We start from the raw sequence: 54,992 nt of genomic DNA, 5'->3' as shown, positions 1-54,992 counted from the left end.
CCACGGCTGTTGCCAACTGAGGCCCAGCAGGATCAGTGCCGCCAGGGCGATAACCAGGCCATGCACCAGTGCGACGGGCATCTGCCAGAGGTCGCGCCAGCCCTTGCCTAGCCAGGTACCCAGGTCTTCGGGGTGTACCGTGCGGATGGCGGGGGAATCGGTCTCGGGGGTGTGTTCGGGGGCGACTTCGCCCAGGTCTTCGGGGTAAGCGCGTTGGACAACGGGGATCTCGTCCTTCTCGTGGCTCACTTCCTGCCTCCTTGGATGACGTTCTGAAAGTACCTCGTGTGTTCAGTTACTTGGGCCGCTACGAACAAAAATTGTTCAGCCCCTGTTGTGATCCAGTTCTCATGAAGGCCGGGACGAATGCTTGCCTGCATCCGTGCCGCCCCGGCGATGTCCAGTGGCATGTCTTGCTTGGAGGGGGTGGGGGCGACTGGTATTCTGCGCGGTTCTTCCGTCGCAGTGGCAAGGAACAGGTGAGGCGCATGCAGGAGCATTATTCCCCGGAACAGGTCGAGGCGGAGGTTCAGCAGCGCTGGGAGGCCGCCGACTCCTTTCGCGCGCGCGAGGACGCCCCCGGCGAGCCGTTCTATTGCCTGTCCATGTTCCCCTACCCCTCGGGCAAGCTGCACATGGGGCATGTGCGCAACTACACCATCGGTGACGTGATCGCCCGCTTCCAGCGCATGCAGGGCAGGAGCGTGCTGCAGCCAATGGGCTGGGACGCCTTCGGCCTGCCGGCGGAGAACGCGGCGATGCAGAACCACGTCCCGCCGGCCGCATGGACGCGCCAGAACATTGAGCAGATGCGCACCCAGCTCAAGCGCCTGGGCTTCGCCTACGACTGGTCGCGCGAGTTCGCGACCTGCGATGCCGACTATTACCGCTGGGAACAGTGGCTGTTCGTGCGCCTGCTGAAGAAGGGCCTGGTCTACCGCAAGAAGGCGACCGTGAACTGGGACCCGGTGGACCAGACCGTGCTTGCCAACGAGCAGGTGATCGAGGGTCGTGGCTGGCGCTCCGGTGCGCTGGTCGAACGCCGCGAGATGCCGCAGTGGTTCCTGCGCATCACCGACTATGCCGACGAGCTGCTGGAGGCCCTGGACGGGCTGGACGGCTGGCCGGACCAGGTGCGCACCATGCAGCGCAACTGGATCGGGCGTTCCGAGGGCGTGGAGTTGGAGTTCGCGGTGGATGGCGGCGAACCGCTGACCGTCTACACCACGCGCCCGGACACCCTGTTCGGTGTCTCCTACATGGCGCTGGCCCCGGAGCACCCGCGGGTGCAGGCGCTGGCGGAACATGATGCCGAACTGGCTGCGTTCGTCGCTGACTGCGCGCAGGGCGGGGTGGCCGAGGCCGATCTGGCGACCATGGAGAAGAAGGGCCGGTCGCTGGGCTTTACCGCCCGCCACCCGCTGACCGGAGCGGAGGTCCCGGTATGGGTCGCCAACTTCGTGCTGATGGAATACGGCACCGGCGCGGTGATGGCGGTGCCGGCACACGACGAACGTGACCACGAGTTCGCGACGCAATACGGTCTGCCGATCCGGCAGGTGATCGCCCCGGCCGACGGTGCCGAGTGCGACGTACAGGCTGCGGCCTTTACCGATCCCGGCGTGCTGGTGAACTCGGGCGACTTCGACGGGCAGGCCTCCGAGGCGGCCAAGGCCGCGATCGCCGAACACCTGGAACAGGCCGGGCTGGGCCGGCGCCGGCGCAACTACCGCCTGCGCGACTGGGGCATCTCGCGCCAGCGCTACTGGGGCTGCCCGATCCCGGTGATCCACTGCGAGGCCTGCGGGGCGGTCCCGGTGCCGGAGGCCGACCTGCCGGTGCGTCTGCCAGAGGACGTGATCCCGGACGGCGCCGGCTCGCCGCTGGCGCGCATGCCCGAGTTCTTCGAGACGGCCTGCCCGGAATGCGGCAAGCCTGCGCGGCGCGAGACCGATACCTTCGACACCTTCTTCGAGTCCAGCTGGTACTTCGCCCGCTACGCCTGCGCGGACAACGACACCGCGATGCTGGACCCGCGCGCCGACCACTGGCTGCCGGTGGATCAGTACGTGGGCGGCATCGAGCACGCGGTGCTGCATCTGCTATATGCGCGCTTCTTCCACAAGCTGCTGCGCGACGAGGGCCTGCTGGACTCCGACGAGCCGTTCACCCGGCTGCTGACCCAGGGCATGGTGATCGCGCCGACCTTCTACCGCGAGCGCGAGGATGGCGGGAAGGATTGGATCAACCCGGCCGATGTCGAGTTGGAACGGGCGGAGGACGGCTCGGTGAAGGCCGCGCGCCACCGCGAGGACGGGCAGCCGGTTGTGGTCGGCGGCATGGAAAAGATGTCCAAGTCGAAGAACAACGGTGTGGACCCGCAGGCCCTGATCGAGCGCTTCGGCGCCGATACCGCGCGGCTGTTCACCATGTTCGCGGCCCCGCCGGATCTGTCGCTGGAGTGGTCCGACTCCGGCGTGGAGGGCGCCCACCGTTTCATCAAGCGCCTGTGGCGCGCGGTCCACGAGCACGTGAACGGCGAGACGCCGGGCAGGCTGGAGGTGGATGCGCTGGACGATGCCGGGCGCGAGCTGCGGCGCAAGCTGCATGACACCATCGCCAAGGTGACCGACGACATCGGCCGCCGTCAGACGTTCAACACCGCAGTTGCCGCGAACATGGAGCTACTGAACGACCTCGGGAAGTTCCCGAAGGGTGCCGTTGGCGCGGCCGCCGTGCGCCAGGAGGCCCTGGAGGGCATCGTGCGCATGCTGGCGCCGATCATCCCGCATGTCACCGAGATGTTGTGGCAGGTTCTGGGTCATGACGAACTGGTAGCCGGCACGCACTGGCCATCGGTCGACGAGGCCGCGCGCCAGGCCGCGCAGGAGACCTTGGCGGTGCAGGTCAACGGCAAGCGCCGCGCCGAGATTGCGGTCGCATCCGGCGCCGACAAGGAGGCCATCGAGATCACCGCGCGCAACGACGAAAACGTCCAGCGCCATATCGAGGGGCAGAACGTGATCAAGGTGATCGTGGTTCCCGGGCGTCTGGTGAACTTCGTGGTGAAGCCACAATGACCGGCCTGCTGCGCGCGGGACTGGTGCTGGTGCTGGCGGCCGCGCTGGCGGCATGCGGTTTCCAGTTGCGTGGCAGCGGGGAGTGGCCGGAGGGAATGGATCCGGTCCAGATTACCGGGATCAATACCCGCGATTCGCTGTACCGGGAGCTGGCTGTGACGCTGGGTTCTTCCGGGGTGGAGGTGGTGAATCAACGCCCCGAGGGCCAGGGCGCGATCCTGGAGATCCGTTCAGTGGATGACCAACGGCGCACCCTGTCGGTGACCGACGCCGCACGGGTGTCCGAATATGAACTGATCCGCACGGTGGATGTACGCCTGCGTCCGGTGGATGGGGAGGCGGTGGACCTGGGTCCGTTACGTGCATCGCGCATCTACCTGTTCGACGGCAGCGCGGTGCTTAGCCGAAGCGAGCGCGAGGAGACCCTGCGCGACGCGATGAACCGTGACATTGTCGGCCAGTTGCAGCGACGGGTTGCCGCATTGCTCGACGCGGACGGCACCCTGCAACCGAGCGTGGAGGACGCGGCCCCGTAATGGCGCTGGATATCGCCCGCCTGGAGCAGGACCTGGCGCGCGGGCTCGCGCCGATCTACCTGCTGCTGGCCGAGGAGCCGCTGCAGGCGATCGAGGCGGCCGATGCAATCCGAGCTGCCGCGCGCGAACAGGGCTTTCTAGAGCGTACGGTGCTGGACCTGACCGCACAGTCGGACTGGGGGCCCTTCGAGGCCGCGATCCGTGACCGTTCGCTGTTCGCCGAGCGCAGCGTGCTGGATCTGCGCCTGGCCACCGGCAAGCCGGGCAAGACCGGCGGCGATCACCTGAAGGCCTACGCTGGCGACCCACAGGCGGACCTGGTGATGATGCTTCATCTGCCGCGACCGGATCGGGACATGCGCCGGGCTGCCTGGTTCAAGGCCATAGAAGGGCGTGCGGTGGTGATCCACGCACGCCCGGTCCCGCCGGCGCAACTGGGCGGCTGGGTTCGCGCGCGATTGCAGAAAAACGGCCTGCGCATTACCGACCCGGCGCTGGCCCTGCTGGTGGCCCGGGTCGAGGGCAACCTGCTGGCGGCGCGCCAGGAGATCGAGAAACTGGCCCTGGCCGGTGTCACCGAGATCGACGAGACCGTGCTGGCGGAGGCCACCACCGACAGTGCCCGTTTCGAATTGTTCGGCCTGGCCCCGACTGCGTTGCGCGGCGATGTTCATCACGCGCTCCGCATGCTGGAGGGGCTGCTGGACGAGGGGCAGGCGGAGCCGCTGATCCTGTGGGCCCTGGCACGCGAGTGCCGGCTGCTGGTGCAGGCGATGGAGCGCAAGGCAGTCGGTGCCCCCGACCGCGAGGCCTTTCAGGGCAGTTTTGGGGACGGCCAAAAGGCCTTGCGCCAGGCGATGTCACGTCTGGACTTGAAGATGGCGCGAGGTCTGCTGGCCGAGGCCGCGCGGGTTGATCGGATCATCAAGGGTCAGGAAAACGGCAACGCCCGGCAGGGGTTGCTAGACTTGGTGGCCCGTATGGCGGGGCGTCCGCTGACCGTGGCGGACCCTGCCCTGAATCTACAATGAGTGGACTGCATGAACGCTGCTGTACATCCGACCGATAGCGCCGATGCCGTGATTGCCCAGGTCGAAGGCCTGGGGCGTGCCGCGCGCGTGGCCTCCCGGCGCATGGCCGAGGCCGAGCCGGGCGCGAAGAATGCGGCGCTGCACGCGATTGCCGAGGGCATTGCGGCACGCCGTGCCGAGCTGGCGGCCGCCAACAGCCGCGATCTGGAGGACGGACGCGAGCGCGGCCTGGACGCCGCGATGCTGGATCGCCTGGCGCTTACTGATGCACGCATCGACAGCATGATCGAGGGCTGCCGTCAGGTAGCCGGGTTGCCCGACCCGGTGGGCACGATCTCCGACATGGCCTATCAGCCGAGCGGCATTCAGGTTGGCCAGATGCGCGTGCCGCTGGGCGTGATCGGGATCATCTACGAATCGCGCCCGAATGTGACCATCGACGCGGCCGCGCTGTGCCTGAAGTCCGGTAACGCCGCGATCCTGCGCGGTGGCTCGGAGGCGATGCACTCCAACCAGGCGTTGGCCGCGATCATCCAGACCGGGCTGGAGCAGGCCGGCCTGCCGCGCGAGGCGGTGCAGGTGGTAGCGACCACCGACCGTGCCGCGGTGGGTGCGTTGCTGCGCATGCCGCAGTACGTGGATGTCATTGTGCCGCGTGGCGGCAAGGGCCTGATCGAACGAGTTAGCAACGAGTCGCAGATCCCGGTCATTAAACACCTGGACGGCGTCTGCCATGTCTATGTGGACGGGGGCGCGGACGCCGACAAGGCCCTGGCCGTCGCGGTGAACGCCAAGACCCAGCGCTATGGCACCTGTAACACCATGGAGACGTTGCTGGTGCACGCGGACCAGGCCGAGGCCTTCCTGCCGCGCCTGGCTGTGGCCCTGGGCGAACACCAGGTCAGCCTGCGCGGCTGTGCCCGAACGCGTGCGATCCTATCCCACAGCGGGTCGGACATCGCCGAGGCCACCGAGGAGGACTGGGTGGCGGAGTACCTGGGGCCGATCCTCGCGATCCGTGTCGTCGACGACCTGGACATGGCGATCGATCATATCAACACCTATGGCTCGCACCACACCGACAGCATCGTGACCGAGGACTACACGCGCGCCCGGCGCTTCCTGCGCGCTGTGGATTCCAGTTCGGTAATGGTGAATGCCTCCACCCGCTTCGCCGACGGCTTCGAGTACGGTCTGGGCGCGGAGATCGGCATCTCCACCGACAAGCTGCACGCCCGGGGCCCAGTGGGCCTGCACGGGTTGACCACACTCAAGTACGTGGTGTTCGGCGACGGTCATGTGCGTAGCTAGGGGCCTACCGGGTTTGGGGATGATCTGCTGTGCGCGATGGAGTCAGCGTCTCCCTGAGGCAGTCCCGGTGTGATCGGGATTCTCGGCGGCACCTTCGATCCGATCCACTTCGGCCACCTGCGTCCGGCGCTGGAGATCCAGCAGCATCTGGGGCTGGAGCGAGTGCACTTCATCCCCTGTCATGTGCCGCCGCATCGCGCGAGCCCCGGCACCGGCAGCGACGACCGCCTGGCCATGGTGGAGCGGGCGATCGCCGACGTACCCGGCTTTGTCGCCGATCGTCGTGAGCTGGATCGCCAGGGACCGTCCTACACGGTGGACACCCTGCTCAGCTTCCGCGAGGAGCTGGGGCCGGAGGCGCCGCTGGTGCTGATTATGGGCATGGACGCGTTCGCCGGGCTGCCGTCATGGAACCGCTGGAAGCAAATCCTTGAACTTGCGCATATCGTGGTCTCGCACCGCCCGGGGAGCCCGGCCTCCCATGACCTTGGGGGCTGGCTGGGGAATGCTGCGACCCACGATTCAAAGGCGCTGTGTAAGGCCCCCGGGGGGCTGGTGTACTTCCAGCCGGTGACCCAACTCGACATCTCCGCCACCGCCATCCGGGACGAACTGCAGGCCGGGCGCAGCCCGCGCTTCCTGCTCCCGGGGAGCGTCAATCGTTACATTCAGGACCGCGGCCTGTACCGGGCCGGGTCGAACCGCAATCACGGGACATGACCAACACAATGAATAGCGAACAACTCCTGGAGCTGGTGACCACTGCTCTGGAAGACCGCAAGGCGCAGAACATCCGCTCGATCGATGTGCGCGGCAAGACCACGCTGGCCGATTTCATGGTGATCGCCTCCGGGACCTCCGGGCGTCACGTGCAATCCACTGCCGAGCTGGTGGCCGCCGAGGCCAAACAGTCCGGTATCCAGCCGTTGGGGATCGAGGGTCAGGAAGGCCAGGAATGGGTCCTGGTGGACCTGAACGACGTGATCGTTCATGTGATGCTCCCGGAGACCCGCGACTTCTATAACCTGGAAAAGCTCTGGCTGGCGGAGGAGGCCGCGGACACCGAAAAGGCCGCGCCCGAGGACCCGAGTCTGGAGCGCGTCCGCCGCCTGCGCGGCTGAGCGGGGGCGCGTTGCCATGCGCCTGGACCTGATCGCGATCGGCAAGCGCATGCCCGACTGGCTGGCGGACGGGTTCGCCGAATACGCCGGACGCCTGCCGCGCGAGCTGGAGCTGAACCTGCAGGCCCTGTCCGGGCCCTCCGGCGCGAAATCGATGGATACCACCACGCTGTTGCGCCGCGAGGGCGAGATCCTGCTGAAGGCGATCCCCGAGGGCGCCCGTGTGATCCTGCTCGACGAACGCGGCAAGGGCGTGGACACCCGGGGCGTGGCCAAACGCCTGGAAGCCTGGCAGCAGGATGGTCGTGACGTGGCGCTGGTAATCGGGGGTGCCGCCGGACTGGATGATGCCGTACGCGCTCGCGCTGAATGGGCGTGGTCGCTGTCGCCGCTAACCTTCCCGCACATGCTGGTGCGGGTGCTGGTTGCCGAGCAGATCTACCGCGCCTGGTCGCTGCTGAACAACCACCCTTACCATCGCGCGTGACGTCCGTGGCGCATCCGCTGCTGCTGGCCTCCGCCTCTCCGCGCCGCCGCGAACTGCTGGAACAGATCCAGCTTGCATTCGAGGTGGCCCCGATGGACGTGGACGAGACCCCGCAGCCGGGCGAAACGCCGGAGGCGCTGGTCGAGCGCCTGGCGATTGCCAAGGCCGATGCGGCCCGGGAGCGCCTGGCGGCGGGACAGTGGGCGCTGGCGGCCGACACCGTGGTTGCTGCCGACGGCGACGCGCTGGGCAAGCCGGCAGATTTCGTCGAGGCCGCGGCAATGCTCCGGCGCCTCTCGGGCGGCGAGCACCGGGTGGTCTCCGGCATGGCCTTGTGGCGCCCGGGCGAGCCGATGCGCGCCCGCCACGTGACGACCCGGGTGCGCATGCGTGACCTGACCGAAGGCGATATCGCGGCCTACTGGGCCACCGGCGAGCCGCGTGGCAAGGCCGGGGCCTACGCCATCCAGGGCCGTGGTGCGGCCTTTGTCGAATGGATCGAGGGCTCCTATACCAACGTGGTCGGGCTACCGCTGTTCGAGCTGGAGGCCTGGCTGCAGGAGATCCCCGACCCGCCACCGCGCGTCTGATTCGTGCCCCGAGACCCTGGTTGAATCGAGACCCTGGCCGAACCCGGGCCTTTACGGAATGTTGTGGTGCTCCAGCGGGTAGCCGCGTTCCTTGAAGAAACGGTAACGGGTGCGCCCGGCCTCGCGGCCCGTCTCGTCGCCGCCGACGATGTCGGCGACCCGCTCGAAGCGCCCGCAGTACTCCGGGACCTCGGCGGCGAGATTGATCAGCACGTCGCAGCGATCCGACGGGGCATGGGCCTCGTGCAGGGAGACCGCGACGTCCGCATCGCGCACGTCGGTGCTGTGCGGCAAAAAGGCGGTGTCCTCGAAGGTCCACAGCCACTCGTCCAGCGTGCGGGTCAGCTCCGGCGAGCCGGTGTGGATATGCACGCGATGGCCCTGGCCGCTGGCCTTCTTCGCCAGGCGGCAGGTGAAGCGCAGGCGTGCCTCCGGAGCCGGGTCCTGCAGCAGGTAGAAGCTGACGTGGGTCATCCGCGCCCGACCCGGATCAGGCCTGGTCGAGCAGGTAGCGCATCAGCATCGGTACCGGGCGGCCGGTCGCGCCTTTCTCCTTGCCGCTCTTCCAGGCCACGCCGGCGATGTCGACATGCGCCCAGGTGTAGTCCTCGGTATAGCGCGACAGGAAACAGGCGGCGGTGATGGTGCCGGCCGGGCGCCCGCCGATATTGGCCATGTCGGCGAAATTGCTCTTCAGCTGTTCCTGGTACTCCGGCCACAGCGGGAGTTGCCAGCCGCGATCGCCGGTCTCCTCGCCGGCGGCCAGCAAGCGTTTGATCAAGGGTTCCTTGTTGCCCAGGATCGCCGCACCCTGGTGACCCAGGGCGATGATGCAGGCCCCGGTCAGGGTGGCGATGTCGATCACCACCTTCGGCTTGTAGCGCTCGACCCAGGTCAGGGCGTCGGCCAGCACCAGGCGGCCCTCGGCGTCGGTGTTCAGGATTTCGACGGTCTGTCCGGACAGGGTGGTGACGATGTCGCCCGGGCGCGTCGCGCGGCCATCGGGCATGTTCTCGGCACTGGTGACCACGCCGACCACATTGACCGGCAGCCCCAGCTCGCAGCAGGCTTCGATCACCCCGAACACGCTGGCCGCGCCGCACATGTCGTACTTCATCTCGTCCATCTCGGCGCCGGGCTTCAGCGAGATGCCGCCGGTGTCGAAGGTGATGCCCTTGCCGACCAGCACCACCGGGGCGGCGCCCTTCTTGCCGCCGGCGTACTCCATCGCGATCAGGCGCGGCGGGCGCTCGGAACCCTTGCCTACCGCCAGGATCGCCCCGGCGCCGAGCTTCTCCAGGTCCTTCTCGTCCAGCACCGTGGCCTTCAGCTGATTGTACTGCTTCGCCATCTCACGCGCGGTCTCGGCCAGGCTCTCCGGGTAGCAGACATTCGGCGGGGTGTTGCCCAGGTCCTTCGCGCGGTTCACGCCAGTGGCGATCGCCGCGGCCTCGGTGCAGGCCTTCTTCGCGGCCTCGGCGTCCTTGCGCTCCACGCACAGCTGGATCTTGTCCAGCTGCACCGGGGTGGTCTTCTCCTTGCCCTTGAACGGGGTGAAGCGGTAGGCGGCATCCGAGATCGCCGCGACCAGGGTGTGCACCACCCAGGCGATGTCCTTGCCGCGCGGCTGGAAGTCCGCGACTGCGATCGCCGCGCTGGTGGCCGGGCGCTCGACCAGTGCGGCGGCCAGGGCCTGCGCCGCCTTGCGCGCGGCGCCGGCGTCGAAGTCCTTCTTCGCCCCCAGGCCGATCAGGAGTGCGCTACCCTTGCTTCCACTGCCGGGGAGCAGCAGCCGGCTGCCGGCGTCGCCGTCCATCTCGCCGGCCTTCAACAGGGCGGTGATTTCGCCGTCGCGCGCGACATCCAAGGCCGCGGCGCCCGCGGCCGGCTTGCGCTTGTGGGCGATCCCGGCGGCGCGGATCCCGGCGCGGGGTTTGTCGAGGGTCGAGGTAGTGACGGAGAATTGCATGAATGCCTCCCGAAAATGAGTCCGATCATGGTACCAGCGCCAAGCCGCGCCCGACCACGCGCCGTAAGGGCGGCGGGGTAATACGCGCATGATCCTGCGCCGCACCGAGCGTTTTATTGCCCGCGAACTGTTGGTCACGCAGACCGCGGTCACCATCGTGCTGTTGCTGGTGATTGTTGGCGGCGTGTTGGCGCGGGTCCTGCGCGACGTCGCCGAAGGCAGCATCCCGGTGGATTTTTTGCCCGGCATGGTTGCCTTTGGTGCGTTCAAGGGGATCGTGTTTCTGTGGCCGGTGGCGCTCTTCCTGGCCTTCATGCTGGTGCTGGGTCGGTTGCAACGTGACAGCGAACTGGTGGCGCTACAGGCCAGCGGCATGTCCTTCGCCGCGCTTTATCGTGCGCTGTTCTGGGTCGCCGCGCCCGCCTCCCTCCTGCTGCTGGCCCTGATGACACTGGTGGTGCCGCGGACCGAGGCCCAGATCGACTCGATGCGCGACCTCGCCGAACAACGTTCGGATCTGGTCGGGATCACACCGGGGCGGTTTTTGCGCTCACGGGTGGGGGAGCAGGTCTTCTTTGCCGAACGCCTGAGCGAGGACCGCGAGGCCCTGCTGGAGGTGTTCATTTACCGCGAGGTGGACGGCGAGGCGCAGGTGACGGTGGCCGAACGGGCGATTCCGGACCCCAGCGCCGAAGGCAGCGGCTTCTTGATCCTCGAAAACGGCTATCGCCACGTCGGTGTGCCGGGCGAGGGCAGTTTCCGCATGCTCGAGTTCGACCGCCTGCGCACCCAGATCACGGAACCGGATGCGGGGGTGGGAAGCCGGGGTTTCGATGCCATGTCCAACCGTGAGTTGTGGGACCGGCGTGATGACTCCCGAGCCCGCGCGGAGTTGGAGTGGCGCCTCGCCATGCCACTTTCCATCCTGGTGTTGACCTTGATTGCCTTGCCGCTGGCTCAGGTGCCGCCCCGCTCGGGACGCTATGCCCGTATCCCGGCGGCGATCGGGGTCTACGTGCTGTACGCGAACTTCCTGATCCTGGGGCAAGGGCAGCTGGCCGACGGGCGCACACCCCTGGCTCTGGGGCTATGGTGGACGCATGGGCTGATGCTGGTTCTGTGGCTCTTGCTGGCCTGGCGCAAGGGGTTGCTGGGCTTCGGCCGCGGCGCCCGTAGACTGGACCGCGAAGAGGTGACGTCGTGACGACGGTGCTGGGGCGCTACGTGATGCGCCAGGTGCTGATCGGTACTGCGCTGGCCGTGATGTTGCTGGTGGCGCTGGATGCGGTGTTCGCCTTGATCGACGAGCTGCGTGATACAGGTCGTGGTGACTACGGTTTGCGTGAGGCCCTGCTCTATGTAGCCCTCACCCTGCCGCGGCGGATGTATGACATGTTGCCCTCGGCGGCCCTGCTGGGGGGGCTGCTGTGGCTGGGTAACCTGGCGGCCAACAGTGAGCTGACCGCAATGCGCGCGGCGGGTATGACCCTGGGCCGATTCATCGCCTGGGTGATGCAGGCCGGCCTGGTGGTCGTGGTGGTGATGGTGGTGGTGGGCGAGTTCTTTGCCCCTGCCGCCGAGAGCCGTGCGCAAAACCTGAAGGCCACCGCTTTCGACGAGCAATTGAGCGTGAGCCCGATCGGACTGTGGGCGCGCGACGGTCGGCGTATGGTGCAGGCGGATGCCGTGCTGCCGGGTAACCAACTGCTTGGTGTTCGCATCATCGAGGTGGACGAACACCGCGAGCCGCGAGAGATCACGCGCGCGGAGAGTGCCCAGTATGTAGACGGTGCCTGGCGCTTGCAGGGGGTGGAACGGTCGCGGCTGTCGCTGGATCGCGTCGAGCCCGAACGCGTGGAGGAGCAGACCATCGAGCGCCTGATCGCGCCGGAGTATTTCGATGTGCTGGTGGTGGAACCAAGTCAGATGGCGGCCCATGATCTCGCTCGCTATGTCGCTTACCTGCAGGAGAATCGCCTGGACTCGGCACCCTACGAGGTCGCCTTCTGGCAACGCATCACCCTGCCGGCGAGCACCTTTGTGATGCTGCTGCTGGCGATCCCGTTCCTGTTCGGCTCGCAGCGCGAGGGTGGGGCCGGGAAACGCCTGTTCATCGGGATCGCCATTGGCGTGTCGTTCGTGATCGTGATGCGCGCGATGACTCATCTGGGCCTGGTTTACAACCTGCCGCCAGTGATGGCGGCCAGCTTGCCCGTGGTGTTGTTCCTGATCCTGGCGTTATATGCCCTCCAGCGCATGGGGCGGCAGACATGATGGCCTGGCTGCGCACGGGGTTCCTGCTGGGGCTGATGGCCATGCTGGCGGGCTGTGGCGGCGCCGGGCCGGACGGCTTCGATCCCCTCCCGCGCCAGGCCACGGTGCTCGCCTTTGGCGACAGCGTGACCCACGGGACCGGGGCGGGCGCGGGCGATGACTACCCGACGCGCCTGGCGGCGATCACTGGCTGGACGATCATCAACGACGGGGTGCCCGGCGATCGCGCCAGCAGCGCACGCGAGCGTCTCGCCCCGAGCCTGCGCGCACACGAGCCCGACCTGGTGCTGATCTGGCTGGGTGGCAACGACTTCCTGCGCCAGCGCGACCCCGCAGCGGTCAAGGAAGACCTGCGCGCGCTGGTGGAGATGGCGCGCGAGCACAGCGCCCAGCCGGTGCTGTTGGGGGTGCCGCGGGCCTCGGCCCTGGGGGCCGCCACCGGACGCCTGCGGGACGACCCGATCTACCGCGAACTGGCGCGCGAGGAACAGGTGCCCCTGATCGAGGGCGTGCTCTCGGGGGTGCTGTCCGCTAGCGAGCTGCGGGCGGACCCGGTCCATCCCAACGCCCGCGGCTACCGCCGCATCGCCACCGACATCGCCGAGGCCCTGGACGACCTCGGTTTCTGGCTCGCGTCTTGATTCTTGTGAACCACGAAGCACACGAAGGCACGAAGAAGGGCAAAGAGCGGGTTCACCACGGAGAACACAGAGGGCACCGAGAAAACCGAAAGGCTTTCGGGTCGAGCGTCGTCGGGACGGGGGGCATGCAAGATTTACCGGGGGTGGTCGGTCCGCAGGCTTGATGCGATCCGTTGCGCACGTCGGCACACTGCCTGCTGCCAAACAAACACCGGTTTTCTCCGTGTCCTCTGTGCCCTCTGTGGTCCAGTCGTTTTTGATCTTGCCCTTCTTCGTGCCTTCGTGTACTTCGTGGTGAAACAAACAGGCAGGCAGTCGAGGTCAGGTCTTGCGGTTCTGTTTCCAGCGGGGCTTGGCGAGGCCCTGGATGCGGACGAGTTCGGTGCTGGAGAGCCAATCGTGCAGCATCCAGCGCCGCGGGTGGAACTGTGACAGGCCGAGAGTGAAAAGCGCCGCGGCGGTGACCAGGATGATGGCCACCGCGCCGTATTCGCGTACCAGCCAGATGGCCATCAGGATCACCAGCCACTGGGCGACCGCGACCAGGTAACGCAGGGTCGCCTGCCAGGCGTTGACGGCGTGGCCGGCCTCTGTGCGTAGCTGGATGTTCCAGGCCTGCATGCCGAGCGTCTGTCCGGTGCGGGTCCAGAACCAGTAAAAGAAGCCCCAGGCCACGATTAAATTGAGTACGAAGTGCGCACGCGGCGAGTACAGCCCGGTGGTGTTGCCGATGATGACCACCAGCAGGCCGAGGACCATCCATATTGCGATCAGGAGAAGGGCGTCGTAGATGATGGCGGCCAGGCGGCGGAGCAGGCTGGTCGGCTGGCCGTCGACGGAGGAGGCGGCGGTTTCGGTCATGGGGTTTCCGAGGGTTCTCGATTTGGCCGCAGGCGCGGAGTGGGCGTAGTCTTGCTGCATGGAGCGACGCTTTCAACGTATCCCCCTGGAATTTCCGGCTACCTTGCTGACCGATGGCGGGGGGTGTTCGGTTCGCGTGGAGGATATCTCGCTGAAGGGGGTATTGCTGGAGGGTGCGAATCTCCCGGCCATGACCGACGGTGACAAGGTCAGCGTCGACATCCCGCTCAGCGAGGAGGCCCGTATTACCTTCGAGGGCCGTGTGTGCTGGCACGAGGGGCTTTGGCTGGGCGTGGAGATTGAGGCCATGCCGCTAGAGTCCGCCTCGCATCTGCGCCGCCTGGTCGAGCTCAATCTGGGCGACGAGGCCTTACTGGAACGGGAATTCGCCGCGCTGATCGAGGCACGCTGACCCCGGAGCGCGTCACACCTGCGGGAAGATCTCCCGAAACGGCAGGACCTCCACCCAGTCCCCCGCTCGTGCCCCGGTCGATTCGCGTGGTAGCACCACGTAGGCGTTGGCCTCGCTCATCGCGCGCAGCTGGTGCGAGTTTTGGCCCCCCGATGTGCGCACCACCCAGCCACGGTCATCCGTTTCCAGTATGGCGCGCTGAAAATCCGCGCGGCCGGGTGTCTTCTGCAGGTCTTCCAGCAGGCGGGCGTTCAGGGTCTGTGGGGCAGTCGCGTCACGCCCGGCCAGCTGCTGGAGCGCCGGGCGTACCAGCAGGCCAAAGGTGGTGATTACGGCGACCGGGTTGCCCGGCAGGCCAAAGAAATGGGCCTGCCCGAAGTGGCCAAAGGCCAGAGGCCGCCCCGGCTTGATCGCCAGCTTCCAGAAGTTCACCTGTCCCGAGGACTCCAGCACACGGGTGACATGGTCGGCGTCGCCGACCGAGACGCCGCCCGTCGTGATGATCAGGTCGGCCTCGGCGCCGGCCCGCGTCAGGGCTTCGCACACGGCCGCATCGGTATCCCGGATCACACCGTAGTCCAGGGGCTCCACTGGATAACTCTGCAACAGGGCACGCAGGGTGTGGCGGTTGCTGTCGTGGATCTGGCCCGGGCCCAGGGGCTGATCGATCGGGATCAGTTCGTCCCCGGTGGAGAAGAACGCAACGCGGGGCCGACGCAGCACGCTGACGCGGCCGATCCCCTGGCTCGCCAGGACCCCGATCTCGGTCGCGCCGATAGGCTGGCCGGTGGCGTACAGCGGGCTTCCGGAGGCGGTATCGCTCCCCGCGTTGCGGATGTTGTGGCCTGCGGACAGGCCGCCATTTTGCAGGGTGATGGAGTCGCCATCGCGCTCGACCTGTTCCTGCATGATCACCACTTCGGCCCCGGCCGGAACCACCGCGCCGGTCAGGATGCGTACGCACTGTCCGGCCTTAAGGGTGGCGTCCCAGGGGTGTCCGGCGGCGGATGTCCCCACCATGGTGAGCGTGGCACCTTCGGTCGCGTCGGCGGCCTGCAGCGCATAGCCGTCCATGGCCGAGACCGCCGCCGGGGGCACATCGATGCATGCGTGAATCGGCTCGGCCAGGGTGCGCCCGACGGCTTCCTCCAGAGGGATCTCCTCCTTCTGCGTGATCGCCTGGCAGGCCTCGAGAATCGCGGCGCGCGCCTGTTCCAGGGTCTTGGCGTTGGGGTCGAACTCGTCGCAGCCGGGGGCAGCCTTGGGCATCGGGTGTCTCCGCTTCAGGGGTGGATGTTCAGGTAGTCAATGATAAAGGCCGCTATGGCGTCCGGGTCATTGATCGGCAGCAACGGGCCGTCAAAGTCCAGGGTCGCGGCGTCAGTGGCCACCGCGATCACGCCGTCGATCTCGCGATAAAGCGGGGTCTTACCCAGCGATGGGCGATGCACCTCGATCTTGGGCAGCTCCCATTGCTTGAAGCCCTCGACCAGGATCAGATCGGAGCGCTGTGGATCCAGTCGTGAACACAGCATGTCGAGGTCCGGCACCCGGCCGTCGTCGGTCTCCGGGGTCTCGACCATCAGGGCATAGCGCCGGCCGGAGGCCACCAGCATCTGGTCGGCCCCGGCATGACGCAGCTCGAAGCTGTCCTTGCCTGGCTTGTCCACGTCGAATTCGTGATGGGCGTGCTTGATCATCGCCGGGCGCAGGCCGCGCGCTCGCAGGGCCGGGATTACGCCCTTGAGCAGGGTGGTCTTGCCGCTGCCGCTCCAGGCGGCGAAGCCGATACGGGGCAGATCTGCAGCGCTGGATACGTCGATCATGGATGTCCTACCGGCATGGTGCATTGGATGGCCCGCAGTATAGCGATCATGGTTTTGGTCTCGCGGTGTCGAGATCATCCGGCGTGTTGATGTTGGCGAACGCCTGCGGTTGATCGGAAAAGTCGACGGTCAGCGCGCCGATATCGCGGAACCAGCGCCCGACCGCGAGCGAGCCCTGAGCGAGATCATCTTGCATGCGTTCGGCCAGGGTGGGGCGCAACAGGGCAAACAGGGGCTGTAGACGTTCACCGTCGTGGGCGATGGCGGCGGGAGCCGGGCTCGCTTCCAGCGCATGGTGCAGTCGTTGGCCCAGATCAAGGGGAAGCTCGGGGGCATCCACCGGTGCGCACAGGAGTGTTTGCCCGGGGCAGGCGGCAAAGGTCGCAGCAATTCCCGCCATCGGGCCGCGGTAGTCGGGGTGGGAGTCGGTCAGCGCGGGAAACCCCAGCGCCCGATAGCGGTCGATATCGGTATTAGTGCTGATGACCAGCTGTTCGGCCTGAGGCTGGAGGCGCTCGATCGCATGTGCGATTAGCGGGCGACCGCGATAGTCGACCCAACCCTTGTTGCAGCCACCCATGCGGCGGCCCTGGCCGCCCGCCAGGATGACAGCGGTTACGGATGCGAGCGGGGTCTTCATGGGCTGCGCGGACATGCGGTTTGCGGGCCTCGGCGCCGGGCTGGCCTTTGGTTTATCGTGGTCGGTATAGAACGCTCATCGCGTGTGCGCACGCAGTGTACGACGAATCCACCCTGACGGGAGAGGATGCCCATGCGGGTTTCATTTGGGCCCAAGGCAACACGGAAAGGCTGGCGTTTCTGGAGGCATTGCTTGTGGTCGGCCTGCCTGCTGCTCGGCGCGGGATCGCTGGTGGCAGCCAGCATGGCCGACACCAGCGATCGCCATGGTCTGCTGCTGACGGTGGAGGATGCGATCGGTCCGGCCACCGGCGATTACATCCGTCGCGGTATCGAGCGCGCCGAGGCGGAAGACGCAGAGATCATGATCCTGATGCTGGATACCCCTGGGGGGTTGGACTCCAGCATGCGCAGCATTATCAAGAATATCCTGCAGTCTGATGTGCCGGTGGTGACCTACGTCTATCCGTCCGGGTCGCGGGCGGCCAGTGCGGGCACCTACATGCTGTATGGATCGCATGTCGCCGCCATGGCCCCGGCCACTAACCTAGGCTCGGCCACCCCGGTGCAGATGGGCGGCGGCGGGCTCCCGGGCATGGACCCGCCGGAGCCGGACGAGGACGCGCGCGACGATACGGAAACCGATGAGGCCGATGGCGAGGCGCGCGACGACGAAACGGACGCGGCGGACGAGCCCGCGGATGAAAATGGAGCCGCCAACGGCGAGGTCGAACCCGCTAGCGAGGAGGAACTGCTGGAGGACGACCCGGCCCCGCGCCGCGGCGACGATGCGATGGAACGCAAGGTGCTGGAGGACGCGGTGTCCTATATCCGCGGCCTGGCCGAGCGCTACGGGCGCAATGCCGACTGGGCGGAGGAGACCGTACGCGACGGCTCCAACCTGACCGCAACCGCCGCACTGGAGCAGAACGTCATCGACTTCGTGGCGGACAATCTGGACGACCTGCTCGCGCAGATCGACGGGCACACGGTGCGCATGCACGACGGCGAGCGTACGCTGTCCACCGAGGGGCTGCGCATTGAACGCATGGATCCGGACTGGCGCACCCAGTTGCTGTCCGTCATCACCAACCCGAACATCGCCTACATCCTGATGCTGTTGGGGATCTACGGCATCATCTTCGAGTTGTCCAACCCGGGCGCGATCTATCCCGGTGTGATTGGTTCGATTGCGCTGATCCTGGCCTTCTTTGCCTTGCAGGTGATGCCGGTGAACTACGCCGGTCTGGCACTGATGCTGCTGGGCATGATTTTCATGATTGCAGAGGCCTTTGTGCCCAGTTTCGGGGCGTTGGGCATAGGAGGTATCGTGGCGTTTACGACCGGTTCGATCATTCTGTGGGACGACCCCAACCTGAACGTGGCCCTGCCGCTGGTGATCGGCACGGCCATCGCCATCGGCATCCTTTCGGTCTGGGTACTGGGGCGCCTGTTTAGCCTGCGGGGCAAGAAGCCGGCCACGGGTTATGAAGAGATGATCGGCATGATCGGCGAGGCGCGCGAAGACTTTGAACGCAGCGGCCGGGTCTGGGTCCACAGCGAACAGTGGAACGCCGAAACCTCGGTTCCGGTGCGCCAGGGGCAGAAGGTGCGCGTCACCGCCATCGAAGGGCTCAAGCTGCAGGTCGAACCCGCGACTGCAGAGGACACACAGGGTTCCGCGTCGGCCGGCTGAACGGTCACGCGGAGTTCATAACGTAAGAGGAGCAGGACATGAACGATCTCGGTTTCTTTGTCGTCCCGCTAGTCATCCTGGTTGCCATCCTCGTGATGTCGATCAAGGTGCTGCGTGAGTACGAACGCGGTGTGGTCTTCTTTCTGGGTCGCTTCCAGTCGGTCAAGGGCCCCGGTCTGATCATCATCATCCCGGGCATTCAGCAGATGGTTCGGATCGACCTGCGCATCATCACCCTGGATGTGCCTAGCCAGGACGTGATCTCTCAGGACAACGTGACTGTTCGAGTCAACGCCGTGTTGTACTTCCGCGTAGTGGATTCGGCCAAGTCGGTGATCCAGGTCGAGGACTACTACGCCGCCACCAGCCAGCTGGCGCAGACCACACTGCGTTCGGTCCTGGGCAAGCATGACCTTGACGAGATGCTCTCCGAGCGCGACAAGCTCAACAGTGACATCCAGGAGATCCTCGACGCGCAGACCGATGCCTGGGGGATCAAGGTCACCAACGTCGAGATCAAGCATGTCGATCTCGACGATTCGATGATCCGCGCCATCGCGCGGCAGGCGGAAGCCGAGCGCGAACGCCGCGCGAAGGTGATCCACGCCGAGGGCGAGCTGCAGGCGGCGGAGAAGCTGGTGCAGGCCGCCCAGCAGATGGAGGCCAGCCCGTCCTCGCTGCAACTTCGCTACATGCAGACCATGTCCGACATGTCCTCCAACGGCCATGCGAACACCATCTTCTTCCCGCTGCCGCTGGAACTGACCAAGGTGTTCGAAAACCTGGCGGGCAAGTTCCGTGCGGAGAACCCGGAAGCCCCGGGCAACACCGGGAAGCCGGATGGCCAGTAGGGCGTGACCGCCGCTACGGCGACATCACCCACCCTCGACCGCTTCCTGGACGAACTCTGGGCGGTCGAGGGTCTTTCCGATCACACCCTTGTCGCTTATCGGCGCGATCTAGCAGCGCTGGCACACTGGCTGGAGCAGCGGGACACGGCCCTGGAGACGGCCGAGGCGGCCGACCTGCTGGGCTTCGTGAGCAGTCGTATGCAGGCCGGTGCGCGGCCGAAGTCCATTACTCGGGCGCTTTCCAGTATCCGGCGTTTCTATCGCTACCTGGTCCAGCAGGGCGAGCGCGAGGACGACCCCAGCGCTGGGATCGAGTCGCCCCGTGCCGGGCGCCCATTGCCGGATAGCCTGTCCGAGGCGCAGGTGGAGGCGCTGCTGCAGGCGCCCGATCTCGAGGATGCGGTGGGTCTGCGCGACCGCGCGATGCTGGAGCTGATGTATGCCACCGGTTTGCGGGTCTCGGAGCTGGTGGGCCTGGAGCAGTCGGAAGTGAATGCCCGTCAGGGCGTGGTGCGCATCACCGGCAAGGGTGACAAGGAGCGCCTGGTGCCACTGGGCGAGGAGGCGGGCCACTGGCTGGCCCGCTACCAGCGCGAGGCGCGCCCTGACCTGCTGGACGGACACCCGCCTTGCGAGGCGGTGTTCGTGACCCGGCGCGGGCGCGGGCTCACCCGCCAGGCCTTCTGGTACCGTATCAAGGCCCATGCGCAGCGTGCGGGCATCGAATCACCGCTGTCGCCACATACGCTGCGCCATGCGTTCGCGACCCACCTGCTGGATCACGGCGCGGACCTTCGCGTGGTGCAGATGCTGCTGGGGCACAGCAGCCTGTCGACCACTCAAATCTATACCCACGTCGCACGCGCCCGCCTGCAAAGCCTGCACGCGGAACATCATCCCCGCGGCTGACGTCTATTACTCCGATCCCGGGAGACACGGGTTCGCCGGTGTCTCCCGGTCAGCGGTCACAGGGCCGTCCTGCGGGCCTGCTAAACTGCCCCCGTTTTGTTCTACAGCCACGAGAGAATCCATGTTTCTGAAACGCGCTCTTCCCCTCGCCGCGGCCCTGGCCGTCATCAGCACCCCAGTCCTGGCCACGGACGCCATTGAGGAATACATGGCCCGGGTGATCCCGGATGCCGAGATCGACAGCATCCAGTCGACCCCGATGGACGGTATCTACGAGGTGCGTTACGGCACCGATATCTTTTATGTCTCGGAAGACGGCCGTTACCTGATGCAGGGCAATCTCGTTGACCTGGAGACCCGCGAAAACCTGACGCAGTCTGCCTTGAGCGGTGTACGCGCCGATATGTTCGCCGCGATCGAGGACAACGAGCTGGTGACCTATTCGCCGAACGGCGACACCAAGGGCGTTCTGAACATCTTCACTGACCCGAATTGCCCCTATTGCCGCGAAATCCACCAGGATCTCCCGGAGTACCTGTCGGCCGGGATCAAGGTCCGCTACCTGATGTTCCCGGTACTGGGCCGCGACTCGCCCGAGATCATGGACCGGATCTGGTGCGCGGATGATCGCGAAGAGGCCATGGACCGGGCCAAGGAGGGCGACAAGCTGAACGACATCGACGGCAGCTGCACCACGCCGCAGGATCAGCACATGGCCATGGGCCAGCAGCTCGGGCTGCGCGGTACCCCGGCCCTGATCACCGAGGGTGGTCAGCAGCTCTCCGGTTATCAGGAACCGCAGGCCGTGATCGAGCGCATCCTCGGCAGCAACTGATTCCCCGTGCCCCGCCGGACCGCAGTGCGATCCGGGTCGCGGGTGGAGACGACATGCTGGAATATCAACTCAACGTCGACCGGGTGGATACCCACGGCAGCCTGGCACGTGCCAAGCAGGCCGAGATTACGCTGGATACCGACATGGATGGGCGCGACGACGCGCTGAGTCCACCGGAGCTGCTGCTGGCATCACTGGGCGCCTGCATGGTGCGCGGGATTCAGCGTGCCCTGCCGATGCTGCGCATCGAGGTGGGCAGCCTCTCCATTCAGTTACGCGGCTGGCGTCAGGACGATCCGCCTGCGATGGCGAAGATCGAGTATCGCGTCGAAGTCGACACCGATGCCGACGAGGAGATGCTCGAGATCCTGCACCGTAACGTGCAAAAGGGCACGATCTACTCGACCCTCGCCGCCGGCACCGAATTGACTGGCGAGGTCGTCGCCAGTCAATAGGCGCTGCCGACGGGGCGCCCTCTGTGGGAGCGAGCTTGCTCGCGAAGCCCCTGCCCGTGCTTGACCTGCACGCCGCGGTTCCCGTCGCAGGGGAAGCTTGGATCGATGGTGGTTGACCAGCGCTCGATCGCCGAGAGGGCTCGGCTCCTACGGGGTTGGGCTTGCGCGTGTTGCAGGAGGCCAGCCCTCTGGCCGATGGGGCGACTTCGAAGCCGTACCCGTTTGCGAGGAGCTGTGGCGGCAACCGGAGCCCGGTCAATACAGCAGCGAGGCCATCTGCCGGCGGAACTGCCCGACCAGCGGGTGATCGTTGCCGAGTACCTCGAAGGCGGCGAGCAGGCCCTTCTGGCCGGCGCCTTCGTTGTAGCTGCGATGCTGTTTCATAAGCTGCAGGTACAGCCCCAAGGCCTCTTCAGCCCGGCCCGAGAGCATCGCGTAGGCCGCCATCTGTTCCAGCGCCTCGGGCCGCGGGCTGTCGCCCTTCAGTTCCTGGGCGACGGCCTGCGGGTCGATGCCGGCGGCCGTCTTGGCAAACACCAAGCGGGCCTTTAGGGCCTTGGCCTCTTCCTTCTCGCTCTGGTCCAGCGGCAGCTTGGCGAGCTCGGACTCGGCCGCGTCGGGGTCTCCGGACTGGGCCAGGGCCCGGGCGAGTTCAATGCGCAGGTCGCCGTTGTCGGGATCTTGCTCTAGCGCGGCCTTTAGTGTCGCCAGTGCGCCGTCGACATCGCCGCCCTTGGCCTGTTCGCGCGCCTGTTCGATCAGCTTGTCAGAGGGCTTCTCCAGGTACTGGTCGATCATCGTGCGGATGTTCGATTCCGGCTGCACGCCCATGAACTGGTCGGCCGGTTTGCCGTGGCGGAAGATCATCACCGTGGGCAGGCTGCGCACGCCGTACTGTTGCGCCAGCGCCTGTTGCTCGTCGCTGTTGACCTTGGCGAGACGAAACTTGCCGGCGTACTGCGCGGCAAGCTGTTGTAATAGTGGCATCAGTTGCTGGCAGGGGCCGCACCAGGCGGCCCAGAAGTCCACGACCACCGGCCGCTGGTGGGATTCGTCCAGCACCGCCTGCTGGAAGCTGTCCTGAGTGACGTCGAGGATGTCGTCGCCGGTCGCGCTTGCGGCTTCTGCCATGGGAACCCTCCTGAAACACGTGAATACGGAATCTGGACTGCATTGTTGGGATCGTCCCCGGGATTGCAAGCAGCCCTTCCCCTGCAGGCTTTGGTACGCTGCGCACAGTCCGACGAGCGGGCAGTCTGGGGAGATTGCTTCGTCGCTTCGCTCCTCGCAATGACGGGGGATGTTGAGCAGGCCGTGCCGCCAATAGGCGCGATCAATAAAGGAACCCTACGTGAGCTATTCCGCATCCGATATCGAGGTCCTTGAGGGGCTGGACCCCGTGCGCAAGCGCCCGGGCATGTACACCGACACCACCCGTCCGAATCACCTGGCCCAAGAGGTGATCGACAACTCGGTGGACGAAGCGATCAGTGGCCATGCCAAGCGCATCGACGTGATCCTGCACAAGGACGACTCAGTGTCCGTGTCGGATGACGGGCGTGGCATGCCAGTGGACCTGCACCCTCGCGAGAAGCGGCCCGGTGTCGAGGTGATCCTCTCCACGTTGCATGCGGGCGGGAAGTTTTCGGACAAGAACTACCAGTTCTCCGGCGGCCTGCACGGGGTGGGCGTGTCGGTGGTCAACGCCCTGTCGCAAAAGCTCGAGATCCAGATCAAGCGCGACGGGCGCGAATACCACATGGCCTTTGCGGGTGGGCACAAGACGCAGGATCTGGAGGTCGTCGGCGAGGTCGGCAAGCGCAATACCGGGACCACGCTGCACTTCTGGCCCGACCCGCAGTACTTCGATTCATCCCGGTTTTCGGTGCCAAAACTCAAGCACATCCTGCGCGCCAAGGCCGTGCTGTGCCCGGGCCTGACCGTCACCTTCCGCGACGAGACCACCGGCGAGGCCTGCGAATGGTGCTACCAGGCGGGGCTTCGCGACTACCTGGTGGAGGCACTGGACGGCCTGGAGCGCGTCCCGGAGGAGCCGTTCATGGGGTCGATCTCCGGGGCCACCGAGGCTGCCGACTGGGCCGTGACCTGGCTGCCGGAGGGCGGCGAGGTCGTCAGCGAGAGCTACGTGAACCTGATTCCCACCACTCAGGGTGGAACGCACGTGAACGGCCTGCGCACCGGTCTCACCGATGCGGTGCGCGAGTTCTGCGAGTTTCGCAGCCTGCTCCCGCGTGGGATCAAGCTGGCGCCGGAGGATGTCTGGGAGCGGGTCGCCAGCGTGCTGTCGTTCAAGATGCAGGACCCGCAGTTTGCCGGGCAGACCAAGGAGCGCCTGTCCTCGCGCCAGGCCGCGCCATTTGTCTCCGGCGTGGTCAAGGACGCCTTCAGCCTTTGGCTGAACCAGCACCCGCAACAGGGTGAACGCATCGCCGAACTGGCGATCCAAAACGCGCAAAAGCGCAGCCGCGCCGGGCGCAAGGTGGTGCGCAAGAAGGTCACCCAGGGCCCGACCCTGCCGGGCAAGCTGGCGGATTGTGCCAGCCAGGATCTGGAACGCACCGAGCTGTTCCTGGTCGAGGGTGACTCGGCCGGCGGCTCCGCCAAGCAGGCGCGCGACCGCGACTTTCAGGCGATCATGCCGCTGCGCGGCAAGATCCTGAACTCTTGGGAGGTCGATCCCGACCAGGTGCTAGGCTCGCAGGAGATCCACGACATCTCCGTGGCGCTGGGCGTGGACCCGGGGCAGGCCAGCCTGGACGGACTGCGCTACGGCAAGGTCTGCATCCTGGCGGATGCCGACTCCGACGGCGCCCATATCGCCACGTTGCTGTGTGCACTGTTCCTCAAGCACTTCCGCCCGCTGGTGGAGCGCGGGCATGTCTACATCGCCATGCCGCCGCTGTATCGCGTCGATGTCGGCAAGCAGACCTTCTACGCCCTGGACGACGACGAGAAGGCCGGCGTACTGGAACGCATCGAGGCGGAGAAGTTGAAGGGCAAGGTCTCCGTGACCCGTTTCAAGGGTCTGGGCGAGATGAACCCACTGCAACTGCGCGAGACCACTATGAATCCGGACACGCGGCGGCTGGTACAGCTCACGCTGGATGCCAGTGACGACACCCTCCAGCTGATGGACATGCTGCTCGGCAAGAAACGCGCCTCCGAACGCCGCGCCTGGCTCGAAGGCAAGGGCCACCTGGCCGACGTCGAAGTCTGACAACAGCGGTTCAGCGATCGACCTCGCGGCGGTGGCCGACCCTTACCATTGTGACGAGCAGCCGCTCTTCTTCCGACTGTGGCGGCAGTCCGCGGGTTGCTCCACGATGAGGCCATCGAAAATGGGCCACTGAAGGGGGCGCGCAGGTTGGTTCGGGGCCCGTCGATTAGCTTAGCGTGGGGTAGTCGGTGTAGCCGTGCTGGTCGCCGCCGTAGAAGGTGGACTCGTCCCATACGTTGAGCGCGGCGCCCTGGCGGAAGCGTTCGGGCAGGTCCGGGTTGGCGATGAACGGGCGGCCGAAGGTGACCAGGTCGCAGCGCCCGGCTGCGATGCGCTGGCAGGCCTCGTCGGCGGTATAGGCGCCGTTGCCGATGTAGGTGCGGCTGAAGCGCGAGCGGATCGCGTCGATGATGGATTCCGGGCGGCCCGTCTCGTGGTTGCCCTGGAAGGAGTCTTCTACCACCTCGATGTAGGCGATGCCGGTGGCGTCCAGGGCCTGGGCGAAGGCGCTATATGTCGCGAGTGGGTCGTCGTCGTGCATGCCGTTGAAGCTGCCGGTGGGGCTTACGCGGATGCCGACCCGCTCCGGGCCCCAGACCTCGATCACGGCTTGGACCACCTCCAGTGGGAGACGGATGCGGTTTTCCACCGGGCCGCCGTAGGCATCGCTGCGGTGGTTGCTGCCGCTACGGAGGAATTGGTCCAGCAGGTAGCCGTTGGCCGCGTGGATCTGCACGCCGTCGAAGCCGGCGGCCTTCGCGTTCTGTGCGCCCTGGCGGTACTGCTCCACGATACCGGGTAGCTCGTCGAGCTCCAATGCGCGCGGTTCTTGGACCTCGACCATGCCGGATTCCGCGCTGATAAAGGTATAGGCGCCTTCGGGCTGGATGGCGGAGGGAGCTACGGGTTTTGCACCGCCCGGCTGCAGCTCCGGGCGCGAGATCCGGCCGACGTGCCACAGCTGTGCCTGAATCCGCCCGCCCGCAGCATGTACTGCGTCGGTGACCTTGCGCCAGCCATCCACCTGTTCGGGCGAGTGGATGCCCGGAGTGAACGCATAACCCTTGCCCTGCGGCGAGACTTGGGTGGCCTCGCCGATGATCAGGCCAGCACCTGCCCGCTGGGCGTAATACTCCGCGTTCAGGTCGGTGGGGATGTCACCCGGTTGCGCGGCGCGCGAGCGGGTCAACGGGGACATCAATACCCGGTTCGGTAACTCCAGCGGGCCCAGGGTGAAGGGGCGGAAAAGGGCGTCATCCTGTTGGGTCATTGGGGTCTCTCCATGTGGGGTGGGTCCGTGCAGGCAGTCGGACCGGTGACACGCTCACATGTTCCGCCTGATCGTGGGGGTTGGGTACTTAGTCGGCCCTGTCCGTAAAGGCCTGGATCAGGGCGCGAGTGCGTTCGGCAACAAAGTGCGCAGGGCGGGCCAGAGCGTCTTCCAGGGTGATGCTGCCGTCGCACAGGGCTCGCGCGTCGCGCAGGCCAAAGGCGGCCATCTCGGTTTCATCGCAGGCGATGGAACCGGCCACGGCCACCACTGGCACCTGCAGCGCTCGGGCGTGGGCGACGACCTCGGCGACCACCTTGCCATGCGAGGTCTGACCGTCCAGCTGGCCTTCACCGGTAATCACCAGGTCCGCCTCGCGGATGGCCGCGTCCAGTCCGATCAGGTCGGCCAGGTAGGCCGCGCCCATGCGCGCACGGCCGTCGAGTACGCAGTCCAGCGCGAACCCGAGGCCACCGGCCGCCCCGGCACCTGGCGTGTCGATTGGACGGAGAAGATGTCCGGCGGCCTCGATGGCCCCGGCGAGGCGTTCCATGTAGGCATCCATCGCCGGGATGTCCTCGGCCTTGAGGCCCTTTTGGGGCCCGAACACGGCCGCTGCGCCATGCGGCCCGGTTAGAGGGTTGTCCACGTCGTTCAACACGGTGATGTCGACCTCTGCCAGGCGCGGGTCGAGACCCTCGAAGTCCACCCGGTCCAGTGCTACTAGCCCTGCCGGATGAGGCGGAAGCGGGTGGTCATCGGCATCCAGGAAGCGTACGCCCAGGGCAGCGAGCAGGCCCGCGCCGCCATCCACCGTGCCGCTGCCGCCGAGGCCAATCAGTAGATGTCCTGCACCGGCGTCCAGGGCCGCCTGGATCAGTTCGCCAACCCCCACGGTGTGGAGTTGCCAGGGGTCGTGCCGGTCCTCGGGTATACGGTCCAGGCCGCAGGCGGAGGCGACATCAATCACCGCGCGGCGATCGCGGTGATCGCAGCCCCAGCCGGCGCTCAGGTGCGCGCCAGAGGGGCCGGTCACGTCCGACAGATGCCAGGCCCAGCCCAGGGTGTGACTGACTAGCCGCGCGGTGCCTTCACCGCCATCGGCCATCGGCAGCGAGCGCACCCGGGCATCGGGCCGAGCCGCGTGGATACCACGGGCCATCGCGGCTGCCACCTCCTCGGCCTCCAGGCTTCCCTTGTAGCTGTCCGGGCAAACGACGACCCGGAGGGTGTCAGACAAAGATCAACCCCAGGATGTAGATGGTGATCATGGCGCTGATGCCCTGCAGCAGGGTGGCCGTGGTGAAGGCCTTGTACGCGGTCGACACCTTCATGCGGCTGAATTGGGTAACCACCCAGAAGAAGCTGTCATTCGCGTGCGAGACGGTCATCGCACCGGCACCCACCGCCATCACGGCCAGGACCATGCCCATGGTGGAGTCCAGACCCAGCGACGCCAGCATCGGCGCAATCATGCTGGACGCGGTCACCAGGGCCACGGTGGAGGAACCCTGCGCGGACTTGAGTGCGGCCGCGATCAGGAACGGCACTAGCAGACCCAGGCCCAGACCGCTCAGCATGTCGCCGAGCTGGTCACCGATCGGGGTCTCGCTCAACACGTTGCCGAAGGCCCCGCCAGCGCCGGTGATCAGGATGATCGGAGCGGCCAGTAGGATCGCGTCGACCGTCATCTGGTGGAAGCGGTCCTTGATGCCGGCCCCTTTGATCAGCAGCAGTGCGAAGATCACACCGACTGCCAGGGCCACCACGGGGGTGCCGAGGAAAATCAGCACGTCGGCGAACAACCCGGGTTCGGTTTCGCGGGTCGCAAGCGAAGCAATAGAGCCAATTGAGATCAGCACGATGGGGGCGAGGATGGGCATGAAGGCCCCGAGGGTGGTCGGCCGGTGCTCCAGTTTGATCTCTTCCTTCTGGATCTCCTGGCCGGTGGCCTCGCTAATCGGGTCCTGTTCCAGGAGTTCATCGTCATTGGCGTGGGTGTAGCGACTGGCCCACAGCCAGCCCACGGCAGCCGCCACGGCCGAGACGAACAGACCGACCAGGATCACCAGACCCAGGGCATCGGCGATGCCGACATTGCTGGCCGCTGCGATTGGGCCGGGGGTGGGCGGCACGAAGTTGTGGGTGGCGAAGAGCCCGGTCGCCAAAGCCACACTCATGGCGACCACCGAGATGCCGGCGGTCTTGGCCAGAGCATTCTTCAGCGAGTTCAGGATCACATAGCCCGAGTCGCAGAATACGGGGATGGACACGATGTAGCCGATGATCGAGACCGTCAGGTTGGGGAAGCGATCGGATAGCGCCCGGATGATAGCCTCGGCCATCACCACGGCGGCGCCCGTGCGATCCAGGATGACCCCGATGATCGTGCCCAGGGCGATCACGATACCGATGTAGCCGAGGGTGTTGCCGAAGCCATCGTTGATGGCGCTGATGGCCTCGCGCGGGGCGATGCCACCAATGATGGCCATCACGAACGCGGCGATTAGCAGGGCCAGGAATGGATGCACGCGCAGTTTTGCAGTGGCGAAAACCAGCGCGGCCACGACCACAATCAATCCGATAATCAGCATGACGCGTCCTTTTATTGTTGTGGATATCGTCCCGGAGTCTAGACGTCCGATCGCGATTTGGGGGGATGGGTTTTCCAGCGACGGTGCGTTTGGATCGACATCGCTCCCATGTGCGGACCCAGCCGGTTTGTATGTGCTCTCAGCTGGGCCCGCCTACAATGCGGGCGTCACTTTCCTACTGAGGTTCCCGAGATGCAGCGTGCAGTCGTTTTTTCTTGTTTCGCCGGTGTTGCTCTCGCGTTCACGTGTGCCGGGGCAGTCGCGGCCAACCCCTATGCGGAGCTGCAGGAGCGCGAGATCAAGGCACTGTCCGCGCAGGAAACCGAGGATCTTCTGAAAGGGCGCGGCATGGGTATGGCCTTACCGGCTGAGTTGCATGGTTACCCGGGACCGCTGCACGTGCTGGAGGTCGCCGAGCAGCTGGGCCTTTCGGATGAACAGCGGCAAGAGACCGAAGAACTGTTCGAGACCATGCGCGAGCAGGCAGGCCCGCGAGCTCGGGCAACGTATCGTGGATCGTGAGCGGGAGTTGGACGAGCGCTTTGCCGAAGGCGGCATCACCAGCGATGTCATTGAGGCATTGACCGTCGAGATTGGCGAGTTACAGGGCCGCTTGCGTCATCTGCACCTGTCCTACCACTTGCAGATGGACGAGCTGCTCAACGAGGAACAGAAGGCCCGCTACCGGCACGCCCGGGGCTATCACGGTGATGCCGACGGGCATTCGGGTGGCGGCCATCATGGCGACCATCACGGGCACGGCGGGCACCACCACTGATGGCTGTAGGAGAGTCGTTGATCAGGATCGGTCCGGACGCCAGTCGATCATGTTCTCGGCGGCCCATTGGCGAGCCAGCGTGCGTTTGGTACGCGGTGGCGTTTGTTTAATTCGGTATTCCTCCCGCAGGGCCTCGTTGCGAGAGGCAAAGCCGCGAGACGCCAGTAGTTGCACCGGCTTGTGCATGCGGGTGAAACGTGCGCCTCGCCCGGCGGCGTGGGCGGCCATGCGTGCCGCCAGATGGGGTGTGATCCCGGTGTAGATGCGCCCGCCCTGGCACTCCAGTAGATAGACGTACCAGGTGTCGCAGTGGCGGGCATTGTCCGCGCCGAGGGCGGCGGTCAAGGGTGTTGCGAGGCGGGGCCGGGTCACCGGCGTTTCTTGCGCCGTTTGCGGCCCACCTTCACGCGCTGAAGTGCAGTCTGCAACTCCGCGTGCGCCTCCTTCGGGACGGAGGGCGAGGTGCGCAGCTTCAGGCCTTTGCTGGTGCGCGTAGCCGTTAGACGGCCTTTCTCGATGCCGTAGCGGCGGACGACATCCCGCGCCGCATGTTCAAAGTTCATTGGTGGATCGCCGCGCCGTACTCGCAGCTTCCCGCCATTGATGTCCAGGCTGAAGATGATGCTCGCCTGCCAGATCAGCAGGGCGCCCGCGATGAGTAGCAGCGCAATCATCAAAAGCAGCGAGATCAGCATCGATTCCTCTCCGTTGGTGGCCCGACCGGGCAGCGTGAATCCATTGCGCTGATCGTAGCATTGCAGCATGCGGCCGCGGTGATCTGGCTGGATGGACGTCCGTTCATCGGTTGGGGTGCAACCAGAACAGCCCCAGGTATTGATGTGCAATATGCACAATCAGTGATAGACTGTTCGAAAGTGAGCTTTTCCGGAGGTGAGCCATGAGTAGTACTGCAGAAGTCCTGGCCCCGGAACGTGCCGATGTTCTGCGCGAGGCGCTGGTCAATGCCGGCAAGGCGTTGGGTTTGACCCAGGCGGTCCTGGGCGAGGTGATCGGTCGTGGCCGCACGGACATCAGCCGTGGCAACATCGATCCGGCCAGCAAACCCGGCGAGCTGGCTCTGCTTCTGATCCGTTGCTATCGCGCCCTGTATGTCCTGACCGGCGGGGATGCTGCCGCGATGAAGCACTGGATGCACACGCAGAACGACCATACCGGGGGTGTGCCAGCCGAGCAGGTGCGCACGGTCCAGGGGCTGGTGGCGGTGCTCGAGTATCTCGACGCGATCCGCGGAAAGCTATGAAAGATGCCTGATTTGCCAGACTGGGAGGCCCTGGTCCGTGCGGCGCCGCGCGTTACCCTGAGAGGTGAGGCCCTGCGCCTGGTCGAGAGCCAGGAGCAGGTGGCGACCAACCAGCTGGTGGCCACGCTTGACCGACAGGTCGTACTGGAGGAAATGCTCGAGGCCACGAAGCCGTCCCGACGTCCGGGCACCGAACGGCTGCATTACCTGTTGGCGACCCCGTTTCGCTATCCGCCGCTGCGTTATGGCTCGCGCTTCGGCCGTCGCCACGAGCCCAGTCTGTTCTACGGTGCCCTGCGCGAGCGTACCGTCCTGGCCGAGGCCGCCTACTACCGCTTCGTGTTCTGGCATGGTATGGCGAGCCCGCCGCCGGGTAAGCTCGATACCCAGCACACCCTGTTCGCTGCGCGCTATCAGAGCCCCAACGGCCTGCGGCTCCATCAGTCGCCTTTCGCCGTCCATGCGGAACCGTTGCGCCATCCCGCGGACTACCAGGCGCCCCAGTCCCTGGGCGCGGCCCTGCGCGAGAGCGGCATCGACCTGTTCGAGTACTCCTCCGCCCGCGATTCGCATGGCGGCCTTAATCTGGCGCTGTTCAATCCGCGCCCGTTCACCCGCCTGCGGCCAACCCGCCAGGACGCCTGGCTGTGCCAGCTCACCGCCGACCACGTCCGTTTCCTCAAACCCCTCGACGGCGCCCTGCACGACTTCCCTCTGAGCTCTTTCCTCTATCAGGGCCGTCTGCCGCTACCGGCCTGACTACCCGGTCCGTATGCCTACGAGTGCAGCGCATGCCCGAGGCGGATGCCGTCCCTGGCGCTCAGGGCAGTGGGATGAACTCGTGCTCGTCGCCCAGGACCTTCGGGAAGCGGCTGTCCTGCCAGTCCCGTTTGGCCTGTTCGATGCGTTCGCGGCGGCTGGAGACGAAGTTCCATTCGATGTGGCGCTCACCCACGGGGGCGCCACCGACCAGGGCGATGGTCGAGGCCGTGGTGGCGGTGACCGCAATTCCGGACTGGTGCGGGAAGATCGTCATCGAGTGGGGCGGCATTGCGGTGTCCTGCGCGCGCAGCTCGCCGGATACCACGTAGACCGCGCGTTCGTCGGCATCGGGCAGGGTCAGGGTCTGGCCGGGCTGCAGGCGGGCCTCCAGGTAGAGCGTCTCGGAAAACACCCGCACCGGCGACTGCACGCCATAGGCGCTGCCCATCATCACGCGCACGGGGACCCCGTCGACGGTGACGGTCGGGATCGACTGCTCCGGATAGTGATGAAACGCGGGGTCGGTTTCCTCGTCGGGCTCCGGCAGGGCGAGCCAAAGCTGCAGCCCGTGCTGGATGTGTTCCTCGGCGCTGATCTCCGGGCGTTCGCGCTCGGAATGGACGATGCCGTGTCCGGCGACCATCAGGTTGAGGTCCCCGGGCCGAATCGCCTGCAGTGAACCCAGTGAATCGCGGTGCAGGATCTCGCCCTCGAACAGGTAGGTGACCGTCGCGATCCCGATATGGGGGTGCGGGCGCACGTTGATCCCCTCGCCCGCGGGGAAGCGCGCCGGGCCCATGTGGTCGAAAAAGATCCACGGCCCGACCATCCGGCGCTGTGCGGTGGGCAGCACTCGGCGCACGGAGAAGCCGCCCAGGTCGCGCTCGCGGGGCTGCAGCACGGTCTCGATGGCCGCGCAGGGGGCAGGCGAGGCGGTGCAGGGCTGTTCGGTAGTCTCCAGGGTGTTGCTCATCAGGGGGATTCCGTTGTCGTGTCGCGCATGGGCTGGAGGGCGCGGGCCCATTTCGCCAGTTCCTCCAGCATGCCCCGAGCGGAGTCATCGTGCATCGGTTCGGGGACGAACCGGCGCTTGTCGTCCAGGTGGTTCCAGGGCATCTGGATCATCACGCCCTCCGGGATCGGCATCATCTTGAGCGCCGTCACCATTTGCCGGGCCATCTGTGCCGAACGCAGCCCGCCGGAGGCGCCGCCGTAGCTCACGAACGCGCAGGGCTTGTAATTCCACTCTGTATAGACGTAATCGAGGGCGTTGATCAGCGCGGGTGGAGCCGAGTAGTTGTACTCGGGGATCACGAATACGTAGGCGTCGGCGCTCGCGACGCTGCGCGACCAGGCCCGGGTGTGTTCGTGTTCGTATTGCTGTGTGCGCGGATGCTGGGGTTCGTCATAGACCGGCAGATGGAAGTCCGCCAGATCGACCCGCTCGCACTGGAATGCGCCGTGTTCGCTGGCCAGGGTATGAAACCAGTCGCCCACCGAGGGGCCGATGCGGCCCGGGCGGGTGCTGGCGATGATCGTCTGAAGCTGCAGTGACATTGGTGTCTCCTCGTCAGGGGCGGCATCAGCCGCCGCGCAGATCGAACAGCAGGGCCTCGGCCTCGCCGTTGGTGGTGAATTCGAGCCCGTGTTCTTGACGGACCGTGGCGCCGTCACCGGCGGCCATAGTCTGGCCGTTCAGGGCCAGTTCGCCCCGGGTGATCTGTACGTAATAGACCCGGCCCGGGTCCGCCGGAAACGTCGTGGTCTCGTGTGCCAGCCGGAGCCTGTGGATGCAGGCGTCCTGCCGGATGGGCAGGGAGCCGTCCCGGCCATCGGGCGAGACCAGCAGGGCGGTCCCGCCGGCGCCCGAAAAATCCTTCTGGGCATAGCGCGGTTCGCCACCCTTGTGATCCGGGATGATCCAGATCTGCAGGAAGTGCAGCGGATCGGTGGTTGATGCGTTGAACTCGCTGTGCCGGATCCCCGTTCCCGCACTCATCACCTGGACCTCGCCGGCGTGCAGCCGGGTCTGGTGATCCATCGTGTCCCGGTGCTCGATGGCCCCGTCCAGCACACAGGTGATGATCTCCATGTCCCGATGCGGATGGGCGCCGAAGCCGGCACCCGGGGCGACCCGGTCCTCGTTCAGCACACGCAGGTCGGAGACCCCCATGTGCTCCGGGTCGAAGTAACTGGCAAATGAGAAGCTGTGGCGGGAATCCAGCCAGCCGTGCCGGGCATGGCCGCGTTCGGCACTGGGGCGCAGGGTGATCATGGTGTCCTCCTCCCGGGTGGTACCGATCAAGTGACTCATGCCGAGCCCGATGGCCCGACATGGGGGAGTGCGGCTAGCCGCGGTACGCACGGGCCAGACGGTTGTCGACCGAGGCCCGGCCGGCGCCGCTGATCGCCAGGGCGACGGAGACGGCCAGCAGCGACAGCGCGAACTCGTAGCCGTTGTTACTCATGAACAGGCCATGTTCGAAGTGTACGGCGAAGATCGCCACGACCATGGTGAAGGCCAGCACGGCCGCCGCCGGGCGCACCAGCAGGCCGATGATCAGGGCCAGGCCGCCGAAGAACTCCGCCCCGCCGGCCAGCAGGGCCATCAGAAAGCCGGGCTCCAGCCCGATCGAGGCCATCCACTGGCCGGTCCCTTCCAGACCGTGACCGCCGAACCAGCCGAACAGTTTCTGGGCGCCATGCGCCATGAAGATGATCCCGACCGGGATGCGCAGGGCGAGGGCCGCCCAGCCGGCGTTGGTGCCAAACAGCTGCTGCATGAAGGACGAATTCATTTTGACTCTCCTGGATGGCTTGCGAAGGCCGGCGGTTCTGGCCGGTTAGGTAGAGTCTGTCTATTTCCTGAGGAGCAATAAACGGCTATAAAAGGCACATATAGTTTCGGATACTGAAACAATGGATCGTTTCCAGCAGATGCAGATCTTCGTGGCCGTGGTCGAGGCCGGGCACTTCGTGCATGCGGCGGAAGCGCTGGGCCTGTCCAAGGCGGCCGTCTCGCGCGCGGTGAATGGCCTGGAGGAACGGCTGGGTGCGCGGCTGCTGCACCGCACGACCCGGCGCCTGTCGCTGACCAGCGAGGGCGAGACCTTCTTTGGGCGCAGCAAGCTGCTGCTCGAGGAACTGGCCGCCGCCGAGGGCGAGATCAGCGAGCGCGGTACCGCCGTCAGCGGTCGGCTGCGGATCAATGTCCCGGTGAGCTACGGCATCCAGCACCTGGCCCCGCTGTGGGGCGCCTTCACGGCGCGGCATCCCCGGGTGGAACTGGACGTCACCCTGAACGACCGTTCGGTGGATCTGGTCGACGAAGGCTTCGACCTGGCCGTGCGCATCGGCACGCTCGACAGCTCCAGCCTGGTCGCACGCCGCCTGGCGACCACGCGCATGCGCATCTGTGCCGCGCCGGACTACCTGGCGGCCAGCGGTCTGCCCGCACACCCGCGCGAGCTGGCGGACCACGCCACCATCGCCTACAGCTACCACGCGACCGGCGACGACTGGACCCTCACGGGCCCGGACGGGCCGGTCGCGGTCACGACCCGCCCCGTGCTGCGCAGCAACAACGGCGAGACCTGCGTCGCCGCGGCCCTGGCCGGGCAGGGCATCGTCTACCAGCCGGAGTTCCTGCTGCAGCCGCATCTGCAGACCGGCGCACTGCAGGCGCTGTTGCCGGACTGGGAAACCGCCACGCTCGGCATCCACGCCGTCTACCCCAGTCGCCGCTACCTCCTGCCCAAGACCCGCGCCCTGATCGACTTCCTGGCCGAGCGTCTGGGCGGGCGCTAGGGTCCTGTCGGGCCCGGGATCGATTGGCGATGCATGTGGATGAGCGGCCCTTTTGCCGCTCTATCGTGCACGGCTTCCACTACGCTCGCGACCATCACCCAGATCCGGCCGGTGCCCGGCTACTCATCCGAGGCGTTCGAGTCCGCCGACTGGCCGGTCATCGGTTCCAGGATTTCGCGGGCAAACTCGCCTGGTTGCTTGCGGTTCAGCGAGCCGCGCTCGGCCGTGCCGGTCGCCCAGGCCTCCCGGGTCTCCGGGTCGCGGAACTGGATGTCGAGCCGGCGCATGTACATCGTGATGTCCCACGCCCAGCGGTCCTGGTAGGTCACCAGCACATCGACATTGTCCAGCGCGTCGCGGCGCGGGCCCGAGGTCGCGTCGTAGTTCATCGCTCGCAGCTCCTGCGCGACCACGTGCTCGATACCGCGTTCATCCGCCGGCAGCTTTTCCACATAGAACCGCTCGGCGGCCGCCAGGCGCTCGGGGTCACCCGAGTCCACGTCCAGCGTGGCGCAGCCCGCAAGCATCGCGAGGGCCGCCAGCGCGAGGGCAAGTCGCACCAGGGTAAATCGCATTAGGGGAAAGGGGTGGCATCCATTCATGTCATTCGCTCCATTCGATGTCAGGGTGGCCGCATTCCATGCGCAGCCGAGGGCGTCTCGGCGGCAGGCGGCATGCTCGTGGTGAACCCATGCGCGGGTCATGTATCCCGGTGCCGTGTAGCCCCGGGGCCTGCTCGCCGGGGGCGAGACTATCGGATTTCGCATTCCATCAGGAAATGTTCGGATACGGGTCCACCCGCGTGATCGCCCTGTCGTGCCCCTATGGGTCTGAAGTCAGGGGTTACAGTGTGTGGCCGGTTAGGTGCCGGTAGAGGGCGAAGCCGGCGTCCCGATCCTGGCAGCGCAGGATGGCGGCGCGGCCGGGGGTGGACGGGTCCGGCTGCAGATGCACGCCGGCCGCCTCGGCAGCTTGGAAGTCGGCGTCCCGCAGTTCGATCTCGCCGAATACCGAGATGACGAAGCCGCCGTGGATCGGCAGGGGCGGGGTGAAGGGTTCGCCGTCCGCCAGTGCCACCCAGGCCGGGATGAACGCCGGGCCGTAGAAGTCAAAGAAGCCGTTGGAGCCGCGCAGGTGGGCCTCGATCGGCTGCCCGCCGATCAGCTCGATGTTGCAGATGCCGCTGTAGCCGGTCAGGTTGCGCCGCACCCAGTCGGCGATCCACGGCTCAACCTCGGGCACGGCGGCGCCGATCTCCTAGTAGATCGGACGTGCGGCGTCCTTCTCGTCCGAGCCGCGGGTGTGGGCGAACCAGCGAACCTCGCCGTTCTCCACCAGACAGTCGGTGGTGGTGTGGGCGCCCTCCAGGCGCTGGCACCAGAAGCTGCCGGGTTCGGCCGGCACCTCGCCGGCGGGCAGGGCGCGGGCATCCAGCCCCATGCCGGCGAGGTTGGTGATCGGCTTCACAAACACCGTGTCCGCCGCGTCCAGCCCCAGGTCCGTGGGCGCGACCCCGCAGGGCGCGGCGGTCAGGCCCGCATCCAGGGCCAGGCGCAGCTTGTCGTAGACATGGCGATGCGCGGGATTCAGCCGCCAGGCGGCGGCGTCCGACACCGCCACCTCGCGGCGCGGCTGCGGCCGGAAGAGGTGCCGGCGCTCGGGCAGAACACCAACGAAGGGCACGGTCAGCCCGCCTCCGGAAGGCGTTGCTCGTGCCCGGTGTGCAGGCGTTCCACCTCGCACAGCAGCGACTTGAACGCGGGGAAGCCGCTGATCGGGTCGAGGTTGCGGTCGTCGGTCAGTTCGTTAACGTTGGCATGGTTCCAGCCGTGCTGGCAGTGCGCCACACCGGGCTTGATGCGGTCGGTGACCTTCGCCACGAAGGCGACCCGCCCGCGCGGCGAGCGCACCCCCACGGTGTCGCCGTCGGCGATGCCGCGCGCCGCGGCGTCCTGCGGGTTCAGTTCCACCAGCGGCTCCGGCATTGTCCGGCGCATGCGTTCCAGATGCTGGTGCTGCGAGTGGGTGGCGTGCTTGTGGCGCGCGCCGCTGGTCAGCACCAGCGGGTAGTCGCGCGCCAGCTCCGGCGTGGAAACCGGGCTCTCGGCCGGTTCACGCCAGACCGGCAGACCGTCGTGCCCAGCCTCGCGCAGCTCGGCGGCGTCGAATTCCACCTTGCCGCTGACCGTGCGGAAGCCGTGCAGCCGGTACTGGCGATCGCCCTCCTCGAAGCCGTGCTCGACCATGTCGTCCAGCGCCTTCGCGAATACGGGGACCCCGTCCGGGTCGTTGTACACCTGTTCGCGAATGGTCTCGGGGATGCCCTTGGCGGCCTCGGCCCAGCTCGCCTCCAGATCGCCGTTCCAGAACTGCTCCGCCATCCCGAGGCGCACGCCCAGATCCAGGAACATCTCGCCGTCCGGGCGTGCCTCGCCGCGCGGGGCGACCGCGGTGTGGCGGTAGCGCAGTTCGCCGCGGAAGTTGCAGCCGGGGTAGGCGATCAGCGCCGCGCGTTCCAGGCTAGTAGCCGCCGGCAGCACGATGTCGGCCATGCGCGTGGCCGGGTTGTGGAAGAAGTCGGATGCGGCGAAGAAATCCAGCGCGCCCAGGGCCTGTTCCATGCGCTTCGAGTTCGGCCACATTGCGGTGTTGATGCCCATGGCCAGCAGCGCGCGGATCGGTTGTGGGCGGCCTTCGAGGATGGCATCCGGCAACAGCATGCTCTGCGCGGCCGGCCAGTGGGCCGTCCATACCGGGAAGGTCTCGTCGCCGATGCGCGGCGGCAGATTCTGCCTACAGTGGTCGAACAGGTCGATCGGCTTCGGCGTGACCTTGTCGTTGAAGAAGCGGTTGCCGCCCTCGCGGTCGATGTTGCCGGTCACGGCCGCGAGCAGGATCACCGCGCGATGATTCTGGAAGCCGTTGGAATGCTGCACGGTCGCGGTGGGCGAGAGCATGATCTGCGCCGGGGCGCGGGTCGCGTAGAGCTCGGCGGCGCGCTTCAGGTCGGCCGCGTCGATGCCGCAGATCGCCGCCACCCGCTGCGGCGGGAATCCGGCCACGTAGTCGCGAAAGGCCTCCACACCGCTGCCCCATTCGTCGAGGAAGGCCTGGTCCTGCCAGCCGTTTTCGAAGATCAGGTAGTGCATGCCCAGCGCCAGCGCCCCGTCGGTGCCCGGGCGGATCTGCAGGTGCACCTCGGCCTGCTTCGCCAGCGGGGTCACCCGCGGGTCCACCACCACGGTGGCGCAGCCGGGGCGTGCCGCGGCCAGCGCATGCTGATGGAACGGCGGGATAGACCCGCGCGGGTTTGTGGACCACACCAGCAGGCAGCGCGTCGCGTCCGAGGCCACTGTGGAGGAGGTCTTGATCTTGGTGCCGAAGGTCACCTCCTCCGCCACCTTGGTGGCGGAGAAACAACAGCCGCTCTCGGTCAGGTAGTTGGGCGAGCCGAAGGCATGTGCCAGGCGCTGGAGCTGCGGACGGGCCTCTTTGGTGTAGCCGGCGAAGAAGGCGGCCGCCGGGGCACCATGTGCCTCGCGGGTGGCGCTAAGGCGTGCGGCGATGGTATCCAGCGCCTCGTCCCAGGTGATGCGCTCGAATTGGCCGCTGCCGCGCGGCCCGGTGCGCCGCAGCGGATACAACAGGCGCTCCGGGTGATTGCGCCGGTCGAGTTGCACGTAGCAGCGGGGACAATCGGGGCCGTCGATCCTGACTGGCTCGCCGCCTGCATCGAGGTGCACGTCGATCGCGCAGTTGGCATCGCACTCGTAACAGGTGCTTTTTACGGTGTTCATAGGGGGGAGGCCTTGTTCGGGGTCGGTCCGGATGCCGCGTGGCCATTATGCCGCGCGCCTCTGCCCGCCACGAGCAACTCCCGAATGATCGGGGCTACCCGGGCGACCCGTCTGGAAGGCGCTCTCTATGGTTAATCGGATTCGGCGGCGGGCAGGCCCTCGACCTCGCGGCGAAATTGCTGGAACTCCTGGGTGTCGCGGGTCAGCCCTTCGAGCGTGTCGTTCGGGAGCGAGTCGATTCGGTCGCGGGTGTTCGCGATGCGTTCCCGGGTGGTGGGGTGGGTGGCGAAGAATTGTTCCACCTGGCTTGGATCTCGGTCGCGTTGGTCCAGCAGTGTCTCGAAGAACGACACCAGCCCGATGGGGTGGATGCCGGCATCCACCAGGTAGCCGATGGCGACGGCATCCGCTTCGCGCTCGGCTTCGCGGCTGTAGCCGGCAAATACGCCAGCGGCGCCGACCTGCACCGCCACCTGCTCTGCCGCGCCTGGGTCGCGCCCGAGGATCACGCCATAGACCACGGCGAGGCCCATTTGCGCCTGCTGGGCGCGCTGCCATTGTTCGATGCCGTGGCGCTTCACCACATGGCCCACCTCGTGCGCCAGTACTCCGGCCAACTCGGACATCTCGTCCGCACGCTCGATCAAGCCGCGGTAGACGTAGATGTGTCCACCCGGCACCGCAAAGGCGTTCACATCCGGGCCGTTAACCACATAGAAGGTGTAATCGATCGCGTCGCGATCATCTGCGACGTCCGTGATCGAACGACCGAGGCGGTTGATGTAGTCATGGACGGCGGACGTTTCGACGATTGGCAGGTCTTCGTTCAACTCCTGCGCCAGTTCGTCGCCCAGTTCGCGTTCTTCCTGCATCGTCATCGTGGGTGCACAGCCGCCTGCGGACACGATGAGTAGTCCGGCCAAGGCGATTGCTGGAATCCATCGCCCGCAAATCGCGCGCCTTGCGATCGTTGTCATCCCGTACCTCTTGGCAGTTTGGTTCCGTTCTGGTTACCAACATAGTCGGTTTTTGGCGATCGAGAGGGCGGTATCGTTTCAGTAAAGTTAATTAAATTAAAACATAAGAATAACAGCAATTTGCGCATTAACACATACTGTTTATATGGTATTGACTCGCCATGGAGCGGGGAGTAGCTTCGATGCCCATTGGGTGCCGGTTCCGGGCGCGAGATACGCCTGGGCATGGTCCTCTGGTCTCGGCGACGCTGGTGCAGGTAGGGGTCTTTCCTGCGCATAAGTCGGCCCTCTGGACCCCGACGGGCAGTGAGGAGACCGGGCTAGGTCCCGCCGCTTTTTTTGGGGCCGTACGTGGCAAAGGGGGTAATGCCGAACGGGAACTTCCCGCGCCGCGCCGCGAAACGATCGCGCGGACGCGTGAGCCGACCGAGAGCCTCAACAGAAAGGCAGGCAGCAGAGGTAACAACAAGACACAAGGGGATGCCGATCGCTCTACGACGGCCGTCCTCGGGCTGGGTGGCCGGGATAACCGGTGACCCCGGGCAAGCCGTCGGTGACGCCGTGCTTCCCCGACACCGACCAGTAGCAGTACGAGGGGAGGCAGCAATGACGATGTCAGAGGTAGGAATCGTGTTCGCGTTGGTATGCGGCGCGTTGGCACTGATCTACGGCGTGTGGTCCATACGCTGGGTGCTCGGAATGTCCGAGGGCAACGACGAGATGCGCCGGATCGCGCGGGCCATCCAGGAAGGTGCCTCCGCCTACATGAAGCGCCAGTACATCACCATCGCAATCGTTGGGGTGGTGGTCTTCCTACTGATCTGGATTTTTATCAGTATTGCTTCTGCAATCGGTTTCTTGATTGGGGCGGTGCTGTCCGGTGCGGCAGGCTACATAGGCATGCATGTCGCCGTGCGTGCGAACGTCCGCACGGCGGCAGCCGCGATGGATGGGCTCGAACCCGCGATGAAGGTCTCGTTCCGCAGTGGCGCGGTGACCGGTCTGCTGGTGGTGGGCCTAGGGCTGCTGGGCGTCGCCGGCTATTTCGCCATTCTTTGGATGTTCACGCCTAGCGGCGAGACGGTCGATCTGTTTCCGCTGGTGGGGCTTGCGCTTGGCGGTTCCCTGATCTCGATCTTCGCGCGTGTGGGCGGAGGCATTTTTACCAAGGGCGCGGATGTGGGTGCTGACCTCGTCGGCAAGGTCGAGGCCGGCATCCCCGAGGACGACCCGCGTAACCCGGCAGTGATCGCGGATAACGTGGGCGACAACGTGGGTGACTGCGCCGGGATGGCCGCGGACCTGTTCGAGACCTACGCCGTCACGATTATCGCAACGATGATGCTTGGAACATTGCTGGTGCGAGACCTGGGTGTGATGGCGGCGGTCTACCCGCTGGTGCTCGGGGGTGCGGCGATCCTGGCTTCCATCGTGGGTACGTTCTTTGTTCGCGCGCGCCACGGTGGCGAGATCATGAAGGCCCTGTACATGGGGCTGGCGGTGTCGGGTGGTCTGGCCGCAATCGCGTTCCTGCCGATCACTATGCTGATCATCCCGGATGACGCACTCGCCGGCAGCATGGGCGTGGAAAGTGGGGCCGCGTTGCGGTTGTTCGGGGCGGCCCTGGTCGGTCTCGGACTGACCGCCGTGATTATGATGGTCACGGATTACTACACCTCCACTTCGTACCGACCCGTACGGCATTTGGCGGCTGCCTCCACCACGGGGCACGCCACCAACATCATTGCGGGCCTGGCGATTTCGATGAAGGCGACCGCTGCTCCAGTACTGGCGGTCTGCGTGGCGATCCTGGTGTCGTATGCACTGGGTGGGCTCTACGGCATTGCCATTGCCGCGACCGCGATGCTGTCGATGACTGGCATCATCGTTGCGATGGATTCGTACGGGCCGGTCACCGATAACGCCGGTGGTATCGCCGAGATGAGCGACCTGCCGTCCGAAGTGAGAGAGGTGACCGATGCTCTGGATGCGGTCGGCAATACCACCAAGGCGGTCACCAAGGGCTATGCGATTGGATCTGCGGGCCTCGCGGCGCTGGTGCTGTTCTCCGACTACACCCACGGTTTGGCCGCCCATACGGGTATCGGTCATGTGTTCGAGTTGAGTGATCCACGGGTGATTGTCGGCTTGTTTATCGGCGGACTGGTGCCCTACCTGTTCGCATCCATGACGATGGAATCTGTAGGGCGTGCGGCCGCGGGCATCGTGAACGAGGTTCGCCGCCAGTTCCGCGAGATCCCCGGCATCATGGATCGCACCGCCAAGCCGGACTACACCCTTGCGGTCGACATGCTGACCAAGCGGGCGATTCGGGAAATGATCATCCCGTCGTTGATGCCGGTGCTGGTACCGATCCTGGTGGGCGTGTTTCTTGGCAAGGAGGCACTCGGCGGTCTGCTGATCGGCACCATTGTGACCGGCCTGTTCGTCGCGATCTCGATGACCACGGGCGGTGGTGCCTGGGACAACGCCAAGAAATACATCGAGGATGACAACCACGGGGGCAAGGGCTCCGAGGCGCACAAGGCCGCGGTGACCGGCGATACCGTGGGCGATCCCTACAAGGACACCTCCGGGCCTGCGATCAATCCGTTGATCAAGGTGATCAACATCATGGCGCTGCTGATCATTCCGGTCCTCTAGGGAGACGCTGATTGAATCGCACGTCCGCGTTGGTGCCCCCTGTTTTCCGAGACAAGGCGCGTCGTGCAGCGGGTAGTGGTTCTACCCGCCCGTTTCTGATGGATTCGGGGCGCAACGCAGGATCGGGCCATATTCATTCAGAATCGGGGGCACCAACCCCACAAGCCATTAGTATCAGGGGCTCGGCCGCCCGTTGTTGATCAAAAACGGGCGTGGGAACGGCGTTGCGGTTCCCTTGTGCAGAATGACTGCACGGCAGTCACCGCGCCTTGTTCGCACGCAAAAGCGACTCGAGCGCGGACGTGCGATTCAATCAGCGTCTCTCTAGCCGAGACCGGGTCTATTTTCGCATCCGACCATAAGGACGAAGATCATGCCGAAAATTCGATTGCAGATGACACCCGAGATGGAAATGAAGATGGAACTCGAGGTCGAAGGGATCGACCCCGACAGGGACTGGGACGTGCAGCAGCACAAGGCGGAGGTGTACGCGGAGTTCGAGCGGCGCATGCAGGCCGCCTTCCCGGAGGGGCTGCGGATCTACAGCTTCGAATTCGGGCTGGACCGCGGCTGGCACGATGAGCTCAAGGACGACTGACTGCGCGGGTTCGCCTGGTGCCGCTGGACGCGGCCTGTTTGCTTCCCTCGCGGTCGGGGCTTATAGCCAGCCGCGACGGCGGAAGAAGTAGAGCATGCCGGCGATGACGCTGAGCATGACCAGCCAGACAACGGGGTAGCCGTAGTAGGTATAGAGCTCGGGCATGGACCAGGGGCTGTCCGGGTGGTCGAAGTTCATGCCGTAGATACCGACGATGAAGGTCAGCGGTATGAATATGGTGGCGATGATGGTCAGCACGCGCATCACGTCGTTGGAACGCTGGTTGATGGCGGACATGTAGGCCTCGATCAGGGAGGCGGCCATCTCGCGGTAGGACTCGAGGAGGTCCATGATCTGGATCGTATGGTCGTGGGCGTCGCGCAGATACGGAAAGAGCTCGGGGGTGAAGGGCTCCATGTCATCGCGCATCAGTCGGGCGACCACGTCGCGCGTGGGCCATAGTTGGCGACGCAGAACCAGGAGTTCGCGGCGCAGCACGTGGATTTCGCCGAGGGTGTGGCGGTCGGGCCGTTCGAGGACGCGTTCTTCCAGCGTCTCCAGGCGTTCGCTGATTTGCTCCAGTACCGGGAAGGCCTGGTCGATCACGCTGTCCATCAAGGCGTAGGCCAGGTATGCGGCACCGAGCCGGTTGAAGTTGCGATTGGCGCCGCGCATGCGCTCGCGGACCGGGTCGAAGGGGTCGGTTTCGCCGCTATGGATGCTGATGACCAGGTGGCTACCCACGAACAGGTTGATCTGGTCGAGCTCGATGCCACCGTTGTGGTGGCGGGGCTGGCGCAGGATCGCCACCAGTTGTTCGTCGAAGAAGTCGACCTTGGGGCGCTGGCCCTGGTGGCGCACGTCTTCCAGGGCCAGTGGGTGCAGGTCGAAGGCCTCGCCCAGCTCGTGCAGCTGGCGTGGACCGGGCGCCCCTTGCAGATGCAGCCAGACAAAGCCGCCGTCGAGATCCGGCACGCCTTCGCGCAGGGTGCGCTGCGGGTCGAGCTCTAGCAACTCCTCGCGATGGTAGTGCCAGGCGGAGACGGTGGCATCACCGGCGTGCGGATGTTCCGTGGTGTGGGCCCCGTGGCCGGGTGCGGCCCCGGGCTTCAGGTAGGTCTTTTCGAATAGGCGGGTCATCGCGGTTTCCATGCCGGTTTTCCGCTCAGTATAGGGGCGCGAAAAATGGTGCGCGCGGGATACGAGTCTGGCAGTCTGGACGGCGATTGAACGGGCCGGCCGCCAGCGGGTCCCACGGGGAAGAGACAAGGAGTGCGGTATGGAACTGAAGACCATGTTGGTGCCGGTGGATGGATCCGCCAACGCCTGGCGAGCGGTGGAGGTGGCCGCGGATCTGGCGTCCAAGTATCACGCCCGGGTGGTACTGGTCAGCGTCCTGTTGCAGGGCGAGGTCCCGCCGCATATCCGCAAAATGTCGGACCTGCCGGACCCGGATGATCCGCCGCTGGCGGTCGGGGGAGCCGCGGTGAGTTCGTCGGTGCCGCCCAAGGTGCTGCGGGATATCGCGAAGAAGCTGATCGAACAGGCTGAGGCGTACTTTACCGAGCTGGGTGTAAGCGATATCGAGCACCACGTCGAAGATGGCTCTCCGGCCAAGGTGATCCTGCAGCAGGCCGAGTACCACGACGTGGATATGGTGGTGATGGGCTCGCGTGGACTTGGAGGTCTTCAGGGGCTGCTGTCCGGCAGTGTGTCGCACAAGGTGCAGCAGCTGGCGCGCTGCATCGTGGTCACGGTGAACTGACCGACCAGCGATGTCGCGCTTGTCGATTGACCTGCACGAGTGTTTCCGCAACGGCCGTCAGATCGACGCCGAGTTGAACGGTGTGATCGAGCTGGCCTGCGACAAGCGCATCAAGACCGTGGAGATTATCCACGGCAAGGGCAGCGGGCAGCTGAAGAAGCGCGTGTTGCGCTTTCTCGATCAGCCGGAAATCAAAGCGCGCTATCACCGCGTGGAGAAGGATTCCAAGAACCACGGACGACTGTTCGTGCATTTCAAACACTGAACCCTGCGCCGGCCTCCTGCGGTCTGGATGTGGGAGCCTGCTTGCAGGCGAGCACCCTTGCCTGCGTCCAGATCTGGCAGGGGCTTCGCCTGCGAGCAGGCTCCCACAGGGGCGAACAGAGGTCTAGGGCCTCTGATGGCCCAGCTTACGGTCGGCGAGTTCGCAGCCGAGGTCGATGCTTATTCCAGGGGTTTGCTATGCGCGCTCCGGGTCCAGCAGGTGGTCGTGCAACGCTCGGGCGGACTCGCCGGCCGGCTCCTCCACGCGTAGTTGCCAGACGGCAGACGGGTGATCCGGAGACCACTCGCTGAACACCAACAGGCCGGCGTACGGACCAAGTCCGCTAATGGTCCCCAGCATCAGGCGGCCTTCGGCGTTCCCGTGCAGCCTTACCTCGAACTCGGGGCCAGGCGCGGGCAGTTCCCAGTAGCCATCGCATCCGGTCTCGCGAAAGGCCTCGTCGGAAGGTTGTGCGGCATCGCCGAAGTGGCGGCGGAGCAGGGGTACCGAAAGCCGGTGGGGGAGCCCCAGGACCGTTTCGATACCGGAACGTCCGCGGTCGACCGCCTGGGCCGCACGCTCCAGAGGATCCCGGCGACCGAGCCACTTTTTCAGTTTCGCACGCATGGCGCGATCATCCGTATCTGCTCGCCTGCACGCAAGCGGCGGCGATCGCGCCCCGGCTTGGATGCCGGTGCCTCGCCGCGTTACGGTGCGGGTATTGGAGACGACGAGGAGCGAGTCATGGGTTTTGCGCTATCCGATTTGCAGCTGTCGAGTTCCGCCTTTGGCCCGGGCCAGCCGATTCCGAAGCGGCATAGCGGCGAAGGCGAGGACACCTCGCCGGCCCTGCAGTGGCGAGACCTGCCGCAGGGCACCAAGGGTCTGGCCGTGATCTGCCATGACCCGGATGCCCCACTAATCCAGCCGGGCACCTATGGTTTCGTGCACTGGGTGCTGTACAACCTGCCGCCGGATCTGGGCGGCCTGCCCGAAGGCACCGACCTCGGCGCGACCGGGCAGACGGATTTTGGCCGTACCGGCTATGGCGGACCTATGCCACCCGAGGGTCACGGCAAACACCACTACTTTTTCTGGCTGCTGGCGCTGGACGCCGATCTGCAGCTGCCGCCCGGCCTGACGCTGGGGCAGTTCCTGGAACGCGCCGAGCCCCACGTGATCGGCATGAACCGCCTGGTGGGCACCTACCAGCGCGACTGATGCCTTGAACGCCTTCAGGTTTTGGGTGGGCGAGGGCTGTGGGAGCGGGCTTGCCCGCGAATGCCTCCCGCCATAGTCCGGCTTGGGCAGGAGCATTCGCCTGCAAGCAGGCTCTTGCAGGATTGCAACAAAAAAGGCCCGGACCGAGGGGGGCCCGGGCCGGGCCTTTTGCGTTCCCGGGCGGGTGCCCGGGGCGGCGTGAGGTCGCTTAGTAGCGGTAGCCGAAGGCCTTTTCGAACTGGTCGGCGAACGCTTCCGGCGTGAAGTGGTGGTTCTGAGTGCCGGAATGGGCGATCTTGATCGAGCCGATCAGCGAGGCGATGCGACCGGTGGTCTCCCAGTCATAGCCCTTTTCCAGGCCGAACAGGATGCCGGCGCGGTAGGAGTCGCCACAGCCGGTCGGGTCCTTGATCGCTGCCGGCTCGACTGACGGAATGGTGATCTTCTTGCCGCCGGTGTAGATGTCGGAGCCTTCGCCGCCGCGGGTGACGATCATGGCGTCGACCATCTCGGCCAACTGTTCCAGGCTCAGGCCGGTGCGATCGGCGGTGAGCTGCGCCTCGTAGTCGTTGAACGCGGCGTAGGTAGCGTTCTCCATGAAGCGCTTGAGATCGTCGCCGTCGAACATCGGCAGACCCTGGCCCGGGTCGAACATGAACGGGATGCCGGCGTCGGCAAACTGCTGGGCGTGCTCGATCATGCCGTCACGGCCGTCCGGGGACACGATGCCGACCTTGATGCCGCTGGCGTCGGTGACCTTCTGCTGGTGCGAGAAGCCCATCGCGCCCGGGTGGAATGCGGTGATCTGGTTGTCGTCCTGGTCAGTGGTGATGAAGGCCTGACCGGTGTAGGTGTCCTTCAGCTCCTTGACGAACGTGCGCGAGATGCCGTGCTTGTCCATCCAGTCCCCATAAGGCGCGAAATCGCCGCCCACGGTGGCCATGATGGTCGGGTCCGCGCCCAGCAGCTTCATGTTGTAGGCGATGTTGCCGGCGCAGCCGCCGAACTCACGGCGCATATCCGGGACCAGGAAGGACACATTCAGCATGTGCACCTTGTCCGGGAGGATGTGGTTCTTGAAGCGGTCGGGGAACACCATGATGGTGTCGTAGGCGATGGACCCACAGATGAGTGCGGACATGTTGACTCCTTGCGTTGATGAAACGGGTTGGCATGGCACCGCTTGTGGTGCCAAAGCGGCTCTGCGGCGCGCGATTTCGGGATGCTCGGCGCGTCTGCGGCAGGCCGGACGGTGCGCATAGGGTAAATATTTGGGCGCAAAACAACAAATCGGGGGTTCGCGCGACGTCGTTCGTACCCCCCGTCATCGCGAGTCGCGAAGCGATGTGGCGATCTCCATCCGAAGCCGCTTGTTCCTGCGTGCAGACAGCCTTGGCCGATTGCCACGTCGCCTTCGGCTCATCGCAATGACGTTGCTTGCTGTCCTGCCATTGCGAGGCCCCTTCAGGGGCCGTGGCACAAAAGCGCGCAGAGGGTTGAACGGCCGCAGGCCGGCCCGCAGGGAGAGCGAAGCGAGTCATTTCCCGACGCTGTCCCCGAAGGTGAATCGTGGATGCCCTGCCAGCTTTCGGAGGCTGCTTCGTCGCTGCGCTCCTCGCAATGACGGGGGCAAAAGCAACGTCATCGCGAGGAGCCGAAGGCGACGTGGCGATCTCCGGGCGCGACCCCGACGTTGGCCCGGCCGGGGCGAGGCCGTGCCGGAGGCTTTGTGGCAGCATGGAGGTATTGCCGCGAGCGAGGGCCCGTCCGATGAAACCGCGCATCTTGATACCGATCCTGATCATCCTGCTGTTGCTGCTGAGCCTGTGGTCCATGAGCCTGGACGGTGAGGGCGGCATCCTGCCAAGCGCGCCCGAGCCGGGGGGCGCGACGCCGCCGACCACGCACCTGGTAGCCGCCCCCGTATGAGCGCGTCCCCGGCTCCTGTGCCCACGCGGGAGGTGATCTTCCGCGCGGCGGGGGTAACCAAGGTCTACCGCATGGGCGAGGTGACCATCCACGCCCTGCGCGGGGTGGACCTGGAGCTCTACACCGGCGAGCTGGTGGTGATGCTGGGGGCCTCGGGCTCCGGCAAGTCGACGCTGTTGAACATCATGGGCGGGCTGGACACCGCGACCGAGGGTGAGGTGCGTTATCGCGACCAGGACATGGCGCAGGCCTCCGAGCGCACGCTGACGGCCTTTCGCCGTGACCATGTCGGCTTCGTGTTCCAGTTCTACAACCTGATCGCGAGCCTGACCGCGCGCGAGAACGTGGCGATCGTCACCGAGATCTCGCGCGACCCGATGCCACCGGAGGAGGCGCTGGCGCTGGTCGGGCTGGCGGACCGCATGGACCACTTCCCCTCGCAGCTCTCCGGCGGCGAGCAGCAGCGCGTGGCGATTGCCCGCGCCATCGCCAAGCAGCCGGCGGTGCTGTTGTGCGACGAGCCGACCGGTGCGCTGGATTCGAAGACCGGCATCCGCGTGCTGGAGGTCCTGCAGCACATCAACGAGCGCCTGGACACGACGGTGGCGATCATTACCCACAACGCGGTGATCGGCGAGATGGCGGATCGGGTCATTCAACTGAGCGACGGGCGTGTGAGCGAGATCCACGAGAACGCCACGCGCCAGTCGCCGGCCGAGCTGCACTGGTAGCGACAGCGGCCGACCATGCGCGCGCTGAACCGCAAGATCCTGCGTGATCTCGGCCACCTGAAGGGGCAGGCGGCCGCGATCGCGCTGGTGATCGCCAGCGGCGTGATGACGCTGGTGATCGCGGTCACCAGCCTCGACGCCCTGACGATCACCAAGGACCGCTTCTACTCGGAATACCAGTTCGCCGACGTGTTCGCGGAGATCAAGCGCGCGCCGGAGAGCGCGGTGGAACGCTTTCGCGATACGCCGGGGATCAACCAGATCGAGACCCGGGTGCAGGCGCCGGTGCGCCTGGAGGTCGCCGATTTTGACGACCCGATCCGCGGCACCGTGCTCTCGATACCGGACGGCGGCGAGCCACTGCTGAACCGGCTCTACCTGCGCGAGGGGCGGCTGCCGGAGGCCGGGCGCGAGCGCGAGGCGGTCGTCAGCGAGGCCTTCGCGGAGGCCCACGAGCTGCGGGCCGGCGACTCCCTGCGCGCGATCATCGACGGGCGCCTGACCGATCTGCAGATCAGTGGCATCGCGCTGTCGCCGGAGTTTGTCTATCAGATCAGCCCCACCGATCTGCTGCCGGACTACGAGCGCTACGGCATCCTGTGGATGAACCGCCGCGCGCTGGCCGCCGCCTACGGGATGGAGGGGGCATTCAACTCGGTGGCCGTGAGCCTGGAGGCGGGTGCGGACCCGGCACCCGTGATCGAGGCGATGGACCGGGAACTGGCGCGCTACGGCGGCGTGGGGGCCTATGGTCGCGACGACCAGTTCTCGCATCGCTTTCTGTCCGAGGAGCTGACCCAGTTGCGGGCGCAGGCAGCGATCCTGCCGACCATCTTCCTGGCCGTTGCGGCCTTCCTGCTGAACGTCGTCGTCGGCCGCATCATCCGCTCCCAGCGCGAGCCGATCGCCGTGCTCAAGGCCTTCGGCTACGGCAACGGCGCGATCGCCGGGCACTATGCCCTGCTGACCGGCGGCATCGTGCTGGTGGGCTGCGCGCTGGGGCTCGCATTCGGGGCCTGGGCCGCGCAGGGCCTGGCCGGGATCTACGCGGAGTACTTCCGCTTCCCCGAGATGAGCTTTCGTCTGCAGGGCTGGGTGATGGTGCTGGCCGTGGGCGTGGCCATGGGCGCGGCCATGCTCGGCACCTTCCGCGCGGTCTGGCAGGCGGTGCGCATGCAGCCGGCCGAGGCCATGCGTCCGCCGGCCCCGGAGCGCTTTCACCGCGGCTGGCTGGAGCGCTCGGCGGCCTGGGGCGCGTTTGACCAGCCGACCCGGATCATCCTGCGCAACCTCGCGCGCCACCGGCTCAAGTCCGTGCTGTCGGTGATCGGCATCGGCCTGTCCGGCGGTCTGCTGCTGATGGGCGCCTACCAACTGAACGCGGTGACCCAGATGTTGGACACCCAGTACGGGCAGGTGCTGCAGATGGACATCGACCTGCAGTTCACCGACCCGGTGCCGGCGCGCGCGGCCGGCGAGCTGCGCCACGAACCAGGCGTGCTGGCGGTGGAGACCTTCCGCGCGGTACCGGTGCGGCTGATCGGCGTGAACCGCGAGGAGCGTGTGCGCCTGCTGGGCCTGGATGCCGAGCCGCGCCTGCGGCAACTGCCGATGGGCGGCGGGCGCGGCCGACTGCCCGACGAGGGCATCCTGCTGACCGACTACCTGGCCGAACAGCTCGGGCTGCGCGTGGGCGACCCGGTGGAGGTGGAGATCCTGGAAGGGCGCCGCCGCACGGTCACGGTGCCGCTGGCCGGTGTGGTGGAGGAGCCGATCGGTGTCGGCGCCTATATGTATCGCCCGGCGCTGAACCGCCTGATCGGCGAGGGTCCGGCGGTCTCCGGCGCCTGGCTGCTGACCGACCGCGCACAGGAGGATGCGCTGTTCCGCAGCCTGTCCGACCGCCCGCGGGTCGCCAGCGTCGGACTGATCGCCGAGGCCGAGCGCAACATCCGCCAATACATCGGCGAGACCGTCATCGTGTTCGCGATGGTGTTCGTCGCGCTGGCCGTGTCCATCGCCTTTGCCGTGACCTACAACAACGCACGCATCACCTATGCCGAGCGCGCCCGCGACCTGGCCACGCTGGAGGTGCTGGGCTACTCGCGCGGCCAGGTCAGCTGGATCCTGCTCGGCGAGATCGCGGTGCTGACCCTGGCCGCGATCCCGGTCGCCTGGCTGACCGGCACGGGCTTCGCCTGGCTGCTGAACCAGGCCTTTGCGATGGACCTGTTCCGCGTGCCGCTGGTGATCACGCCGCAGGCCTACGGCTTCGCCGCCCTCGGTATCCTGGTCGCGGCCAGTCTGACCGCCTTCCTCGCCTGGCGGCGCCTGCAGCAGCTCGACCGCGTACAGGCGCTGAAAGCCGCCGAGTGAGCGGTGGGCCTCGCTTCGACGTTTCCGATCGCTTCGTCCAGCCAATTTTGGCAGGCGGCTGGACGAAGCGATCGCAATCGTCAGGTGACGAAGGTGGTGGTGCGGCGCGGGCAGGCGTGGGGATGGCGGTGCCGGTGCCGGGTTAGCGAGGACAGGGAGCCTGCCATGTCGTCACGTGCGCGGGATTGCCTTCGGCCTCGTCGAGGCGCGCAAGTGTCATGCAATTGCCCCAGACGCAGCCACTGTCGAGTGCCAACCAGTCCGGCCCGACCCGGTGCCCAAGCGCGGCCCAGTGACCGAACACGATTGCCTGGCCGGCCGCCGCGCGGTCGGGCATGCGGAACCAGGGGGTCAGGTCCGGCGAGGCCTCTTCGGGTGGACCGTTTCCAGTGAACTCCAGGGCTCCATTGGCGGTGAGATAGCGCATGCGCGTTAGGGCGTTGACGGTGTAGCGCAGGCGGTCGTAGCCGGCGAGATCGGGATGCCATTGCGCTGGCTCGTTGCCAAACATTACTTCCAGGAAGGCGTGACGGCGCTTTGGCTCGCTCAGCTCGGTCTCGACCTGTCGTGCCTCGGCTTGCGCTGCCTCCAGGTCCCATGCTGGCGGGATGCCGGCATGCACCATCGTCCATCCGGTGGCCGGGTCGGAATGCAGCAGAGGGCGCTGCGCCAGCCAGTCCAGCAGGTCGCCAGCGTCCGGGGCATCCAGTACCGGGCGCAGGGTGTCCTTGCCGCCGGACTCGCGGACGCCCGCGGCGGTCGCCAGTAGGTGCAGGTCATGGTTACCCAGTACCGCGGTCGCGGCAGCGCCTAGCGCGCGGACCCGGCGCAGGCAGCCGAGTGAATCCGGCCCACGGTTGACTAGGTCGCCCACTAGCCACAGATGATCGTTGGCAGGATCGAAGTGGACCTGTTCCAGTAGGCGGTCCAGAGGATCCAGGCAACCTTGGAGGTCGCCGACGGCGTAGAGCGCCATCTTTGCTTGTCCCTCTAGTGAAGGGTGCGCGGGACGGAGAGGGTGAACGGCGGGATGGGTGCGTCGAAGCTGTTGCCGCGTTCGTCGCGCATGCCGTAGGAGCCCTCCATCGTTCCGACCGGGGTCTCGATCACGGTGCCACTGGTGTATTCGAAGCTGTCCCCGGGTTCGATGCTGGGCTGTTCACCGACCACCCCCTCGCCACGGACCTCCTGGGTCTGGTCGCGACCGTCACGGATAATCCAGTGACGATTGATCAGCTGCACGGTCAGGGCGCCCGCGTTACGGATCACCACGTGGTAGGCGAAGACGTAGCGGTCGTCATCGGGTTCGGATTGGTCTTCCACGTAGGCCGTCGAGACCTCGATCTCGATGGTGTGGGCCTCGGGGTCGTGCTCTTGGGGCTGGTTCATGCGGTTGCGGCTCCAGGTTCGTGAGCGGGAAACGCCTGCGCACGGGGCCAATCCGGCATCAGGGTTTCACGGACCGACTGGCGCAAACAGCAGCGCCAAGCAGGCCCGGTTCAGGGTGCATGATAAGGGCCACGGGCAATTGCTCAAGCAGGTGGGTCATTGGTGGGCGATTACGAAACGCGCTGCGAAAGCGTGGTTCGCGGAAGGTTTCGACCCAGCGCGGGGCGATGCCACCGGCCAGAAATACGCCGCCGGTGGGGAGTGCGGTCAGGGCCATGTCGGCCAGTTGACCGGCGTACACACTCACGAAGCGATCGATCACGGCCTTGGCTGCCGGATGCTCGGCGTGGGCCAGCTGAGCAATAGCGGCGGCTGGGTCCGCTGTGGCCAAGGCTTGTTGCAGGTCTGGATCCGGTTGACGTTCGAGTTCGAAATGGCCAATACGAGCGATTCCCCGACCACTGAGAAGATGTTCCCGTGTGCAGTATCCGGTCTCGCGGCTGACGAAGTCCGCCAGTGCGGACTCTTCTGTGCCGCAGGGCGAAAATCGGGCGTGCCCGCCCTCGCCGGGATAGATGGTGGCCGCGCCGGCTGGGCCCACCAGACAGGTCCCGAGTCCGGTGCCAGCACCCGCGACCAGGCGCAAGCCGGCGGGATCCTGAGGGGCCTTCTGCAGTATCTCGTAGTCCTCGGGTTGCAGGGCGTCCAGGCTGGAGCCAATGGCTGCGAAGTCGTTCAGTAGCGTGACCGGTACGCCGAGTCGTTCGCTCAGGTGGGTCGTCTCCAGTGGTGGCCAGGCCAGGTTGGTGACGCGTGTCCGACCCTGTCGCACGGGGCCGGCGACGGCGAGGCCCGCCCCGGAAAAGCGATCCACGGAGGATTGTTCACTGCGCCAGCGTTCGAGGATGCTGGCCAGGTCGGGGTATTCCCGGCTCGGGTAGCGTTGCGCGTCGTGCAAAGCCCAGCCGCCCGCATCGTGGCGGGCGCGGGCGACGCGAGTGTTGGTCCCGCCAACATCGGCAACGATCAGATCCATAAAGTCATGGTAACGGATCGCGGCGCCGGGCGGCTCAGGCCTCTGTGTGGTCGATGCGTCGGGCGAGGGCCTCGAAGCCCGTGATGTCGATGTTCTCGGGGCGTTCACCTGGGTCCAGTCCGGCTGCCTCGAGGTCGGCGATCTCCGCCAGTCCCGAGAGCCCGCGCCGCAAGGTCTTGCGGCGGTTGGAGAACGCTTGATTCACCACGCGTGCGAAGGTGGGGTAGAGGGCTTCAGAGACACGTGGTTCGGCCAGAGGCGTAATGCGCACGACGCTGGAATAGACCTTTGGTGGGGGGTGGAAGGCCCCAGGGGGCACCGTGAACAGTGCCTGGGCCTTGGCACGGGCCGCCAGCATGACGGTCAGGCGCCCATAGCGCTTGCTGCCAGGGGTTGCGGTCATGCGTTCCACGACTTCGCGTTGCAGCAGGAAATGCATGTCGTGGATAGCGCCAACCTGCCCCAGCAGATGGAACATCAATGGGGTGGAGATGTTGTAAGGCAGGTTGCCGACTACGCGCCAGCCGCGTTCGGGTAGTGCACCGAGGTCCGCCAGCTGCATATCCAGGGCGTCGCCCACGTGCAACTCCAGCTGTTCGGGTGAAAACCCGGCGCGCAGCCCCGCGGCCAGGTCGCGGTCGATCTCCACGGCAACCAAACGTTCCAGGCGTTGCAGTAGAGCGGCCGTCAATGCGCCGCGGCCTGGCCCGATCTCCAACACCGCGTCCCCCGGTTGCGGGTCGATGGCGGACACGATGCGTTCGAGGATGCTCGAGTCGTGGAGAAAGTTCTGGCCGAAACGCTTGCGGATTGGCGACGCGGTCTTGATTTGGGTCATGCCCTGAGGGAGCTCCGACAAGCGGCGGCGCGCGCCGCGAGGGTTTCGGCCAGGCGTTCGGCGGCCAGGAAACTGCCGACCTCGGCACGTCCGGTGCCGGCCAGGTCCAGGGCCGTTCCATGGTCGACCGAGGTGCGGATGAAGGGCAGGCCCAGGGTTACATTGATTGCGC

At 66.2% G+C, this 54,992-nt stretch carries 57 protein-coding genes and 2 pseudogenes (2 of these 59 cut by a window edge); 30 read left to right on the top strand and 29 right to left on the bottom strand.

What is annotated here, in order from left to right:
* Positions 1–249: the 5' portion of a DUF2189 domain-containing protein gene (locus D002_RS0102890; protein ID WP_018140410.1), read on the bottom strand. The gene continues 606 nt to the left of window position 1, outside the view; only the first 249 of its 855 coding nucleotides appear in the window; its start codon is at positions 247–249; its stop codon lies off the left edge, out of view.
* 239 nt (positions 250–488) lie between these two features.
* Here D002_RS0102890 and leuS point away from each other — a divergent pair, with 239 nt between their 5' ends.
* From leuS to D002_RS0102850, 8 genes are all read left to right on the top strand, one after another.
* Positions 489–3,080: a leucine--tRNA ligase gene (gene leuS / locus D002_RS0102885; RefSeq protein WP_018140409.1), complete on the top strand. Its 2,592-nt coding sequence runs from the start codon at positions 489–491 to the stop codon at positions 3,078–3,080.
* Positions 3,077–3,616, top strand: a complete 540-nt coding sequence (gene lptE, locus D002_RS0102880; protein WP_018140408.1) for an LPS assembly lipoprotein LptE — start codon at positions 3,077–3,079, stop codon at positions 3,614–3,616. Before leuS ends, lptE begins: the two co-directional genes overlap by 4 nt.
* Positions 3,616–4,647, top strand: coding sequence for a DNA polymerase III subunit delta (holA, locus tag D002_RS0102875; RefSeq protein ID WP_018140407.1), 1,032 nt, complete (start codon positions 3,616–3,618; stop codon positions 4,645–4,647). The genes lptE and holA overlap by 1 nt, the downstream gene beginning before the upstream one ends.
* A 9-nt stretch (positions 4,648–4,656) precedes the next feature.
* Positions 4,657–5,958: a glutamate-5-semialdehyde dehydrogenase gene (locus tag D002_RS0102870; protein ID WP_018140406.1), complete on the top strand. Its 1,302-nt coding sequence runs from the start codon at positions 4,657–4,659 to the stop codon at positions 5,956–5,958.
* 69 nt (positions 5,959–6,027) lie between these two features.
* Positions 6,028–6,678: a nicotinate-nucleotide adenylyltransferase gene (nadD, locus tag D002_RS0102865; protein WP_018140405.1), complete on the top strand. Its 651-nt coding sequence runs from the start codon at positions 6,028–6,030 to the stop codon at positions 6,676–6,678.
* An 8-nt stretch (positions 6,679–6,686) separates the two neighbouring features.
* On the top strand, positions 6,687–7,079 hold the full coding sequence (gene rsfS / locus D002_RS0102860) for a ribosome silencing factor (protein WP_018140404.1): 393 nt from the start codon (positions 6,687–6,689) through the stop codon (positions 7,077–7,079).
* 16 nt (positions 7,080–7,095) lie between these two features.
* Positions 7,096–7,566 carry a 23S rRNA (pseudouridine(1915)-N(3))-methyltransferase RlmH gene (gene rlmH / locus D002_RS0102855; protein WP_018140403.1) on the top strand — a complete coding sequence of 157 codons (471 nt, stop codon included), beginning with the start codon at positions 7,096–7,098 and terminating at the stop codon, positions 7,564–7,566.
* Entirely contained in the window at positions 7,563–8,156 is a 594-nt protein-coding gene (locus D002_RS0102850; RefSeq protein WP_018140402.1) for a nucleoside triphosphate pyrophosphatase, read from the top strand. Before rlmH ends, D002_RS0102850 begins: the two co-directional genes overlap by 4 nt.
* A gap of 51 nt (positions 8,157–8,207) precedes the next feature.
* Here D002_RS0102850 and D002_RS0102845 read toward each other — a convergent pair whose 3' ends face one another.
* Entirely contained in the window at positions 8,208–8,630 is a 423-nt protein-coding gene (locus D002_RS0102845; RefSeq protein ID WP_018140401.1) for a DNA polymerase III subunit chi, read from the bottom strand.
* Positions 8,631–8,646: 16 nt separating this feature from the next.
* Positions 8,647–10,125 carry a leucyl aminopeptidase gene (locus D002_RS0102840; RefSeq protein WP_018140400.1) on the bottom strand — a complete coding sequence of 493 codons (1,479 nt, stop codon included), beginning with the start codon at positions 10,123–10,125 and terminating at the stop codon, positions 8,647–8,649.
* Positions 10,126–10,213: 88 nt separating this feature from the next.
* Here D002_RS0102840 and lptF point away from each other — a divergent pair, with 88 nt between their 5' ends.
* From lptF to D002_RS0102825, 3 genes are read left to right on the top strand one after another with little or no spacing between them, the layout of a single operon-like run.
* Complete coding sequence (gene lptF / locus D002_RS0102835; protein ID WP_018140399.1) at positions 10,214–11,329, top strand: LPS export ABC transporter permease LptF; 1,116 nt, start codon at positions 10,214–10,216, stop codon at positions 11,327–11,329.
* Positions 11,326–12,399: an LPS export ABC transporter permease LptG gene (gene lptG / locus D002_RS0102830; protein ID WP_018140398.1), complete on the top strand. Its 1,074-nt coding sequence runs from the start codon at positions 11,326–11,328 to the stop codon at positions 12,397–12,399. Before lptF ends, lptG begins: the two co-directional genes overlap by 4 nt.
* The gene (locus D002_RS0102825; protein WP_018140397.1) at positions 12,396–13,040 is read left to right on the top strand and encodes a GDSL-type esterase/lipase family protein; all 645 of its coding nucleotides are present in this window, start codon (positions 12,396–12,398) and stop codon (positions 13,038–13,040) included. Before lptG ends, D002_RS0102825 begins: the two co-directional genes overlap by 4 nt.
* 321 nt (positions 13,041–13,361) lie before the next feature.
* Here the strand turns inward: D002_RS0102825 and D002_RS0102820 are convergent, their stop codons facing one another.
* Positions 13,362–13,901, bottom strand: a complete 540-nt coding sequence (locus tag D002_RS0102820) for an RDD family protein (RefSeq protein ID WP_018140396.1) — start codon at positions 13,899–13,901, stop codon at positions 13,362–13,364.
* Between the two features lie 58 nt (positions 13,902–13,959).
* On the opposite strand from D002_RS0102820, the gene D002_RS0102815 reads away from it, so the two are divergent.
* Positions 13,960–14,313, top strand: coding sequence for a PilZ domain-containing protein (locus D002_RS0102815; protein WP_018140395.1), 354 nt, complete (start codon positions 13,960–13,962; stop codon positions 14,311–14,313).
* A gap of 12 nt (positions 14,314–14,325) precedes the next feature.
* On the opposite strand, the gene glp is transcribed toward D002_RS0102815, so the two are convergent.
* Genes glp through mobA form a run of 3 tightly spaced genes read right to left on the bottom strand, consistent with a single transcriptional unit; the run spans position 14,326 to position 16,794 of the window.
* Positions 14,326–15,582 (bottom strand): gephyrin-like molybdotransferase Glp, encoded by a 1,257-nt coding sequence (gene glp, locus D002_RS0102810; RefSeq protein WP_018140394.1) that lies wholly within the window; start codon positions 15,580–15,582, stop codon positions 14,326–14,328.
* 14 nt (positions 15,583–15,596) lie between these two features.
* Positions 15,597–16,139, bottom strand: a complete 543-nt coding sequence (gene mobB, locus D002_RS0102805; protein WP_018140393.1) for a molybdopterin-guanine dinucleotide biosynthesis protein B — start codon at positions 16,137–16,139, stop codon at positions 15,597–15,599.
* Positions 16,140–16,185: 46 nt separating this feature from the next.
* Positions 16,186–16,794 (bottom strand): molybdenum cofactor guanylyltransferase MobA, encoded by a 609-nt coding sequence (gene mobA / locus D002_RS0102800; protein ID WP_018140392.1) that lies wholly within the window; start codon positions 16,792–16,794, stop codon positions 16,186–16,188.
* 117 nt (positions 16,795–16,911) lie between these two features.
* On the opposite strand from mobA, the gene D002_RS0102795 reads away from it, so the two are divergent.
* From D002_RS0102795 to D002_RS0102775, 5 genes are all read left to right on the top strand, one after another.
* Positions 16,912–18,474 carry a nodulation protein NfeD gene (locus D002_RS0102795; RefSeq protein WP_081610803.1) on the top strand — a complete coding sequence of 521 codons (1,563 nt, stop codon included), beginning with the start codon at positions 16,912–16,914 and terminating at the stop codon, positions 18,472–18,474.
* A gap of 38 nt (positions 18,475–18,512) precedes the next feature.
* The gene (locus D002_RS0102790; RefSeq protein WP_018140390.1) at positions 18,513–19,325 is read left to right on the top strand and encodes a slipin family protein; all 813 of its coding nucleotides are present in this window, start codon (positions 18,513–18,515) and stop codon (positions 19,323–19,325) included.
* Positions 19,326–19,328: 3 nt separating this feature from the next.
* On the top strand, positions 19,329–20,234 hold the full coding sequence (gene xerD, locus D002_RS0102785; RefSeq protein ID WP_018140389.1) for a site-specific tyrosine recombinase XerD: 906 nt from the start codon (positions 19,329–19,331) through the stop codon (positions 20,232–20,234).
* Positions 20,235–20,355: 121 nt separating this feature from the next.
* Entirely contained in the window at positions 20,356–21,069 is a 714-nt protein-coding gene (locus D002_RS0102780; protein WP_018140388.1) for a DsbC family protein, read from the top strand.
* Positions 21,070–21,122: 53 nt separating this feature from the next.
* Positions 21,123–21,524: an OsmC family protein gene (locus D002_RS0102775; protein WP_018140387.1), complete on the top strand. Its 402-nt coding sequence runs from the start codon at positions 21,123–21,125 to the stop codon at positions 21,522–21,524.
* Positions 21,525–21,779: 255 nt separating this feature from the next.
* On the opposite strand, the gene trxA is transcribed toward D002_RS0102775, so the two are convergent.
* Complete coding sequence (gene trxA, locus D002_RS0102770; protein ID WP_018140386.1) at positions 21,780–22,655, bottom strand: thioredoxin; 876 nt, start codon at positions 22,653–22,655, stop codon at positions 21,780–21,782.
* A 220-nt stretch (positions 22,656–22,875) separates the two neighbouring features.
* Between trxA and parE the strand changes: the two genes are divergently transcribed.
* On the top strand, positions 22,876–24,762 hold the full coding sequence (parE, locus tag D002_RS0102765) for a DNA topoisomerase IV subunit B (RefSeq protein WP_018140385.1): 1,887 nt from the start codon (positions 22,876–22,878) through the stop codon (positions 24,760–24,762).
* A gap of 166 nt (positions 24,763–24,928) precedes the next feature.
* Here the strand turns inward: parE and D002_RS0102760 are convergent, their stop codons facing one another.
* From D002_RS0102760 to D002_RS0102750, 3 genes are all read right to left on the bottom strand, one after another.
* Positions 24,929–26,032 carry an alkene reductase gene (locus D002_RS0102760; RefSeq protein WP_018140384.1) on the bottom strand — a complete coding sequence of 368 codons (1,104 nt, stop codon included), beginning with the start codon at positions 26,030–26,032 and terminating at the stop codon, positions 24,929–24,931.
* An 88-nt stretch (positions 26,033–26,120) separates the two neighbouring features.
* Positions 26,121–27,272: a glycerate kinase gene (locus D002_RS0102755; RefSeq protein ID WP_081610802.1), complete on the bottom strand. Its 1,152-nt coding sequence runs from the start codon at positions 27,270–27,272 to the stop codon at positions 26,121–26,123.
* A complete protein-coding gene (locus tag D002_RS0102750) occupies positions 27,265–28,626 on the bottom strand; it encodes a GntP family permease (protein WP_018140382.1) in 1,362 nt (453 codons plus the stop codon). Before D002_RS0102750 ends, D002_RS0102755 begins: the two co-directional genes overlap by 8 nt.
* Before the next feature lie 192 nt (positions 28,627–28,818).
* Between D002_RS0102750 and D002_RS13015 the strand changes: the two are divergent.
* Positions 28,819–29,404 (top strand): annotated as a pseudogene (locus tag D002_RS13015) (Spy/CpxP family protein refolding chaperone).
* A gap of 21 nt (positions 29,405–29,425) precedes the next feature.
* Here D002_RS13015 and D002_RS0102740 read toward each other — a convergent pair.
* Positions 29,426–29,749, bottom strand: a complete 324-nt coding sequence (locus D002_RS0102740; RefSeq protein WP_018140379.1) for a GIY-YIG nuclease family protein — start codon at positions 29,747–29,749, stop codon at positions 29,426–29,428.
* A 23-nt stretch (positions 29,750–29,772) separates the two neighbouring features.
* Positions 29,773–30,099: a DUF3634 family protein gene (locus tag D002_RS0102735; RefSeq protein ID WP_026181471.1), complete on the bottom strand. Its 327-nt coding sequence runs from the start codon at positions 30,097–30,099 to the stop codon at positions 29,773–29,775.
* A gap of 203 nt (positions 30,100–30,302) precedes the next feature.
* Here D002_RS0102735 and D002_RS0102730 point away from each other — a divergent pair, with 203 nt between their 5' ends.
* On the top strand, positions 30,303–30,665 hold the full coding sequence (locus tag D002_RS0102730) for an MbcA/ParS/Xre antitoxin family protein (RefSeq protein ID WP_018140377.1): 363 nt from the start codon (positions 30,303–30,305) through the stop codon (positions 30,663–30,665).
* A 12-nt stretch (positions 30,666–30,677) separates the two neighbouring features.
* Positions 30,678–31,424 (top strand): RES family NAD+ phosphorylase, encoded by a 747-nt coding sequence (locus tag D002_RS0102725; protein ID WP_026181470.1) that lies wholly within the window; start codon positions 30,678–30,680, stop codon positions 31,422–31,424.
* Positions 31,425–31,485: 61 nt separating this feature from the next.
* Here the strand turns inward: D002_RS0102725 and D002_RS0102720 are convergent, their stop codons facing one another.
* From D002_RS0102720 to D002_RS0102705, 4 genes are all read right to left on the bottom strand, one after another.
* The gene (locus D002_RS0102720) at positions 31,486–32,400 is read right to left on the bottom strand and encodes a pirin family protein (protein ID WP_018140375.1); all 915 of its coding nucleotides are present in this window, start codon (positions 32,398–32,400) and stop codon (positions 31,486–31,488) included.
* Positions 32,400–32,984, bottom strand: a complete 585-nt coding sequence (locus D002_RS0102715) for an NADPH-dependent FMN reductase (RefSeq protein WP_018140374.1) — start codon at positions 32,982–32,984, stop codon at positions 32,400–32,402. Before D002_RS0102715 ends, D002_RS0102720 begins: the two co-directional genes overlap by 1 nt.
* Positions 32,985–33,009: 25 nt before the next feature.
* Positions 33,010–33,702, bottom strand: a complete 693-nt coding sequence (locus D002_RS0102710) for a pirin family protein (RefSeq protein ID WP_026181469.1) — start codon at positions 33,700–33,702, stop codon at positions 33,010–33,012.
* Between the two features lie 73 nt (positions 33,703–33,775).
* Complete coding sequence (locus D002_RS0102705) at positions 33,776–34,225, bottom strand: DoxX family protein (protein ID WP_018140372.1); 450 nt, start codon at positions 34,223–34,225, stop codon at positions 33,776–33,778.
* A gap of 121 nt (positions 34,226–34,346) precedes the next feature.
* Here D002_RS0102705 and D002_RS0102700 point away from each other — a divergent pair, with 121 nt between their 5' ends.
* Complete coding sequence (locus tag D002_RS0102700) at positions 34,347–35,234, top strand: LysR family transcriptional regulator (protein ID WP_018140371.1); 888 nt, start codon at positions 34,347–34,349, stop codon at positions 35,232–35,234.
* Between the two features lie 119 nt (positions 35,235–35,353).
* On the opposite strand, the gene D002_RS0102695 is transcribed toward D002_RS0102700, so the two are convergent.
* The 4 genes and pseudogenes from D002_RS0102695 to D002_RS0102680 all read right to left on the bottom strand — a co-directional run bounded on the left by D002_RS0102695 (position 35,354) and on the right by D002_RS0102680 (position 39,903).
* Positions 35,354–35,794: a hypothetical protein gene (locus tag D002_RS0102695; protein ID WP_231362909.1), complete on the bottom strand. Its 441-nt coding sequence runs from the start codon at positions 35,792–35,794 to the stop codon at positions 35,354–35,356.
* A gap of 283 nt (positions 35,795–36,077) precedes the next feature.
* Positions 36,078–36,917, bottom strand: a pseudogene (locus D002_RS13010) (hypothetical protein).
* Between the two features lie 2 nt (positions 36,918–36,919).
* Positions 36,920–39,031: a molybdopterin-dependent oxidoreductase gene (locus D002_RS0102685; protein ID WP_018140367.1), complete on the bottom strand. Its 2,112-nt coding sequence runs from the start codon at positions 39,029–39,031 to the stop codon at positions 36,920–36,922.
* A 131-nt stretch (positions 39,032–39,162) separates the two neighbouring features.
* Positions 39,163–39,903 carry a M48 family metallopeptidase gene (locus tag D002_RS0102680; protein ID WP_018140366.1) on the bottom strand — a complete coding sequence of 247 codons (741 nt, stop codon included), beginning with the start codon at positions 39,901–39,903 and terminating at the stop codon, positions 39,163–39,165.
* 711 nt (positions 39,904–40,614) lie between these two features.
* On the opposite strand from D002_RS0102680, the gene D002_RS0102675 reads away from it, so the two are divergent.
* On the top strand, positions 40,615–42,672 hold the full coding sequence (locus D002_RS0102675) for a sodium-translocating pyrophosphatase (protein WP_018140365.1): 2,058 nt from the start codon (positions 40,615–40,617) through the stop codon (positions 42,670–42,672).
* Between the two features lie 373 nt (positions 42,673–43,045).
* A complete protein-coding gene (locus D002_RS0102670; RefSeq protein WP_018140364.1) occupies positions 43,046–43,270 on the top strand; it encodes a hypothetical protein in 225 nt (74 codons plus the stop codon).
* Between the two features lie 60 nt (positions 43,271–43,330).
* Here D002_RS0102670 and corA read toward each other — a convergent pair whose 3' ends face one another.
* Positions 43,331–44,410, bottom strand: a complete 1,080-nt coding sequence (gene corA, locus D002_RS0102665) for a magnesium/cobalt transporter CorA (protein WP_026181467.1) — start codon at positions 44,408–44,410, stop codon at positions 43,331–43,333.
* Positions 44,411–44,549: 139 nt separating this feature from the next.
* Between corA and D002_RS0102660 the strand changes: the two genes are divergently transcribed.
* Together D002_RS0102660 and D002_RS0102655 are read left to right on the top strand one after the other, a co-directional pair.
* A complete protein-coding gene (locus D002_RS0102660) occupies positions 44,550–45,035 on the top strand; it encodes a universal stress protein (protein WP_018140362.1) in 486 nt (161 codons plus the stop codon).
* A gap of 10 nt (positions 45,036–45,045) precedes the next feature.
* On the top strand, positions 45,046–45,300 hold the full coding sequence (locus tag D002_RS0102655; RefSeq protein WP_018140361.1) for a Smr/MutS family protein: 255 nt from the start codon (positions 45,046–45,048) through the stop codon (positions 45,298–45,300).
* A 195-nt stretch (positions 45,301–45,495) separates the two neighbouring features.
* On the opposite strand, the gene D002_RS0102650 is transcribed toward D002_RS0102655, so the two are convergent.
* A complete protein-coding gene (locus D002_RS0102650) occupies positions 45,496–45,927 on the bottom strand; it encodes a hypothetical protein (protein ID WP_018140360.1) in 432 nt (143 codons plus the stop codon).
* Positions 45,928–46,044: 117 nt separating this feature from the next.
* Between D002_RS0102650 and D002_RS0102645 the strand changes: the two genes are divergently transcribed.
* The gene (locus D002_RS0102645; protein ID WP_018140359.1) at positions 46,045–46,521 is read left to right on the top strand and encodes a YbhB/YbcL family Raf kinase inhibitor-like protein; all 477 of its coding nucleotides are present in this window, start codon (positions 46,045–46,047) and stop codon (positions 46,519–46,521) included.
* Positions 46,522–46,729: 208 nt separating this feature from the next.
* On the opposite strand, the gene D002_RS0102640 is transcribed toward D002_RS0102645, so the two are convergent.
* Positions 46,730–47,662 (bottom strand): carbohydrate kinase family protein, encoded by a 933-nt coding sequence (locus tag D002_RS0102640; protein WP_018140358.1) that lies wholly within the window; start codon positions 47,660–47,662, stop codon positions 46,730–46,732.
* Positions 47,663–48,291: 629 nt separating this feature from the next.
* On the opposite strand from D002_RS0102640, the gene D002_RS13765 reads away from it, so the two are divergent.
* From D002_RS13765 to D002_RS0102625, 3 genes are read left to right on the top strand one after another with little or no spacing between them, the layout of a single operon-like run.
* Positions 48,292–48,450 carry a hypothetical protein gene (locus D002_RS13765; RefSeq protein WP_018140357.1) on the top strand — a complete coding sequence of 53 codons (159 nt, stop codon included), beginning with the start codon at positions 48,292–48,294 and terminating at the stop codon, positions 48,448–48,450.
* Positions 48,447–49,181 (top strand): ABC transporter ATP-binding protein, encoded by a 735-nt coding sequence (locus D002_RS0102630; protein WP_026181466.1) that lies wholly within the window; start codon positions 48,447–48,449, stop codon positions 49,179–49,181. Before D002_RS13765 ends, D002_RS0102630 begins: the two co-directional genes overlap by 4 nt.
* 15 nt (positions 49,182–49,196) lie before the next feature.
* On the top strand, positions 49,197–51,557 hold the full coding sequence (locus D002_RS0102625; protein WP_018140355.1) for an ABC transporter permease: 2,361 nt from the start codon (positions 49,197–49,199) through the stop codon (positions 51,555–51,557).
* 142 nt (positions 51,558–51,699) lie between these two features.
* Here the strand turns inward: D002_RS0102625 and D002_RS0102620 are convergent, their stop codons facing one another.
* The 5 genes in view from D002_RS0102620 to pdxA are tightly spaced (at most 58 nt apart) and all read right to left on the bottom strand, a layout consistent with a single transcriptional unit that may run on beyond the window.
* Positions 51,700–52,533 carry a symmetrical bis(5'-nucleosyl)-tetraphosphatase gene (locus D002_RS0102620; protein ID WP_018140354.1) on the bottom strand — a complete coding sequence of 278 codons (834 nt, stop codon included), beginning with the start codon at positions 52,531–52,533 and terminating at the stop codon, positions 51,700–51,702.
* Between the two features lie 14 nt (positions 52,534–52,547).
* Entirely contained in the window at positions 52,548–52,946 is a 399-nt protein-coding gene (gene apaG, locus D002_RS0102615) for a Co2+/Mg2+ efflux protein ApaG (protein WP_018140353.1), read from the bottom strand.
* A 58-nt stretch (positions 52,947–53,004) separates the two neighbouring features.
* Positions 53,005–53,982 carry an ROK family protein gene (locus D002_RS0102610; RefSeq protein WP_018140352.1) on the bottom strand — a complete coding sequence of 326 codons (978 nt, stop codon included), beginning with the start codon at positions 53,980–53,982 and terminating at the stop codon, positions 53,005–53,007.
* A gap of 34 nt (positions 53,983–54,016) precedes the next feature.
* Entirely contained in the window at positions 54,017–54,820 is an 804-nt protein-coding gene (gene rsmA / locus D002_RS0102605) for a 16S rRNA (adenine(1518)-N(6)/adenine(1519)-N(6))-dimethyltransferase RsmA (protein ID WP_018140351.1), read from the bottom strand.
* Positions 54,817–54,992 carry the 3' end of a 4-hydroxythreonine-4-phosphate dehydrogenase PdxA gene (gene pdxA, locus D002_RS0102600; RefSeq protein ID WP_018140350.1) on the bottom strand. It continues 883 nt past the right edge of the window, so 176 of the gene's 1,059 nt are visible here — the last part of the coding sequence; its start codon lies beyond the right edge, outside the window; its stop codon occupies positions 54,817–54,819. The genes rsmA and pdxA overlap by 4 nt, the downstream gene beginning before the upstream one ends.

Source organism: Thioalkalivibrio sp. ALJ7 (genome assembly GCF_000376865.1).
Classification (GTDB): domain Bacteria; phylum Pseudomonadota; class Gammaproteobacteria; order Ectothiorhodospirales; family Ectothiorhodospiraceae; genus Thioalkalivibrio.
Note: the sequence above shows the minus strand (reverse complement) of the source record. Positions and strands in the feature narration are given on the sequence as shown.

Excerpts from the sequence above, each read along its gene's own strand:
- D002_RS0102660 (WP_018140362.1), top strand. The coding sequence starts at position 44,550 with ATGGAACTGAAGACCATGTTGGTGCCGGTGGATGGATCCGCCAACGCC.
- leuS (WP_018140409.1), top strand. The coding sequence starts at position 489 with ATGCAGGAGCATTATTCCCCGGAACAGGTCGAGGCGGAGGTTCAGCAG.
- D002_RS0102625 (WP_018140355.1), top strand. The coding sequence starts at position 49,197 with ATGCGCGCGCTGAACCGCAAGATCCTGCGTGATCTCGGCCACCTGAAG.
- D002_RS0102775 (WP_018140387.1), top strand. The coding sequence starts at position 21,123 with ATGCTGGAATATCAACTCAACGTCGACCGGGTGGATACCCACGGCAGC.
- rsmA (WP_018140351.1), bottom strand. The coding sequence starts at position 54,820 with ATGACCCAAATCAAGACCGCGTCGCCAATCCGCAAGCGTTTCGGCCAG.
- D002_RS0102870 (WP_018140406.1), top strand. The coding sequence starts at position 4,657 with ATGAACGCTGCTGTACATCCGACCGATAGCGCCGATGCCGTGATTGCC.
- D002_RS0102825 (WP_018140397.1), top strand. The coding sequence starts at position 12,396 with ATGATGGCCTGGCTGCGCACGGGGTTCCTGCTGGGGCTGATGGCCATG.
- D002_RS0102845 (WP_018140401.1), bottom strand. The coding sequence starts at position 8,630 with ATGACCCACGTCAGCTTCTACCTGCTGCAGGACCCGGCTCCGGAGGCA.
- trxA (WP_018140386.1), bottom strand. The coding sequence starts at position 22,655 with ATGGCAGAAGCCGCAAGCGCGACCGGCGACGACATCCTCGACGTCACT.
- mobA (WP_018140392.1), bottom strand. The coding sequence starts at position 16,794 with ATGTCCGCGCAGCCCATGAAGACCCCGCTCGCATCCGTAACCGCTGTC.
- D002_RS13765 (WP_018140357.1), top strand. The coding sequence starts at position 48,292 with ATGAAACCGCGCATCTTGATACCGATCCTGATCATCCTGCTGTTGCTG.
- D002_RS0102705 (WP_018140372.1), bottom strand. The coding sequence starts at position 34,225 with ATGAATTCGTCCTTCATGCAGCAGCTGTTTGGCACCAACGCCGGCTGG.
- D002_RS0102650 (WP_018140360.1), bottom strand. The coding sequence starts at position 45,927 with ATGCGTGCGAAACTGAAAAAGTGGCTCGGTCGCCGGGATCCTCTGGAG.
- lptF (WP_018140399.1), top strand. The coding sequence starts at position 10,214 with ATGATCCTGCGCCGCACCGAGCGTTTTATTGCCCGCGAACTGTTGGTC.
- D002_RS0102645 (WP_018140359.1), top strand. The coding sequence starts at position 46,045 with ATGGGTTTTGCGCTATCCGATTTGCAGCTGTCGAGTTCCGCCTTTGGC.
- lptE (WP_018140408.1), top strand. The coding sequence starts at position 3,077 with ATGACCGGCCTGCTGCGCGCGGGACTGGTGCTGGTGCTGGCGGCCGCG.
- D002_RS0102840 (WP_018140400.1), bottom strand. The coding sequence starts at position 10,125 with ATGCAATTCTCCGTCACTACCTCGACCCTCGACAAACCCCGCGCCGGG.
- glp (WP_018140394.1), bottom strand. The coding sequence starts at position 15,582 with ATGCCCAAGGCTGCCCCCGGCTGCGACGAGTTCGACCCCAACGCCAAG.
- D002_RS0102735 (WP_026181471.1), bottom strand. The coding sequence starts at position 30,099 with ATGCTGATCTCGCTGCTTTTGATGATTGCGCTGCTACTCATCGCGGGC.
- D002_RS0102815 (WP_018140395.1), top strand. The coding sequence starts at position 13,960 with ATGGAGCGACGCTTTCAACGTATCCCCCTGGAATTTCCGGCTACCTTG.
- D002_RS0102750 (WP_018140382.1), bottom strand. The coding sequence starts at position 28,626 with ATGCTGATTATCGGATTGATTGTGGTCGTGGCCGCGCTGGTTTTCGCC.
- D002_RS0102715 (WP_018140374.1), bottom strand. The coding sequence starts at position 32,984 with ATGTCACTGCAGCTTCAGACGATCATCGCCAGCACCCGCCCGGGCCGC.
- D002_RS0102760 (WP_018140384.1), bottom strand. The coding sequence starts at position 26,032 with ATGACCCAACAGGATGACGCCCTTTTCCGCCCCTTCACCCTGGGCCCG.
- rsfS (WP_018140404.1), top strand. The coding sequence starts at position 6,687 with ATGAATAGCGAACAACTCCTGGAGCTGGTGACCACTGCTCTGGAAGAC.
- D002_RS0102820 (WP_018140396.1), bottom strand. The coding sequence starts at position 13,901 with ATGACCGAAACCGCCGCCTCCTCCGTCGACGGCCAGCCGACCAGCCTG.
- rlmH (WP_018140403.1), top strand. The coding sequence starts at position 7,096 with ATGCGCCTGGACCTGATCGCGATCGGCAAGCGCATGCCCGACTGGCTG.
- D002_RS0102795 (WP_081610803.1), top strand. The coding sequence starts at position 16,912 with ATGCGGGTTTCATTTGGGCCCAAGGCAACACGGAAAGGCTGGCGTTTC.
- holA (WP_018140407.1), top strand. The coding sequence starts at position 3,616 with ATGGCGCTGGATATCGCCCGCCTGGAGCAGGACCTGGCGCGCGGGCTC.
- D002_RS0102790 (WP_018140390.1), top strand. The coding sequence starts at position 18,513 with ATGAACGATCTCGGTTTCTTTGTCGTCCCGCTAGTCATCCTGGTTGCC.
- D002_RS0102610 (WP_018140352.1), bottom strand. The coding sequence starts at position 53,982 with ATGGATCTGATCGTTGCCGATGTTGGCGGGACCAACACTCGCGTCGCC.
- D002_RS0102730 (WP_018140377.1), top strand. The coding sequence starts at position 30,303 with ATGAGTAGTACTGCAGAAGTCCTGGCCCCGGAACGTGCCGATGTTCTG.
- D002_RS0102780 (WP_018140388.1), top strand. The coding sequence starts at position 20,356 with ATGTTTCTGAAACGCGCTCTTCCCCTCGCCGCGGCCCTGGCCGTCATC.
- D002_RS0102630 (WP_026181466.1), top strand. The coding sequence starts at position 48,447 with ATGAGCGCGTCCCCGGCTCCTGTGCCCACGCGGGAGGTGATCTTCCGC.
- D002_RS0102675 (WP_018140365.1), top strand. The coding sequence starts at position 40,615 with ATGACGATGTCAGAGGTAGGAATCGTGTTCGCGTTGGTATGCGGCGCG.
- D002_RS0102720 (WP_018140375.1), bottom strand. The coding sequence starts at position 32,400 with ATGAGCAACACCCTGGAGACTACCGAACAGCCCTGCACCGCCTCGCCT.
- D002_RS0102700 (WP_018140371.1), top strand. The coding sequence starts at position 34,347 with ATGGATCGTTTCCAGCAGATGCAGATCTTCGTGGCCGTGGTCGAGGCC.
- D002_RS0102710 (WP_026181469.1), bottom strand. The coding sequence starts at position 33,702 with ATGATCACCCTGCGCCCCAGTGCCGAACGCGGCCATGCCCGGCACGGC.
- D002_RS0102680 (WP_018140366.1), bottom strand. The coding sequence starts at position 39,903 with ATGCAGGAAGAACGCGAACTGGGCGACGAACTGGCGCAGGAGTTGAAC.
- apaG (WP_018140353.1), bottom strand. The coding sequence starts at position 52,946 with ATGAACCAGCCCCAAGAGCACGACCCCGAGGCCCACACCATCGAGATC.
- D002_RS0102655 (WP_018140361.1), top strand. The coding sequence starts at position 45,046 with ATGTCGCGCTTGTCGATTGACCTGCACGAGTGTTTCCGCAACGGCCGT.
- mobB (WP_018140393.1), bottom strand. The coding sequence starts at position 16,139 with ATGATCGACGTATCCAGCGCTGCAGATCTGCCCCGTATCGGCTTCGCC.
- corA (WP_026181467.1), bottom strand. The coding sequence starts at position 44,410 with ATGACCCGCCTATTCGAAAAGACCTACCTGAAGCCCGGGGCCGCACCC.
- D002_RS0102640 (WP_018140358.1), bottom strand. The coding sequence starts at position 47,662 with ATGTCCGCACTCATCTGTGGGTCCATCGCCTACGACACCATCATGGTG.
- D002_RS0102685 (WP_018140367.1), bottom strand. The coding sequence starts at position 39,031 with ATGAACACCGTAAAAAGCACCTGTTACGAGTGCGATGCCAACTGCGCG.
- D002_RS0102620 (WP_018140354.1), bottom strand. The coding sequence starts at position 52,533 with ATGGCGCTCTACGCCGTCGGCGACCTCCAAGGTTGCCTGGATCCTCTG.
- D002_RS0102670 (WP_018140364.1), top strand. The coding sequence starts at position 43,046 with ATGCCGAAAATTCGATTGCAGATGACACCCGAGATGGAAATGAAGATG.